Source organism: Pseudomonas fluorescens (assembly GCF_001648775.1).
Lineage (GTDB): Bacteria > Pseudomonadota > Gammaproteobacteria > Pseudomonadales > Pseudomonadaceae > Aquipseudomonas > Aquipseudomonas fluorescens_M.
Genome location: NZ_LVEJ01000023.1, coordinates 230,687 through 286,888 on the forward strand (window position 1 = coordinate 230,687; position 56,202 = coordinate 286,888).

The window sequence follows — 56,202 nt, forward strand, 5'->3', positions numbered from 1 at the left end:
CACCCCGGCGAGGTACCACCGCTGGCCGCACAGTTTTTCAGCGCGGAATATCGCCTGGATTACAGCCTGCACACCTATCCAAAACCGCTGATCTGCTGGGGCCATGGTTACGTGCTCGGCGGTGGCATGGGCCTGCTGCAAGGCGCGAGTACGCGGATCGTCACGCCGAGCAGCCGCTTGGCGATGCCGGAAATCACCATCGGTCTGTATCCCGACGTCGGCGCCAGTTGGTTTCTCGCGCGGCTGCCGGGCAAGCTCGGTTTGTTCCTCGGCCTGACCGGCGCGCACATGAACGGTCGTGATGCGATCGATCTGGATCTGGCCGACCGTTTCCTGCTCGACGAACAGCAACCGCAACTGATCGAAGGCCTGCTGCAGCTCAATTGGCAAGAACAGACCGACATGCAACTCAACAGCCTGCTCAAGGCTTTGCAGCAAGAAGCCGTGGCGCAGATGCCCGAAGCGCAATGGTTGCCACGCCGTCAGCAGATCGACGAGCTGCTCGATGTCAGCGACGTGACTTGCGCGTGGAAAGCCATCGGCCTGCAACGCGACAGCAACGATCCGTTGATTGCGCGAGCGGCGAAAACCATGAGCGAAGGCTCGCCGTTGACCGCGCACCTGGTCTGGGAACAGATCATCCGCGCCCGGCATATGTCGCTGGCCGAAGTCTTCCAGATGGAATACACCTTGAGCCTCAATTGCTGCCGGCATCCGGAGTTCAGCGAAGGGGTTCGCGCGCGCTTGATTGATAAGGATCAGAAGCCGCACTGGCATTGGCCGGACGTCAGCAGCGTGCCGGATGCGGTGGTCGAGGCGCACTTTCACAAGGTTTGGGAGGGGCGGCATCCGTTGGCGGATTTGACGCAGTATTGAAGTACTGATTGCCCGCGATGGTCACCTCTTGGTCCCATCGCGGTTCCTTCAATCTGAAGTTATTGCGGTCACATGTTCAGTTCGTAGAACTGAATTATTTCGGCCAATGCGAGTTGCGACTCTTCATTTTCCTTTACAAGAATATCCTCCACATCACGCAGTGGTGGAAGAGGATGCAGTCGTTCGGCAATTTGCATTGCGGTGTAGTCTTGAAATGTCTTTCCTTCACCGCTAACCCTTATGAACCCAATCGCGCTTTCGCCTCCAGAAAAATGATTAGCCACTCGAATCTTCGGGCCCATGCCATAACTGACCACTATGACAAGATCATCCTGATCGCGATGAAACCTTAATTGTTCAATAGGTAGATCCACACCAGAAAAATCGATTCCATCGATCCCACCCCCGGTGTTGTCAATCAAGTCTCTTCCAAGACCATCGTATTTATAGAGATCGTTGCCAGCACCACCAGACAATGTGTCATTACCGGGACCGCCGAGCAGTACATCATCGTCGACACTCCCCATCAGCACATCATGTCCCTGCATACCTCTTATTTCACCTGCGCCGCTTAGAGTGTCATTACCGTGACTTCCCACCAGTGGGAGCGCTTGGCCATCTCTCATAGATTTGGCACTGGCCGCATTATCGACCAACAGACCATTGTGATAAGTATCCGGGGCAGGACCTAGCTGACAGGAGCCAAACAGCTCTTTGAGAGTAACGCTTGATCCATCTGCAAATTTTATAACCTCGATACCGGAACCCTTAATATCTCCGGCATTGGGTAGAACAATGCGAACTTTCTGCGACCCACCCCATTTAATATCGAGTGTCGAATAGAGCATTTTCGCCCGTGGCGGATGGCGATAGGCATCACGACGCGGATCAGGTGCCAACTCAACATTCACTGTTTCAATGAGTGTTGCGCCCCAACTGAGCTGCAAATTCTCTTGCGTCGCGTCCTCTGGAAGCACGACAGTATCTTGATCGACCAATCCATACTCGTCCTTCCATCCGGCCACACCTACTTCAGGTCGGAGAAAAACCGGATTCAGCACATCCGCGATAATGGTCGTTGCGCCAGCATGCGCCTGCACGATGTAAGTATCGGCACCGTTTTCACCGTACAGGTAGTCATCCCCCGCGCCGCTCACTAAATAATCAGCGCCTTCAGAACCGAGCAGGGTATCGTTGCCTGCCCCGGCGGACAGAAAGGCACCCGGTATCCTGTCATTAACAGAGCCATAATTAAGTAGAAAACCGAAATAGGCGACGATCAGGTCATCGCCCACACCACCCTGGAAAAGATTGCCAACCTCGACATTAACTCGCCCACCGGCATCGTCGCCGTGGACAACTTTATGCTTGATCGTTTCAGTGGTGACATCCCGCCGAAATTCCTTGCGGACAGTTTCGCCCGCCGCGAAACTTTCAGCGGGATAGATGTACCACCCTTCAATAGCGCCAGAATCATTTCTATCCGCGACAATTGCGTCGCCGATTTTGAATGAAAAACCGCCGGCAGTGCCAGATCGAAAATAACGTGGCTCCAGCGATGATGGCGACGTAACGCCCTCTTTCTTTACCTCTCGAAAACTGGATTGGGATGTAGAGTTTGTCTGTCTTTCGCTAAATACGGCTTCGCCAGTGGCAGAACCCATCCATTGAGGTGTTTCAGACAACGTACCCGTTTCGGTGCTTTCATTGATCACATCAGTCTGAGTGATATAACCCGTATCGCTGGTGGTTATATGGTTACGAACCCAAATACCTTGGTTTTTCAAAGTAAAGCCTGTTACATGCCTGCTATTGGAGCGCTTTGCTTTAAGCTCCGTCAGAAATCTGTCTGCCCATCCAACGTTATGATCAATGGCATCGCTTCGTTCTTCGTCAGAAACAGCGCTGCCCGACTGATCCGGAACAGCAACCGGATCTTCGCCTGCAATGACGTACTTATCTTCTTCTTTGGCCAGCACTCCATCCCCTGCTGGTGGTTCGATGATCTCTACAGCTGGCAGCGTTTTTTTCATGATCTCTTGATAGCCGAGAATGACACCATCGCTAAACGTGAACGTTGAATTCTTCCACTCTTCATAATTCCTGATAAGAATGGCGTCACCCTCGCCATTGAACAGCCGCAATACCCGGCCTACGGAAACATCAATGATGTCGGCCTTCAGACTTTCCGCAGAAAACCCAGCACCGAACTTGATGATATTGCTGCCGCCCGAATCGGTGATTACATCAAGACCATCACCAGTCCCGAAATAGTAAACATCAGCACCGTCATGGCCCTCCAGCACGTCGTTACCGGCACCACCATAAAAAACGTTATTGCCTGAATCGCCACGAAGGTGGTCTACGCCCTCCCCGCCCAATAACGTGTCATCCCCACCACCGCCCAGCAAGGTATCGTTACCGGAACCACCGTCCAGATAATCTGCGCCGTGTTCGGCCTCGGCTGTCTGCTCGTAGTCGCCGGATAAAATGTCATCATCAGCGCCGCCGTAAAGCGTGTCGGCGCCCAAGCCGCCCAAAAGGGTATCGTTTCCTTCATCGCCTTGAAGGTAATCATTGTTGATTCCACCTGATTGCAGGTTGGACACATCACCATCCATTGCGTCAGCTCCTGCCCCACCGATCAGGGTATCGGAGCCACCCATTCCATGAAGTGTGTCATCGCCCGCTCCGCCATCAAGTAAATCATTACCGTGATAACGAACCGGATGCTCAGCATAATCCCCGGCCAGCACGTCGTTACCTTCACCCCCGAACAGCAGATCATCCGCCCCGCCCCCCAAAAGTTTGTCGTCTCCCGCACCACCGTCCAGTAGGTCATTTCCAAAAAAGTGGGCGGCGTCACCGGCAACGCCGTTCAGTACAACGTCATCCCCGTGGAGAGTGTCATTGCCAGAGCCACCATAAATCGCATCGGCTCCACCGTTACCAGCGAGCCAATCATCGCCACTGCCACCGTCCAATACATCGTTGCCATGGTGTTTGCTTTGCAGGCCACCTCCCCAGTCGAGGTTATCGCCCATCATTGTGTCGTTACCGCTTCCTCCGGCCAGCGTGTCATTCCCGCCATCCCCTCCAAGAAGATCATCTTCAGTTCCGCCATCAAGCAGATCGTCGCCCCATCCGCCATTGAGAACATCGCGACCGCCCTGGCCGTAGAGAACGTCGTTATCGCCCTGCGTCGAACTATTAAAGGAGGCCTTTGAAAAGACAGTTCGGTGACTGGTGACACCACCGTCTATAAGAACGTCGACGCGTTTGAATCCCCATTTCTGCTCCAACGCGCCGGTCGTTTCATCCCCTGATAAAACGTCATCTCCCGCACCTCCAATCAGCGTATCCCGATCGTTACCGCCCAGAAGCACGTCCTGGGATGCCGTACCGATGAGCAAATCGTGGCCTGCCCCTCCATCAAGCCAATCGCCTCGAGCTGCTTTGCCTTTAGAGTCGCCAGCGGCCATGGCTTTTTCGAGCGTCGTCTGTTTATCCCCAAATAACTGATCGTTTCCGCCCTTGCCGAACAATCGGTCTGATCCGCCAAGTCCGAGAATCACGTCGTCTTTTGCAGATCCGTAGAGCACATCGGCCTTGTTTCTCTGTTTTACGTTGGCCAATAGCAAGGCGTTGCCCAACTCATCGTATGAGAACTGATCACCGGCAACACTGGGGTCGATATCTTTCGCTTTCCAGTCGCCTTGAAGAACCAGATCGGGAGCAGAGATCGTATCGCCGAGGTATTCAGGAAGTTGGATGCCTAGCATCCCGGGGCGGAAGTTCTTGATAACGACGAGATCGTTCAGGCCATATTTGATGTTGAGCGTAGGTTCGTTGCTTTCTTCGATGAGGGTCAGGGTGATGGCCTGATCTTCGGTAGACCAGCTATCGCTTAAAGGGGCTCGGCGTTTGAGTGAAGGAATCGGCGAGCCGTTGATCCATAGCTGCCCATTGGCGTTGGTGTCGAAGATCTCATCGATGCCATCACCGCTGGAAAACTCATAGCGGTCGCTGCCCTCGCCACCGATCAAAGAGTCGTTGCCCTTGCCGCCGACCAAAACATCATCACCGGCCATTCCGTACAGCGCATCATTGCCGTCGCCTCCGGCAAGCAAGTCATTGCCGCGTCCACCCTCGATGACATCCTGACCTGCCAGTCCGTTGATCGTGTCATTGCCCGCGCCGCCATACAGATGATCAGTGTTCGTACCGCCCTCGAAAGACCGCGCGCCGTCATCGCCGAACATGACCAGCGGATTCAACACACCGGTGGTCATCGGCGCCTGTTTGGCTGAGGCGAGATCGGAGTAGGAAAACTTCTGCAGCGAGTGTTCTCCAAACGAGCCCTGGGTTCGAGCAATCAACCGGGCCAACATCTGCGCACGATCGGCGAGCCATTGCGCGGTGATGAAACCTTCGCCGGTCAGCGGATCGTAGAGTTCCAGTTCGCGTCCGGGATAACCGTCAGCTCGCTCTATGACGATTTCACTGAGTTGCTTCAGCGAATTGCGCAACGACTGGCCGATGGGTGTCGACTCGCCAGCCAGTTTTGCCCATGAATTCGCGTTTCCATATTCGCCTATTGATTGAGTGACGATGCTTTGGGACTGCTCTGGTGAAAATGCCGAGAAGAATGTATAAGCGTTGGTGGCGAAGGTTTCATCGGTGGTAGGTGGTGCTGCTGAATCGCCGTCGTAGGTGCGCTTGAACATGTCCAGAAATTCGTTCTGGCCATAGCGCAATATCAGGTCGACCACGACGGAAACCGGCGTGCCTTTCACTACATGCTGAATCAGCGGATTGAGGCTGCCACTGGCGAGCGCGATATTGATTTGCTCTGGCACGACGGAAAGCAGACTTTGCAATGGATTGACGCCGAAATTGCTGATCGCCGCTCGCAGGCCGACACTGTATGAATCGATGGCGAACAGAATATTTTTATAGTCATCGAGCCTGTTGGCTTTTGCTTGAATCGGCGGGCCGCCATCTTCCCCTTGCGAATCACCCGCAGAGATCAATCTCCAGGTTTCATAGGGCGGCGCTCCACCCAACAGGCTGAATCCGACTGTCCCGGACCAGCCGGTGTTATGGCTCACCGCTGTATCCCTCTCTCCGCAAGCCTCACTAAACAGTGCCTTGCCGATCGCGCTGGCATCAATCTCTGCAATCTGGCTGATGGATGGAACCGTCCAGGGTGCCAGTCGACCCGCGAGGGATCCGTCGATCAAGGTATTGATAAAATTGGCGGCGACCTGATTGGATGACAGTTGCATCAGGTCTTCACTGAAGATTTTATTCAGTCTCAATTCGCCTTGGCGCGAGGTGTAGCCGCGAATCAGGGCGGAGTAGGCACCGTTTCCCCCGTTGGCATCAATGGCCACGGCAAGCCAGAGCCTGGCGCTTTCAAGAATTTTTCCAGCCTCCTCATTGACAGCGAAAACTTCAGAAATTCTTCCACCGATAATATCGAATAGCTTTTGATACAGGGGAGCGCAGTTAGCCCCTGTTAATTTCAGCGCAAGATATTCGATATCTTCAGAATCGAACATCAGCCCCTTGCAAATATTTGCTGCATTTAAAATTTCTGATTTTTCCAGATCATTAAAAACATAACTCATCGTTACTTCCTTGTAATAACAGAGCGTGAAAGATAGCTACTGAGAAACTTAAGCATTTCAGGTGATTCGCGTAATGACGATAGACCGAGACTTACCCGACCGTGCCCTCCGGAAAAGTCAAAGCTGTGTAACTCCACGGTGCAAAAAAAATTCAAACTTCCAAAATCCAGGTTTTCCAATTCGGTCCTGCTGAGCTTTGCCAATTTCTCGTCAGTCAGTTCTTCCTCAGCAGCCGGGCGAATCAAGCCGTTACAGCTTATCAATCGAGGGGTGCCATCACGCCGCGGCCAGTCAGCAATGACAAACTTTCGAACGGAAGCCTCATTCTTGAAATGCGGCGGAGGTGCATTAAGCCAAAGCTCCAGTCCCGGATAATTTTTTAGCTTTACAATCAACTCATCCGGCCAGTTGGTGTGGCGATAGCCCCGTTCATGGGGCTCGGTAGTCTCTTTTTTTGTATAAAGCCCGGCGTTCACTTTATAAAGACGCCAACTTTCAGGAGTCGGCTTTACACTCTGATCGTGGTACGACCGTATATCCGTCCCGGTCCACCAGAAATGCCCCTTGAGCGTATTGGCCAGGCACGCTTTCTTATTCGCCAATTCAGGCATGCCAACGTAAAACTCCGGGACCATAGTCTTATCCACATAGCTGCCGCCCAGTATGGGCACCTGCTTCATGCTCGCCAGCTTCTTTTGACAGGCCTCCTGATCCGCGTAATAGATTGCCATCGCCTCGGAGATTTTTTCTTCACGGATATAAAAATCCACCACGCAATAACAAACACAAACAAACAGGCCATACTTCAACAACTTCTTAAACCATTTAGCCAATTGCTTACGCGACATCCGGAGCATTTAAAATCTCCCTGTCAAACTGAGGAACAGGCTGTTTTTTGAGATACCCGGACATCGCGCTTTCAAACACCTCAAAGTATTGTTTCGTGCCGTACTCCACATCAAATCTGCTAGCTGTCAACTTCGCAGCACTGCGAAGGCAGTCGTACTCATCAACAGATTCAAGAACCTTGGCAATACGTTTGGCGATACCGTGATGATCGAAGAAATCCACCAGCATTCCATTGTGACCATCCACGATCACCTCCCTTACCGGAGCTGTATCTGACGCTATTACCAGACACCCAGCCGCCATCGCCTCCAGTAACGACCACGACAAAACAAACGGATAAGTCAAATAAACATGAACCTTTGAACATTCCAAAACTGCCCGGTAAGTCTGATAAGGAAGCCTCCCTGTAAAATGAACGGTGGAATGATCGAAACTTACCTCTGCATCCATTTTGCTGCGCCAGTTTGAATAGCCAACCGGCTTACATCCGTAACTGACGTCATCACCGCCCACTATGATTATCTGCGCATCGGGACACTCAGCCTGAATATGCGGGATCGCTCGCATAAAACTATGAAACCCGCGATAAGGCTCAAGATTCCTCGCGACATAAGTAACGATCGGCTGCCCAGCTCTCAGCTCGACTCCATTGGGCAACCTGACTGCCCCAGCTTTCGCCAGGTTAGAACTTTGAATGACGCCCTCGTGAATAACCCGAATGGCCGGCTGATAGGCTGCAGGAAACAGACTGCGCTGCCACCGCGTGGGTGCAATGGCAATGTCACATTGCTCGAGATTCAAAAGATGCAGCGAATTGAGCACTCGCAGCCTTGATGACTCCCTTGTGGCTCGCGGGAATTCAGGGTCGAACCCAGAGTCCGCACCCTGCGCTCGATAGTAATATTCGCAATAGTGAATAAGCGGCGTGTCGGGATAGACATCCTTGAAGAAGAGCGTTTCCCCCCATCCGGGATGAGCGAGAATCACATCTGGCCGATAACCCGCCTGTTTCAGCCTGCTCAGAATTTCAAAAACTTTCTGTCCATCAGTCACCGCTTGTTCGTAACGGATCAGATAGGGGTGAATATCCCCCGATGCTCTGCTGGCAGCGCGGTATCGATATATTTTCACCTCCGCGATACCCGGCGCCGTATCCCGACCTATCGCCAAAACCTCATAACGCCTGTCAATCGCCGCCAGCACCACGTGACGGAACTGGCCCGGAAAGTTTTGGTGAATAACAAGAAGCTTCATAGCGGCATCGTCCTTTTATTCGCCGCTATTGAACTGAGTTTTCCTCACCTCGATCGGCAGGAACAAACGCTAACAAATGCAAGGAAATGAAACTGTAGGAAGCGTCTGGGAATACCCTAGGAGATGGCGAATGAGGCGACTTTTCGACGGGCAAAAAAAAGCGGCGCTCAAAGCGCCGCTTTTCATTCGCGGGTGATTACCAGCGGTTGCCACGTCCGTTGTGGTCGCCTCGCCCGCTGTGCCGGTCGTAGTTGCCGCGACCGCGGTGATCGTTGTCCCAACCGCCGCGACGGTGGCCGTCCCAATTGCCGCGATCATTGCCGTGCCAGCGACGGCTTTCGTAATAACGCGGGGCCGGTTGATAGTAACGTGGCGCAGGTTGGTAATAGCGCGGTTGCTGGTAGTACCGCGGGGCTGGCTGGTAGTAGCGCGGTTGCGCGTAATACGTGCTGCCACCGTTGTAATACGTGCCACCCGTGTTGTAGTAGGCCGGTGCAGATGATGTGTAGACCTCTGAGCTGTAATACGAGTCCGCGTAGGAGTACGGGACGCAACCGGCAACGGAAAACATCAACGCAGCAAGCAGAAGAATTCGTCTATACATGGCGGCCTCCTGGACCGCGGGTTGGCCACACCAGCGACGCTGGCAGGCGACAGTCATTTAATCGGTGACTGTCGAAAAATCAGACAGCGTTTTTGGCATCTGGTGCGTTCCTGCAACAAGTTGAAACAAGTGATTGATGAAACCTTGTTCATCCGCAAAAACGCAGTCATTCAGGCGCTGATTAATGGTGGCCACCGTGATATCCGCCGCCGTGATAACCCCGCCCGTATCCGCCGCGATAGCCGTAGCCACCGTAGTAATAACGCGAGCCACCGTAGTAGCGCGGGCCGTAATAACCACCGTAGTAATAGGGTGAATAATAACCAGGGTAGTAATAGGTGGCGGGGTAAGCATCGTAGGGACCGGCGTAGTAGTAACAACCGGACAAACCGAAAACCAGCACTGCACCGAGCAACATCTTCTGAACACGCATGGCGGCCTCCTGAAAGACCCACGGCCGCAACGGAACAGAGCAGCCGACACACGTTTGACTGGCGCGAATCAATCAAGTGCCCAGTGCCGCCCGGCTTCAGATCAGCGGTGTCCGCACCATCGCAAGCCCCTGTGGGAGCGAGCTTGCTCGCGAAGGCGGTGGATCAGCCAAATCAATGTTGAATGACATACCGCACTCGCGAGCAGGCTCACTCCTACAAGGTTGGCTTTGCGTCAGGAACGACCATTCGCGCCGCACATGAAGCAGTTATTTCCACGCTGTGCCACTAGAATGCATGCCATCGGGCCACTGCCAACGGAACTGCCATGCCGCTTCGTTCTCCCCTGTACTCGCAACGCTCACTGGTACTGACGCTGATTGCCCTGCTCGGCGCCGGTTTCCTCGCCACGTCGTTGCTGAGCTACTACGCCTCCCGCGCGTCGATCCGCGACAACATCGTCAACACCGAACTGCCGCTGACGTCCGACACGGTGTACTCGGAAATCCAGAAAGACCTCGTCAGACCAATCCTGATTTCCTCGATGATGTCCCGCGACACCTTCATGCGCGACTGGGTGGTCAACGGCGAGCAGAATGCCGAGCAGATGACCCGCTACCTCGATGAAGTCATGACCCATTACGGCGCCTACACCGCGTTCTTCGTCTCCAACGCCAGCCACACCTACTACCACGCCAAAGGCGTGCTCAAGCAGGTCAAGGTCGATGAGCCGCGCGACGCCTGGTACTTCCGCGTGCGCGACATGAAGGATCCGTACGAGATCAACGTCGACCCGGATCTGGCCAACAAGGACAACCTGACCTTCTTCATCAACTACAAGGTTTACGACTACCACAACCGCTTCATCGGCGCGGCGGGCGTCGGTCTGACTGTGGATGCCGTCATCAAGCTGATCGACAAATACCAACAGCGCTATCAACGCAGCGTGTACTTCGTCGACACCTTCGGCCGACTGGTGTTGACCGGCGCCGACGGCGGCCCGGAGGGCGCGCGCATCGGTCAGAGCCTGAGTGAACTGGAGAGCATGAAAAGTCTGGTCAGTCAGTTACCGAAACCGCACAGCGGTAGCTATGAATATTCCGCCCACGGCCAAGGGCATTTTCTCAACGTACGGTTTATCCCCGAGCTGAACTGGTATCTGTTTGTTGATAAACGTGAGGATGGCGCGCTGAGTGAAATCCGCCAGTCGCTGTATCTGAACCTGCTGATCTGCCTGCTGGTGACGCTGATTGTGTTGGCGCTGCTCAACCGCGTGATCAAACGCTATCAAACTAAAATCCACGCCCAGGCCATCCTCGACAGCCTCACCGAACTGCCCAACCGCCGTGGCTTCGACCTGCTTGCCGCGCAGGCCCTGCACGAAGCGCAACGCGAAACCAAACCGCTCACGGCGTTGCTGCTCGACCTCGATCATTTCAAGGTGTTGAACGACACTTACGGGCACATGGCCGGTGATCAGGTGTTGATCGGCTTTGCCCGCGATCTGCAAAGTTGCCTGCGTCACGCCGACATTGTCTGCCGCTGGGGCGGTGAGGAATTTATTGTTCTGCTGAAGGACACTGACGGCGACACCGGTCAGAAAATTGCCGAGAAGATCCGCCAACACGTCGAACAACACGAATATGCCTACGACGGCCACCGCCTCAATCTGACGGTGAGCATTGGCGCCACCACCCTGCAACGCGATGACACCTTGCACAGCCTGCTGTCGCGGGCCGATCATGCGATGTACCGGGCCAAACAAACCGGCCGCAACCGCACCTGCGTGGAAATGCCTCACTCGACTTATGCCTGATTCCGACGTTAAACCCGACCATTGCCCGGCCTGCGGCGCCCGCAACGACTGCAGCCTGGCCGATCCACGCACCGCCGATCGCGAATGCTGGTGCTACGGCGTCAGCATTGACCCGGCCGTGCTCGAAGCGCTGCCGCCAGAACTGCGCAACCAATCCTGCCTGTGCCCACGTTGCGCGCAGGTCGAGGCGCAACTGCAAGCGGCCAAACGGCCGATCCCGTAAGATGCGCGCCCCTTCATTCATCGAACACTGAACATGCGCGTCGACCGTTTCCTCAGCAACCTGCCCCGCTACAACCGTCAGCAGGTTCGCCTGTTGCTAGCGGAAAAGCGCGTGCGGATTGACGGAAAAGTCGTCAGCGATCCGCACAGCGAGGTGCTGGAATTCAGCCGCGTCGAAGTTGATGACGAAGTCCTGCAAAGCGGCAAACCGGCGCGCTATTTCATGCTGCACAAACCGCCGGGCTGCGTCAGCGCCACCCGCGATCCGCAACACCCGACCGTGCTCGACCTGATCGATGAACCGGACAAGGATGACCTGCACATCGCCGGGCGCCTGGACTTCAACACCACCGGCCTGATGCTGATCACCAACGACGGCGCGTGGTCACGCCGCCTGACCCAGCCGCAGACCAAACTGCCGAAGGTCTATTACGTCGAGACCGAGCAGGAAATTGGCGTGCAATATGCGAGCACCTTTGCCGAGGGGATTTACTTCGCCTTCGAAGATCTGACCACGCAACCGGCACAGTTGGAGCTGCTCGGGCCACGGTCGGCGCGGCTGAGCATCGTCGAGGGTCGTTACCATCAGGTGAAACGCATGTTTGGGTTCTTCAACAACAAAGTCCTGCGCCTGCACCGCGAATCGATGGGCCCGCTGCTGCTCGATAACGCGCTAAAACCGGGCGAGTACCGCGCTTTGCGCACCGAAGAGATCCATTTGTTCTAAGCCGGCGACCGCTCAGCAGAAGTTGTCGAACAATTTACCAACGGCACTTGCGCGATCCCGACTCCCCTGCTTGAATCAGGACGTCGGCCAAATTGTGACCGACGAGTCACAACATACCTCTAAGAAACTTTTTGCCGGTCGTCAGCCCTTTGGGTTGCGCCTCAGCCGGCAGACTGCCCGCCAATAACAACACCCGTCGACCGCAGTCATGGATCGACATGGGCCAAGCAAATTCAAGGCGTATGCCTACCTGTCACAAAGCTCGTGCAATCTCTATTTGCGCGCATACCCGCTTGCTTGCCAGGAGTCTTATGACATGAGGCCAGAAATCGCTGTGCTGGATATACAGGGTCAGTATCGGGTTTACACGGAGTTCTATCGCGCAGACGCCGCAGAAAAGACCATCATCCTGGTCAACGGCTCGATGGCCACGACTGCGTCGTTTGCACAGACTGTGAAAAACCTGCACCCGCAATTCAACGTGGTTTGCTACGACCAGCCCTACGCGGGTCGGTCAAAAGCCCACAACCGCCACGAGAAACATCTGACCAAGGACGTCGAAGGGCAGATTCTGCTCGAGTTGATCGACCACTTCGCCGCCGAACACGTGCTCTCGTTCTCCTGGGGCGGCGCTGCGACCCTGGTCGCCCTCGCCCACCAGCCACGGCGCATTGAACGGGCGGTGATCAGCTCGTTCTCGCCGGTGATCAACGCGCACATGCTCGATTACCTCGAGCGCGGCGTCGACTACCTCGGCCAGCGCGACGGCGATCGCGTCGGCCATCTGGTCAACAACACCATCGGCAAACATCTGCCGTCACTGTTCAAACGCTTCAACTATCGCCACGTCAGCAGCCTGGCCGAACACGAATACGGGCAGATGCACTTTCACATCAGCGACGTGCTGCACAGCGATCGGCAGTGCTATCTGAACGCAGCGAAAAAGATCAACGTGCCGGTGCTGTTTCTAAACGGCGAATGGGACGAATACACCGCCGCCGAAGACGCACGCCTGTTCGGCAACCACGTGGCACAGAGCACGTTCACCACGCTGCAAGCCACCGGGCACTTCCTCGACATGGAACACAAGGCCGCGTGCCGCGACAGCCAGAACGCCCTGCTCGGCTTTCTGAAACCGGCACAGCAGACCAGCCGAACGCGTTACTCGTTTGTTCAGGATCAACATGCATTGGCTATTTGAAAGAGTGTCGTCGCGCGCGAGGCTGCGGGGCTGGGATTTTGCTTTACGCACCGCAGTGCTCGCCCGCGATTGACCGTTTTCAGTGATTTAAAGCGTTCATGAGTAAAAGAAAAACTTCAAATCCATGCCCGAGTCTGGTACAAAGTCAGCCGCTCTGAGCGGGTATAGTTTAATGGTAGAACAGTAGCTTCCCAAGCTTCCGACGAGGGTTCGATTCCCTCTACCCGCTCCACTCAATTTTTGTCTCACGTTGTGTTTTTTTGACGGGGGATGCAGGGATAGAAAAACCGGCCTATAGGGCCGGTTTTTTTGTGGCTGGGATTTGGAAGAGTCAATATTCTGAAACCAGTCTATCTTCGCCCCGCTCGTGTCACGCCTTGAAAAACATGCCTCCCCCCATACCGTCCAGATGCCTTCTAACCTAAAAAGAGGGGCCGTTTTATCGTCCCGCTCATTGAATATCAGTGATTGCATCACTGGAAATTGACGACTAATATCTCCCAAAAAGGGAGGAGGCATGGATGCGGATAATGGCAAGATCAACCTTGCGGCAATTCTGGGAAAGCAACCCTGCTTTCGCTGAGTCTGAGACACCGCTTGTTGAATGGTATCGCCACATGGAAAAGGCCAGCTACCGCACGCCACAGGAAGTAAAAGCCGAACTGAGAACAGCCAGCATCCTTAAAGGCGCAAGAGTTGTTTTCAATATCGGTGGTAACAAGTATCGAGTGATTTTGGCAATTGACTATCAACGACAGCTTGGCTTCATCCGTTTCGTTGGCAGCCATGCCCAATTTGACAAGATCAACGCGGAGACCATCTGATGAACATAAAACCCATTCGGAGCCCGGAGGACCTGGCCGCAGCTTTTGTACGCATGGAGCAGCTTTGGGGCGCCGAGCTCAATTCGCTTGAAGGTGACGAGTTGGAAATACTCGCATTGCTCATCGAGAAATACGAAGACGAGCATTACCCAATGCCCCCCTCTGATCCAATAGAAGCGATTAAATTTCGTATGGATCAGCAGGGTTTGACCCCACGTGATCTCGAACCGTTCATTGGCACCAGTGGGCGCGTATCTGAAGTATTGAATCGAAAACGTAAACTGAGTTTATCGATGATCAAGCGCTTGCACGAAGGCTTGCGAATCCCCTACGAAAGCCTGCTCGCTGGGTCCTGAATCTTCTGGTTTCAAAAAAAACCGGCTTCAACGGCCGTTTTTTGAGATGGGTGCCTTCGCGCAGTGAGGCGAAGTCACCAACCACAGTGATTCGCTGGCGATTTCCCGACATTACAGATCCACAACACTCCACCGGTTTTCACCTCCCGCCCGGCCGACTAGCATTTCCCCATCACCCACCACCCTCCCCCTGCGCGGCCATCGACGAACACGCGCCATCACTTTCGAGGGATTCCAATCGCGGCCACTTTGCCGCTGACGATCGAACTAAAAAGAGTCTTCAGCATGACGCAAAACATTTACGACGATCCCGAATTCTTTCAGGGTTACAGCCAGATGAACCGTTCCATCGGCGGCCTCGACGCGGCGCCGGAGTGGCCGGCGCTCAAGGCGCTGTTGCCATCCATGCATGGCTTGAGCGTTGTGGATCTGGGCTGCGGTTATGGCTGGTTCAGCCGTTGGGCCATCGAAAATGGCGCAGCCAGTGTGTTGGCGCTGGATGTTTCGGAGAAGATGCTGGAGCGCGCGCGTGCGACCACGACGGCGGCGAACATTCGTTATGAGCGCGGCGATCTGGAACAGCTCGATCTGCCCGCCTGCCGTTTTGATCTGGCTTACAGTTCGCTAGCGCTGCACTACATCAGGGATCTGCCGGGGCTGTTTGCGCACCTGTACGCGGCGCTGAAACCGGGTTCACACTTTGTGTTTTCCATTGAGCATCCGATCTTTATGGCACCGCGTAATCCGGGTTGGTTGATTGACGCTGAAGGGAATAAGCGTTGGCCGCTGGACAGCTATCAGTTGGAGGGTGAGCGGGTGACCAATTGGCTGGCCGAGGGTGTGATCAAGCAGCATCGTACGGTCGGGACGTTGCTCAATTCACTGATCGATGCGGGGTTCACGATTCGTCATGTCAATGAATGGGGGCCGAGCGAAGCGGAGGTTGCGGCGCAACCGGCGCTGGCGGAGGAGCGGGAGCGGCCGATGATGATGTTGGTGGCGGTGCAGCGCTGAGCTTAAAGCCCCTCACCCTAGCCCTCTCCCAGAGGGAGAGGGGACTGACCGAGTTGCCCTCCAGAGCTACGCCGACGTGCAAAATCCAGCCGAACTCAGGTTTGGAAACAACACAACTCGGCTCCCTCTCCCTAGGGAGAGGGCTGGGCGGTCGGCGTTACGATGAGGGGCCCGTCCGAAAGCGCACCCGAAATTCCCAGCCGAACAACACGTCCGACTCATTTCAACGTGTCGCAACGATAAACAACCTAGGAAATGGCAACAGCACCGAGCCATCCGCCAACGCCGGATAAGCCTTCTCAACCTCCGTCAGATACTGCTCCAGGTACTGCACCTTTTCCGCCTCGGTCAACGGACTCAAAAACGGAATCAACCCGCTGCCCTTGAACCACTCCACCACCCCTGCCGCCCCGCCAGATAACTGATGATGATAGGTCGTACGCCACACATCGACCCGCGCACAATGTGGCCGCAGCATCGAGAAATAATCATTGGCACTCGCCATGTCGGTACGCTGCCCCGCAGCGCCGCTGAGCTTGCTCGCCCATGGGCCATTCGCAGCGACTTCACGCATCAAACGATGGGAAGGTTCATTGAGGTTGTCCGGCATCTGGATCGCCAGACTGCCGCCCGCCGACAACTTGCTGGCCAATGCTGGCAACAACGTCGCGTGATCCGGCACCCACTGGAGCACGGCGTTGGCGAAGATCACATCAAACGGACCTGCATCGGCCCACTGATCAATCTCGGCCACCTCGAATTGCACATCCGGCAAGCGCTTGCGTGCTGCGTCGATCATGTCCGCCGAACTGTCCAGTCCGCTGACTTTCGTCCCAGGAAAACGCTGCACCAGCAACTCTGTCGAGTTACCGGGACCGCAACCGATGTCGACCACCGTTCGCGCTTCAGGCGTGGGAATCGCTGCCAGCAGATCGCGGGCCGGGCGGGTGCGTTCATCTTCGAAAGCGACGTATTGTTTGGCGGACCAACTCATTGCGTTCTCCTGTCGGGACATTCCAGCGGTTCGTCACGATACAGGCAGCGCCGCGGGCAGTTCCAGAGCGAGACGTTGCAAAGAGTGTCTTCATAGTCTTATAAAAAACCGGCCTTCAAGGCCGGTTCCGTTATCAGTCGTAATAACCGACCGTTTTTTTCAGATGATCCGAATATTCGTAAATGTCATCGACAGAGCTGATCGCATGACGGGTCTCATTTTTTTCTTCATCAAAAATACCAATGTATTTCTGCGACCGATTGAAATGCAGTCGGCAGATTGGTTTTCGATTGTTGTCATCCAGGAGAATCCCGAAGTAACTCTGCGTATCACGTTGAACGATTCGCTTGGCATCGACCACCGATCGAACCAGCGCACGAACGATGTGATAACCCTCGAGCTCTTCTAAGGTTGTCAGAACCTTATCATCCGACTCATCCCGCGGATCTACAGGGTCAGTGCCGGTAGAGGCGGACGGCAACGACGCCAACGCAGGCTGAATAGCGCCACTCATTGCCGATTTGAGGCGATCATTGATCTGGTCATTCAAGAATTGCACAACGGCTTTTCTCGTCAGCTCATGAAACTGTTCGCGTACTTTTTGAGTGATCACGCCGTCATAAACACGGGAAGCAAATACCTTCACAAAGTCATCATCCGGCTTGCTGACCTGTGCCGCGATGACCTTTTTGATTTGACTGACATATTTCAATTCGCCAGCCGCGCTGATGATTGAGTCAACGTCAAAAGCCGACTTCGTCAGTTTGATCAGTTCGGGAACCGAGTATTCATCGATATCGAGAAGGTCCAGCTCCAGAAATGGTTTTTCATCCATCTTGTTCGGCGCATCCAGGTCGGTAAAAAACTTGTAGACCTGACCGTTGGTGAGGATGGAAATTCGAGCGCTGGTGACGTGAAAGTAACGAAATAACTGGGAGGCATGATTGATATGCAAAGGCTCACCAATTTTTTTGCACTCAATCAAAATCTGTACTTCGCCGTCCTTCATGATGGCGTAATCAATTTTCTCGCCCTTCTTCGTACCGATGTCACAGACAAACTCAGGCGTCACCTCGGTCGGGTCAAACACGTCGTAGCCCAGAACCGTGCTGATAAATGGCATGACGAACGCATTTTTTGTTGCTTCTTCCGTCTGGATTGCGGCGCTCTGCAATCGAACTTTGGCGGCTAGGCTGGCTAACTTTTCGAAGAATTCCATGAGTGGCCTCTTGCGTGATGTCTATCCGTGTATTGAGCTAATGGCAATTTGATCGCCACTTGATACTAGCCACAAACCCACACAATGAAAGTTTCACCATCAAGCGAACTTTGCGCGGCCGCGTTTTTTATCGAAAGGGCACTGATGTAAGTAGAATTTTCATAACGCCGCCAATGTCTGAATTTCAAGACTCCTCCCAATAAGGAACACGGCTATGAAATTCGCAAAAATCTCCCAGAAGCTCGCGATGGTGGCCGGTAGTCCCAAGACCTTCATGGGTGCTTTGATCTTGATCGGGTTATGGGGCTTGAGCGGGCCGATTTTCCATTACAACGACACCTGGCAATTGATCATCAATACCTCGACCACCATCATCACGTTCCTGATGGTGTTTCTGATCCAGAACACGCAGAACCGCGACACCGACATTCTTCATTTGAAGATCGATGAGTTGCTGCTGGTGACCAAAGAGGCGCAGAACGCGATGCTCGGGCTGGAGGCGCTGGATCTGAAGCAATTGGAAGCGTTGCGCAGGCACTACCGTTCGTTGGGTGAGGGCGAGGTGTTCAATCTTGAGGGACTGGGCGAGAAGAGCAAACCCAAGCAGGATTTGAATGAGTGCTGAAATGCAAGAGACCGCCGCCCACGGCAGCGGTCTTTTGAATCTTGATTAACGGCTGGCCTGTAACTGGCGAGCCTTCTCCAGATGGCTTTGCAGTTTCGGCAGGGTCTCGTCGGCAAAGGCCTTGATCTCCGGCACGTCGGTTGTTTGCGCTTCCTGCTCAATCTGTTCAATGGCCTCTTCGGTGGCTTTGACCTGACTGGCGGCATAAGCCTGATCGAAGGAAGCGCCTTCGGTCACTTGCGGCATCAATTCCTTGGCCTTGTCAGCCAGTTCCTCACGGGGCGCGACGGGCAGGTCGAGCTTCTTGGCGATTTTCGCCAGGTGCTGGTTGGCCGTGGTGCGGTCGTTGATGACGACGATGGTGTAGTCCTTGACCTCTTTCGATTCAGCCTTGCTATGGGCCAGACGACTGGCCTCGATGTCAGCCATGCCTTTGGCTGAGGCATCGTTGATGAAATCGGCGGGCGACTGGGCAAAAGCGCTGCTGGCACACAGACCCAACAACGATGCAAAACTGATAGTGCGTATACGGGTGGCCATCCGGCTCATGGTCGCGCCCTCCTTACTTGCGAAATTCAAGCGGGAGCTTACGCCCCCGCCTCTCAATCAAAACAACCTTCACCGACTACTTCGATTTCTGAGCGGGCTTGCGGCCCATGTCTGGTTTTGGCTCTTTGTCGACAGTCGTTGTGGTGGTTTTCCCACCTTTGCGACCCGCTTCAGAGGCCTTCGTTCGATCGTTGGCGAAGTTTCCCGAGTTCGAGTTTCTTGAGTTAGGCATGATTCTCTACCTCTTGGTAATGATCGTGGCGAGCAGGTGCCCGCCTAGATTGAGAATTTTCTGGCCGGCAAAGGTTTAGAAAAGTTGCAGTTGCCGCGACGAACGGCGCAACCGGATCAGCTATTCAGTGCGTGATGGTTCAAGCGCTTGGCGGCGTACATCGCCTGATCGGCATGACGGAACAGTTGCTGTTCCTCACGGCCGTGCTCTGGATAGCGAGCAACGCCAATGCTCGGTTCGATGTGCAGGTTGTGACCATCGAGGCGCATCGGTTGCACCAGGACCTGTCGGATTTTTTCCGCCACGCCGTCAGCATCTTCCGAAGCCTGAACACTGTGCAGCAGCACAACAAATTCATCGCCGCCAATTCTGGCCACGGTATCGGTTTCCCGCACGCAGCCCTTGAGGCGATTGGCCACGGTTTGCAGGAGCATGTCGCCAACGGCATGGCCGAAGGTGTCGTTGACCTGTTTGAACCGGTCCAGGTCGACATATAACAAGGCCATGTGCCCGGATTGCTCGCGAGCGCCGGCCAACGCGGCCTTCAAGCGATCACGCAGTAATTCACGGTTGGGCAGTTGCGTCAGTTGATCGTATTGCGCCATGCGTCGCAGACGGGTGTGCAATTGCTGGCGCTCGATTGCCGTGGCGACCTGGGCGCAGACGTATTGCAGCAATTCCTTGTCCTGCTCGGTGTAACGCTCGCCGCCGGGCAGGCTTTTGACGATCAAGGCACCGATGGTGCCGTTTTTCGAATTCAACGGCACACCGAGCCAGCAAGGTGAATTCTGCCCTGCCACCAGTTCGGCGAAACCGGCTGGAGAATCAGGACTGTCGGGCGTCAGAAGAATCGGCTGGCCGCTACGAATGACTTCCGTGCACAGACGCCCGGTGACGGTGCCGGGTTTTTCAGGCTGCAACTCTTGATCGTCGACGTGATAGGGAAAATTCAGTTGCGCACAATGTTCGTCGTAGAGCGCCACAGAGAAATTCATCGCCGGTAGCCATTCGCCGATGATCAGGTGAATACGCTTGAACAGCGCCAGCAGATCCTCCGCCACATGCGCCGCTTCGGAAATCGCATAAAGTGCAGCCTGGCGTGATTCGGCCTGTTTGCGCTCGGTGATGTCGCGCGCCACGGCGATGCGCAGTTGATCGACTTCCGACCAGCGCGCCGACCAGAGGATATGCACGACGCTGCCATCCTTGCGCAGGTAACGGTTTTCGAAGTTGAGCTTGGGTTCGCCGCCCATGATTTCACTGGCAGCCGCAAGCGTGCGCTGACGATCCGCCGGATGCACCAACTCGATCATTTGCCGACCGATCAATTCGTCAGGCGTGTAACCGAAAATGCGCTCGCAGGCCGCGCTGACAAAAACGAAGCGCCCCTGTTTGTCCACCGCGCAAACGGCGTCCAGCAACAGGTCGATGTAACTCGCCAACGGCGCGGAGTTTCGGCTTTCCATAGTTCAGCGTGGGTGTCCGGGCAATGCAGCACTGATCAACCATCCCTGACCTTTTCCTGCATCCGTGCAAACAAACTCAAGCCTTGTTCGGCATCAAACCCGGCAGCGCATGCACCAGCGCGTTGATGGCAAAACCGATGAACATCACGCCACACAGTCGAGTAATCAGCAATTCATGGCGCTGATACAACGTGCGCACCCGCTGCGCGCCGACCACGCCAATCAGAATAGCGTAGGCCAGCAAGCCGCCGAGAAAACTCAGGGCAATCAGCGCCGGCAGCATCGACCAGTTGAGCAGTTCGGCGCGGCTCGACAGCAACGCCGTAAAGGTTGCGACCGCCACCGGATAGGCCTTGGGATTGGTCAGACCGAACAGAATGCCGTGCCAGAACGGCTTGCGCGCCGCGCCTTGCGGTTCGTCACTGTTGCGACGCTGCGCACGCACTGCACGCCAGCCGAGCCAGAACAGGTACAAGCCACTGAGCACGCCGAGCACATCGAATGCGCTGCTGCCGATTTCGCGGGCACCGACAATCGCGATCAGTGCGGTGCTGCACCAGACCACATCACCGAGCAGATGCCCGCACAGGAACCCGGCTCCGGCCCGCCGACCGTGGGCTGCGCCGATACCGAACACCGCCAGCACACCCGGCCCGGGCGTGATGCCATAAATGAAACCCGAGGCCAGCACGGCCATTAGCAACGATGGAGTCATGGGAAACCTGCAAGCGCCAGAACACGTGGCGGCCAGTCTATATCAGGCGCTTGCGCGTGTTCACTGCTCGTCGTAAAAACGCATGCCGGCGTACGGTTTTTGCCGACACGCAGCCAGTCGTGAAGCGAGATCGCCGACGTGGATTTCGAGCTTATGGCCATCGGGGTCGAGAAAGTAGAACGACGCACCTTCGCTGCGGTTATCACGCCACTGCGGCACGTTCGCCGCTTTTAGCTTCTGCACAAAACCTGCGAAATCCGCTGCATCGAGGCTGAACGCGTAATGGGTGTAATCGGCGGACGGTTCGCTTGAGCGCAGCGGATCATGCGACAGACACAACCACAAATCCGGCAGCGACAGGTAGGCACCGGCATCCCACGTCGCTTCGACACGCAACTGCAGCACATCACCATAGAACGCCAGGCTGCGCTGCAAATCGGTGACCGCAAGGGTCAAGTGGTTGAGGCCGGTGAGCATGGGTCAGTACCCTCTGAGGTCTTCGGGGACGATGTATTGTTCGCCGTCGTAGGTCAGGGTGATCTGTGTTTGCTTCAGGCGGGTAGTTTTGGATAGACACTCTTTACCCGACGGCGTGTTTTTCATTTTGCTGCCGTTGGTGGTGACGATCAAATCGGCCAGACCATGATGACTGGAAGGGCCGATTTCGACGGTTCGGCGAATTGTCTTGGTATAGCCTTCGCAATCATTGCTGAACTCGCCGTTGTTCTTGGCCACCACCAAGCCTTCCAGCACCGGACGCAACTGACTGCCTTCGCGCACATACAGCGCCAGATCGGTTTTCTCGTAGGGGATGGCGTGGGAGCTGTGCGCGAACTTTGAACGCAGGCCGAAAGCGCGAACTTCCGGCGCCAATCGATAGCGCGCCGTGTCGATGCGCAGATCATCGAAGCGCACGGCATCGGAGTTGTAAGCGCCCGGTTTACGGTAAGTGGCGATGGGGTTGTAAGTGCTGGCGTTGACGATCGACAGATCCAGATCGAAGACCCCGGCATCATCGCCGCCGGCGTCGGCAAGATAAGTCGATTTAACCGCAATCGCCTGATTCTGAACGGCCGGCCAGACTTTGCAGCGCGACAGAGATTGGCCGTCGAAGTCTTTGGTTTGGCAGGCGGCCTGGGCTTGGGCAGTTGTCGTTAAAAGCCCCATTGCGATGAAAGAGCCTAACAGGGTGATACGCGAGATCATTGTTCTTCCTTGAGTAAAAAATCTGTCTTAGAGGCCTTTGAAATCTTCAGGCATTACGTAGTTTTTGCCGTCATAGCGAAGTGTCGTCAAGACCGGTTTTTGCGTGACGGTATTGGATACACACGCCTCGCCTTCGCCCTCGCCAACGGTCGAGCTACGGATCGTTTTGATCATCAGGTCGGCATAGCCATGGCTGCTGGTCTTGGCCAACGCCACGGTTCGCGTAGTCTCGTAGCGCTCTCCCGCACAATTGCCATCCCACTCCCCGCCATATTCATACACCACCAGCCGATCCATGACCGGACGCAATGCGTTGCCGTCTTTCACATAGAGCGACAACCAGGTTTCATCCAGAGGATTCACCCGCGAAGAACCTTTAAACCGTACCCGCACGCCAAAGGCCTGCAATTGCTGCGCGAGCTTATAGCGGGCGGTATCGAATTTCAGTTCGTCCAGCGCGATGGCATCCACAGAGAATGCCGAGGGCTGATAGAAGCTCGCTAGCGGCTGCGAGTCTGCGCTCGCCACCAAGGCCAAACGCAGATCGTAAAGCCCTATAGTCTCTGACTCGCCATACACCGGATCGGGCGAGAAATGGGCGGCAGCGGTTAGCGTCAGCCCGGGATACGCCGGCCAGTCCTTGCAGAGTGAAAAATCCATCTCATGCGCCGTGGGTGCCGGTGTGCAATCGGCCAATGCCTGCCCCGCCAGCAACCAACCGCACAATGCCGCACAACCGATCCAGCCAGACTTCACTGTCACTTCCCGCTCCTTGATGACTTTTCAGCCGCGCACTATCCCCTCCTCAATCGTCCGATTCAACCAGTTCAACGCCTGATCCCCACCCCGCCGCTTGTGCCACGCCAGTACAAACGTAAACGGCGGTATCTCGAACGGTGGCGGCACCACGATCAGATCACGCTGATCGATCTCGCGCACGCTGCGCGAAGACACCGTAAGAATCAGATCCGTGCCACTGATGAACTGCGGCGCGACGTTCCAGTGCGGCAGGCTGATCGCCACGCGGCGACGTTCACGCAGTGACGTCAGTGCCCGTTCGATTTCCGGTGTGCCGCTGCCGCGCATTTCCAGCAGGACGTGCGGACGAGACAGGTAGCTCGGCAAATCCAGCACACCGTTGGCCGGTAACGTCTGGCGATCCAGCAGGCAGACGTAGCGTTCTTCAAACAGCACCGAACTGCGCAGTTCGTGGGGCATTTCCGGGAAGACGCCGGCAGCGACGTCGATATCGCCATTGAGCACGCCTTCCAGCATGCCTTCGCGGCTGGCATGGCTGATTTGCAGGTCGATGCCCGGTGCTTCCCGGCGAAGGGTGCGGATCAGCGTAGGCAGAATGATCGCCGCGCCATAGTCCGACATCGCCACGCGAAAGGTCCGACGCGCACTGGCCGGATCGAAGGTGTTCGGCGCCAGCAGCGATTGCACCTGGGCCAGCGCTTCGGTCAGCGGCGCGACCAGTTCCAGCGCTCGCGCGGTGGGCACAAGGCTTGAACCGGCACGCACCAGTAACGGATCACCGAGCAGGTCGCGCAACCGCGCCAGTGCATGGCTGACCGCCGGTTGACTGAGGTGCAGACGCTCGGCGGCGCGGGTGACGTGCTGCTCGCTGAGCAGGGCGTCGAGGATCACCAACAGGTTGAGGTCGATGCGGCGTAGATCATTCATCTGATGCATGTTCTGGATAATGAAACGGAATTTAAATCTGCGCGACGAATACTCTAGAGTCCAGCAAAACCTGTTGGAGAATCGAGATGAGTACGTTGCAGTGGACCGGCTTGTTGGTGCTGGCCGCGTTCGCCGGGGCGGTGGTGCCGTTTCAGAGTGCGATCAACAGCAATCTGGCGCGGGGGCTGGGGCATCCGTTGTGGGCGACGTTGGCTTCATTGCTGGTGAGTGTGTTGGTGTTGCTGCCGGTGATTGTGGCGTTGCGTTTGCCGTTGCCCTCCCTGGCATTTATCAGCAAGGCGCCGTTGTGGATGTGGGCCGGTGGTGCGTTTGGCGTATGTTTTGTGGCGTTGGCAGTGGTGCTGCTGCCCAGGCTCGGGGCTTCGGGGTTTGTCGCGTTGGCGTTGACTGGGCAAGTGATTGCGTCGATGGTGCTGGATCACTTTGGGTTGTTCGGGTTGGTGGAGAAGCAACTGACGGTGTCGCGGGTATTTGGCGCAGTGTTGTTGATTGCCGGGGTGGTGTTGATTCAGTTTGGTGGGGTGTTCGAGAGGAATGCAGTGGCTCCTGGATGATCGTTTGAATCGATGATTTCAGTGTCTGGAAGTCAGTCTTCGCGAGCAAGCTCGCTCCCACAGGGGAATGCATTTCAACTGTGGGAGCGAGCTTGCTCGCGAAGGTGTCAGAGCTGATATCAATATTTGTCGAGCGTGCGCAATTTCTGCGGCAAACCCCACAGCAACAGTGCCGCAGCGATCAACGCCGCCACGCCAATGACATACAGCGCCGGCGTGGTGCTGCCCGTCAGATCCTTGATCCGCCCGACCATCACCGGGCTGACGATCCCGCCGAATTGCCCAAGGGTATTGATCACCGCAATCCCGCCCGCCGCGCCAGCGCCAGCACCGGCGAGCAACTTCGGTGGCAAGGTCCAGAAGCTCGGAATCGAGGCAATGATCCCGGCGCCGAGCAAGCCGAGGGCAACGATCAGAAACGTGGTGTGGCTGGCGAAAATCCCGGCGCTGAAAAAACCGATCGCCCCGACAATGACCAGCCCGGCGACAAACTTGCGCCGCTCACCCGTCGCATCCGACAAACGCCCGATCACCACCATACTGATCGCCCCGCAAATGTATGGAATCGCCGTCAGCAGACCAATCATCACCGGGCTCTCGGTACCGGCGCTGCGGATCAGTTGGGGCGCCCAGAAATTCAAGCCGTAGGACGCCACCTGAATCAGAAAGTAGATCAGCCCCAAGGTCAGAAAACCCGGAATTTTCAGCGCCGCGAGCAGCGAGCCGCCACTCTTGTGCGGCTCATGCTGGGCGATGCGACTGGAGAGTAATTTCTTCTCGTCAGCCGTCAGCCAGTGCGCATCCTCGATGCGATCCTTGAGCAGCATCAGCACCAGAAAACCGAGTCCGATGCACGGCACGCCGCCGAGCAGGAACAGCCAGTGCCAGCCGCGCATCTGCAACACGCCATCGAGGTGTTCCAGCACCAGACCGGAGAACGGCGCGCCGACCAGCCCGGCAAACGCCGAGGCAAGAAACAGCATCGAGGTGATGCGGCCACGGAAGTGCTGCGGGAACCACAGCGTCAGGTAATACAGCACGCCCGGGGCGAAACCGGCCTCCATCGCACCGATCACAAAGCGCAGCGCGTAGAACTGCCATTCGCTGTTGACGAAGACCATCGCTGCCGTCGCCACGCCCCACGACATCATGATCCGCGCGATCCAGCGGCGTGCGCCGACCTTGTACAGCATCATGTTGCTCGGCACTTCGAACAGCACGTAACCGACCACGAACAGCCCGGCGCCGAGGCCGTAAGCGGTGTCGCTCAAGCTCAGATCAGTCTGCAACTGGAACTTGGCGAAGCTGATGTTGATGCGGTCGAAAAAGGCGAACAGGTAGCAGACCATGATCAGCGGCATCAGGCGCCAGGCGACCTTGCTGACCAGGGCTTTTTCGGCGTCGTGATCGACGGACGGACTCGCGCCCGCCTCCAATACATTGAGGCTCATAGCTTTTCTCCAGGCGGACTGCCGGTGGGCGTCCGATTGTTTTTGTTGTCTGGTCATGACGCTCACTGTGGAGCGCTTTTCTGTGGGAGCGAGCCTGCTCGCGAAGGCGGTGTGTCATTCACCTTTGATGTCGACTGACTCGACGCCTTCGCGAGCAGGCTCGCTCCCACAGGGGATAAGGTCTGTCAGGTGGGGATCGGGTGCAGGTCGCAGTTGCGTCCGGCCTTGGCCAGTTGGCCGGGCACTTCGTGGCCCAACAGCTCCGGCAAGCCGCGTGAGAGCTTCAGCAGCAGCGGCAAGTCGATGCCGGTGTGAATACCGATCTCATCGCACAGATTCACCAAATCCTCAGTGCAGATATTGCCCGACGCCCCCGGCGCAAACGGACAGCCGCCGAGGCCGCCGAGCGCCGCATCGAAACGCCGCACGCCCGCCTCATAAGCCGCCAGCACATTGCACAAGCCCAGACCCCGGGTGTTGTGAAAATGCAGGGTCAGGTCAGCCGGCGAAACCCGCTGCAACACCCGCCGCACCAAGCGATCCACTTGTCGTGGATTGGCCATGCCGGTGGTATCGGCGAGGGTGATACCGGCAATGCCGAGTTCCTGATAAGCGTCGACGATTTGCAGCACACGATCTTCGTCGATATGACCCTCAAACGGGCAGCCAAAGGTCGTGGCGACGCTGCCATTGAGACGCACGCCGGAACCGCTGGCGAACGCCACAATCTCGCCAAACGCCGCCAGCGAATCCTCGCAACGCATGCGCATATTGGCCAGGTTGTGCGTCTGGCTGGCGGACATCACCAGATTCAGTTCATCGGCACCCGCCGCCAATGCCCGCTGCGCACCTTTGAGGTTGGGGATCAGCGCAACGTAAATCACCCCCGGCTGTCGTTGAATGCCGGTGAAGACTTGCTCGCCGTCACGCAGCGCCGGAATGGCTTTCGGCGAGACGAACGAGCCGGCCTCGATACGACTGAAACCGGCCAAAGACAGTTGATCGATCAGGGCGATCTTGTCAGCGGTTTCCACCCAGGTCGGTTCAATCTGCAAGCCGTCGCGCGGCGAGACTTCCTGGACGATCAGGGTTTGCGAATAGTCCGTGATCATTGCACCACCCCTTGGCTTTTCAGGCGTTCGATGTCGAGTTCAGTCAGGCCGAGGCCGGCGAGAATGCCGTCGGTGTGTTGGCCAAGCGTCGGCCCCGACCAGTTAACGCCGCCAGGTGTTTCCGAGAGTTTCGGCACGATGCCGGGCATTTTCACCGTTGCGCCGCCGGGCAGTTCGGCGTTGAGCAACATGCCCCGCGCCTGATAGTGCGGATCGGCAACGATGTCGGCCACCGAATAGATCCGCCCCACCGGCACTTCAGCGGCTTCGAGCGCGGCGAGCACTCCGTCGATCGGCAAGCTGCTGGTCCAGTGAGTGATCGCGGCGTCGAGCAAACCGCTCTTGGCCGCACGCCCGTCGTTGTGAGCAAATTCTTCTGCTTCAGCCAGATCATCGCGACCGATGGTGTGCATCAGCCGCTTGTAAATCGGGTCGCTGTTGCCGGCGATCACTACGTAAGCGCCATCGGCCGTAAGGTAGGTGTTGGACGGTGCAATGCCCGGCAACGCACCGCCGCTGCGCTCGCGGACATGGCCAAGCATGTCGTATTCCGGCACCAGGCTTTCCATGACGTTGAACACGCTTTCGGCCAGCGACACATCGACAATCTGCCCGCCGCCCTGCCCGGTCTTGACCCGCAGCAGCGCCATCAACGCGCCGATCACCGCGTGCAGCGAGGCCAGCGAATCGCCGAGGCTGACGCCGACCCGCGCCGGTGGTGAACCGGGAGTGCCAGTGGTGTAGCGAATGCCGCCCATCGCTTCGCCAATCGCGCCGAAACCCGGACGATCGCGGTACGGGCCGGTCTGGCCGTAGCCGGAAATACGCACGAGGGTGAGATTGGGGTTCAGCGCGTGGAGCACGTCCCAGCCGAGGCCAAGTTTCTCCAGCGCACCGGGGCGCAGGTTTTCGATGATGACGTCGGCATCGCTGGCCAGTTGCTTGACCAACTCGATGCCTGCGGCGGATTTCAGGTTGAGCGCCAGCGACTTCTTGTTGCGCGATTGCAGGTACCACCACAGCGACGTGCCTTGGTGCAGCTTGCGCCATTTGCGCAGCGGGTCGCCCTGACCCATGGCTTCGATCTTGATCACCTCGGCGCCGAACTCGGCGAGCATGCGCGCGGCAAACGGCGCGGCGATCAGGGTGCCGATCTCGATCACTTTGATCGCACTCAAGGGGGCAGTCATCGCGGGTACCTCTTGTTCTTGGAATATGCCGCCAAGGCTAGAGGAACGATGATCGGGCAATCCAGCCGTCTCTCGGCAATGGGCGTTCGCCAAATGCGAACGCTTGGGGGATGTAGCGAACTCAGGTCAGTCTTCGCGAGCAGGCTCGCTCCCACAGGGATCGAGATCAGCCACACAATCTGAATACACCACGAACCTGTGGGAGCGAGCTTGCTCGCGAAGACGCCGGAACATTCACTGGAGATCTACGCGCCCTGCCCCCGCAAATGCTCAAACAATATCCGGCTCACCGGCGACAACCCCGCCTCCTCCCGCACCACCACAATCAGCGCGCGATCCGACCAGTCATCCGTCAACGGCACCGCGTGCAACCCCAGCGCCTGACCAAACAATTCATAAGCACGCTGCGGCAAAATGCCGATGCCCATGTTGGCCTGAACCATCCGGCATACCGCATCGAACCCCGGCACATGAATGCGAATGCGCAGGACCTTGCCAGCCTGACGCGCCGCCGCGTGGGTGCGCATGTTGATCGAACTGGCCGCGTGCAAACCGACGTAATCACTGTCCAGGGTTTCAGCGAAAGCCAGCGATTCACGCGCAGCCAAGGGATGTTCCGGCAGCATCACCACGACCAGTTTGTCCTGTCGGTACAACACGCTGTGCAGGCCTTTGGTGTCGCTGTCGTTGGAGCAAATCCCAAGATCCGCCACACCATCGAGTACGCCCTGAATCACCCCGGCGCTGGGGCGTTCTTCAAGATCGGTCTTGACCTGCGGATGCTGCGCGGAGAAGTCGCGCAAGTCTTCGGGAAGAAACTGAATGATCGCCGAGAGGTTCGCCAGCATGCGCACATAACCGCGCACACCGTGGCTGTGCTCGCCGAGTTCCAGGCCCATTTTTTCGACGTTGAAGAGCATCTGCCGCGCATGGTGCAGCAAGGTTTCCCCGGCCGGTGTCAGGGTCATGCCCTTGGCCTGACGCACGAACAGGCTGATCCCCAGCGCCTCCTCCAACTCCATCAGCCGCTTGCTCGCCGCCGACACCGCGATGGCTTCGCGCGAGGCGGCACGGGTCAGCGTGCCCTCTTCGTGCACGGCGACAAACAATTGCAGGGTGATCAGGTCGAGGCGGCGGATCAGGCTTTTTTGCAGCATGCGAGACTCGGCAATGGCGGCGCGAACGAGCGCTGAGCATAACGCCGTTCGCCGCCGCTGTACCCGTCTCAAAACGCGTTGCGAAAGATCTCCTCGATCTGGCGTTGATCCGCCGCGCGCGGGTTGGTCAGGCCGCAGGCGTCTTTCAAGGCGTTGGTTGCGAGGATCGGGATGTCGCTGAGCCTGGCACCGAGTTCACGCAGACCGCCGGGTATATCGACGTCTTTGGCCAGACAACGAATCGCGCTGATCGCCGCTTGCGCGCCCTCTTCCGGGCTGAAGCCGCGAATGTCAGCACCCATGGCGTGGGCGACATCGGTCAGCCGCTCGGCACAGACCAGTGCGTTGAACGTCTGCACATGCGGCAGCAGCACGGCATTGCACACGCCGTGGGGCAAGTCGTAGAAACCGCCCAGTTGATGCGCCATGGCGTGGACGTAACCGAGCGAGGCATTGTTGAAGGCCATGCCGGCGAGGAACTGCGCATACGCCATGTTTTCCCGCGCGGCAAGGTCGCTGCCGTCGCGCACGGCCAGGCGCAGGTTGTTGCTGATCAGGGTCATGGCTTTCAGCGCACAGGCGTCGGTGATCGGGTTGGCCGCGGTCGACACGTAGGCTTCGATGGCGTGAGTCAGCGCGTCCATGCCGGTGGCGGCGGTCAGGCCTTTGGGCATGGCGACCATCAGGGCGGGGTCGTTGACCGACAGCAGCGGCGTGACATTGCGGTCGACGATGGCCATTTTTACGTGGCGCGATTCGTCGGTAATGATGCAAAAACGGGTCATCTCACTGGCGGTGCCAGCGGTGGTGTTGATCGCGATCAGCGGCAGTTGCGGCTTGCCCGATTGATCGACGCCTTCGTAATCGCTGATCCGCCCGCCGTTGGTCGCACACAGGGCGATGCCCTTGGCGCAGTCGTGGGGCGAACCGCCGCCGAGAGACACGACGAAATCGCAGCGACTTTCCTTGAGCAAGCCCAGGCCCGACTCGACGTTGGCGATGCTCGGGTTCGGCTTGGCGCCGTCGAAGATCACTGAATCGATGTCCTGCATCGCCAGTTTCTCGGCGATCATTGTGGCCACGCCAGCCTTGGCCAGCCCGGTGTCGGTGACGATCAGCGCCTTGCGAAAACCGTAGTTGCGGATCGCGACCATGGCTTCGTCGAGGCAGCCGCTGCCCATGATGTTGACCGCCGGAATGAAAAAAGTACTGCTCATCGTGCGTCTCCTGACTGGGGCCGAATCGACTGCGCCGATCTGGCGGATACACACAGGATCGACCGATCGGTCACGGCGGATGTTGATCTGGCTCAATGCCCGCTCGTGATAAAGTCGCCGCCCATCAGCCCCTTTGTTTTGAGACCGCCTACGCAATGACCGATTTTCTCGATGTCGACGCCACCCTCGAAGACTGGAGCGCCCTGCGCGCCGCGACCGACTTCAGTGGCTTGCTGGTGGGCAACGGCGCCAGCCGCGCGGTCTGGGATGACTTCGGCTATGACTCGCTGTTCGAAAACGCCCGTACGGTGGAAGAAAAACCGCTGAGTCCGTCGGAGCTGGCGGTGTTCGATGCCATGCAGACGCGCAGCTTCGAGCAGGTGCTCGGCGCGCTGAAAACCACCAGCCGGGTCAACAAAGCGCTGGCCGTCAGCTCGGCGGCGCCGCGCAACCGTTACTACGCGATCAAGGAAGCGCTGATCAACACCGTGCACGCGGTGCACATTCCATGGCGGCTGGTTAAGCCATCGACGCTGGCCGTGCTGAATGAAGAACTGGCGCGTTATCGCACGGTGTTCACCACCAATTACGACCTGCTCAATTACTGGGCACTGCAACACAACAGCGAGGCCATCGATGACCTGTTCAACGGCCCGCATGCCAGTTTCGACCTGAGCGAAAGCGCCACCGCCAAACCGCGTTTGCTGTACTTGCACGGAGGTCTGCATCTGGTGCGCAATCAGGACGGCACCGCACGCAAACTGACCTCAACCGAGGGCACACTGCTCGGCAGTTTTGCGATCAACAACACGATCAAGACGCTGGATGACGTGCCGCTGTTCGTCACCGAAGGACCGAGCGCGGACAAGCTCAAGACCATCCGCAGCTCGGATTATCTGTCGTTCTGTTATCAGCAGTTGCTGGGGCATGGCGGCAGTCTGTGCATCTTTGGCCATGCCTTGGGCGAGCAGGATGCGCACATCGTGCGGGCGCTGCGTTTGGCGAAACCGGCGACGGTGGCGATCTCGATTTATCCGCGCAGTGCGGCGTTTGTTCAGCATCAGAAGCGGCATTACGCGCAGGTGTTCGAGGGCACAGGGGTTGCGTTGCGGTTTTTTGATGCCAAGAGCCATGCGCTCGGGAATCCGAAGTTGTCGGTGCCGGTCGAGGTTTGATACAGGCCTGACTGACGCCTTCGCGAGCAGGCTCGCTCCCACATTTGGATCGCATTCCCCTGTGGGAGCGAGCTTGCTCGCGAAGCTTTTAGCGGACAACTCACTCTTCGCTGCTGTGCACCACCACCAGCAACTGCGCCTGCACATCCCCCACCGAGCGGATCCGGTGCGGTTTCTGCGCATTGAAATGCAGCGCATCACCGCGTTCCAGCAGCACTTTCTCGTTCATGAAATCCACTTCAACCCGCCCTTCGTGGACGAACAGAAACTCCTCGCCCAAATGCTCCTTGAAGGTCTTGTCGGTGAACTCGCTGGGCGGGTAGATGATGAACGGCAGCAGGTTGCGCTCGCTGACTTGATGGGCCAGCACGGCATAACCGGGGCTCTGATCATTGGCGGCGAGTGACTGGCGCTCATGGCTGCGCACCAGGCTGTAGCTGTCGAGGCTGACGTTGTCTTCGGAGAACAATTCCTCGACCTTCACATTCAGCGCTTTCGCCAGTTTCAACGCGGCAGCAATCGACGGCGTATTCAGCCCGCGTTCGACTTTGGACAGATAACTCTTGGTCATGCCGGATTTTTCGGCCAATGCCTCAAGGGTTACCCCGAGTTTTTTTCTCAATAATTTCAAACGGATAGACATGCGCAGCGGTTATTCCATGGAGGAAGCGACGATTTGTGCTTGCCAATGACACTTTGTGTCATATAGCCTCTTTAGTGTCATTTGCAATCACCCAAAGGACACAGACATGGCCAAGACATTAGCACTACCCAAAGACCAACTGGTCAAGCAAGCACTGACCCAGATGCAAAAAAGCCTGGCGGATAATACGTGGACGGACCGGCAAAAGCTGGCCCTGACCTGCCGGATTCTGTTCGAAAACGGTCACGACTCCGGTCTGGCCGGGCAAATCACTGCTCGCGGCCCGCAGCCTGGCACCTATTACACTCAGCAATTGGGTCTGGGTTTCGACGAAATCACTGCGAGCAATCTGTTGCTGGTCAATGAGGATCTGGAAGTTCTCGAAGGTCACGGCATGGCCAATCCGGCCAACCGTTTTCACAGCTGGGTGTACCGCGCCCGGCCGGATGTGAACTGCATCATCCACACCCACCCGACCCACGTGGCGGCGTTGTCGATGCTCGAAGTGCCGCTGCAGATTTCCCACATGGACCTGTGCCCGCTGTACGACGACTGCGCGTTTCTCGAGGGCTGGCCGGGCGTGCCGGTGGGCAACGAAGAAGGTGAACTGATTGCCGGCGCGCTGGGCGACAAACGCGCGATTCTGCTCTCGCACCACGGGCAGTTGTCGACCGGTACGACGATTGAAGAAGCGTGTGTCATCGCCCAACTGATCGAGCGCGCGGCCAAGCTGCAACTGCTGGCGATGGCGGCCGGTACGATCAAGCCGATCATCCCGGAATTGGGCCGCGAGGCGCATGACTGGATCGCCAAGCCGAAACGCCACGCCGCTGCCTTCAACTACTACGCCCGGCAGAACCTGCGTCAACACGCCGATTGCCTGAACTGAACCCTGTTACGGAGAGATTCCCATGTCCACTATTCACGGCATCATCGGCTACACCATCACCCCGTTCGGCGCCAACGGCGAAGGGCTGGATCTGCCGGCGCTCGGGCAATCGATCGATCGCCTGATCGACAGCGGCGTCCACGCCATCGCGCCACTGGGCAGCACTGGCGAAGGCGCTTACCTGAGCGACGCGGAGTGGGACCAGGTCGCCGAGTTCAGCATCAAGCATGTGGCCAAACGCGTGCCGACCATTGTCAGCGTGTCCGACCTGACCACCGCCAAAGCCGTACGCCGCGCGCGTTTCGCTGAAGCTCATGGCGCCGACGTGGTGATGGTGCTGCCGGCCTCGTACTGGAAACTCACTGAAGCGGAAATCCTCGCCCACTACCGCGCTATCGGCGAAAGCATCGGCGTGCCGATCATGCTTTACAACAACCCGGCCACCAGCGGCACCGACATGTCCGTTGATTTGATTCTGCGCATCGTCAATGGCGTGGACAACGTGACCATGGTCAAGGAGAGCACCGGCGATATTCAGCGCATGCACAAGCTGCAATTGCTGGGCGACGGTCAGGTGCCGTTTTACAACGGCTGCAATCCGCTGGCGCTGGAGGCATTTGCCGCCGGGGCGAAAGGCTGGTGCACGGCGGCGCCGAATCTGATTCCACAACTGAATCTGGACTTGTACGCGGCCGCCATGGCCGGTGACCTGGTTCGCGCCCGCGAGTTGTTCTATCGCCAGTTGCCGCTGCTGGACTTCATCCTCAAGGGTGGCTTGCCGGCTACGATCAAGGCCGGGTTGCGGCAGACCGGGCTGGAATTGGGTGATCCGCGCTTGCCGGTCTTCCCGTTGAGTGAAGCGGGCCAGACCCAACTGCAAACACTCCTGAAAACCCTGCGCTGATCTCACAGGCCCCATAAAAACCAATGTGTGCGAGCCTGCTCGCGAAGACGGTGTACCCGTCAATGATGATGTTGACTGATAGACCGCTTTCGCGAGCAAGCTCGCTCCCACAGGGGATTTTTGGTGGATTTGAAAGTGAGGTCAGAGAACGGGTAGCGTCTTGTCCTTGATCACTTTCGTCGGACCGTTCGTTTTAACGCTGGCAATGCCTTTATCGCACGCCGCATCCGATGAATAGGATTCGCTGCTGCCGATGATCTGATGATTGGCCGCTTTCAGGTTGAAGTAAGGATGGCCGTCCTTCGTCGACTTTTTCTCGTAGAGTTGATCCAGCGCACTGTTGGTCTGCACCGAGGCGATCCCGCCTTCGGCTGCCGCGCGGGTGGTGTACTGCTCGCTGGTCAGAATCGTTTCGGCATTCGCCGCTTTCAGCACGAACCTGAACTGGCCGTTGCTGCTTTTGCTCAACTCATACCATCCGGACATCGGTCTGCTCCTGTCGATTGAACCCTCGAAAGTAAAGACCGTTTCACTGGTTTAGCCACTGTTGGCAAACCTGGCGGATCACCAACATGACAAATAACAATAATTCTCGATATCATTCGCGACTTTCTGCGCCCCCGCTTCGTCAAGAAGGATATCCATGCCCCGCCTCACGCCCGATCCTCTGTCGGCTGATTCATTTCGCCGATTTTACGGGGACATCCTGCATTACCTGCGCAAACGCACGGAAAACCCCAGCGATGCGGCGGACATGACCCAGGACGTGTTTACCCAATGGCTCGACTATCGCGACCGCGCCAAGGTCGAGCAGCCACGGGCGTTTTTGTTCCAGATGGCGCGCAACCTGCTGCGTGATCACTGGCGTAAACAAAAGGTCCGGCACATCGTCCAGCCCCAACACGACAGCGAGGCGGAGCCGGTTACCGACGAGCAACACGACCCGATGGCGGCGGCGCAGCGCCAGCAACGTCTGGAACATCTGAAAGAAGTCTTGGCCGAACTCTCGCCACGTCGGCGCGAGGCCCTTATGCTGCACCGCTTTGAAGGCCTGAGTCAGGCGCAGATAGCCGAGCGCATGGGGATTTCGCTGAGCATGGTGGAGAAACACATCGCCTTCGCATTGATGCATTGCAAGCAACGCCTGGATCAAGAAAACGGCACGGAGCAGCCAGAATGAACCGCCCTTACGAATTCGACAGCGAACTGCCGGACGACAGCGTCGACGGTCAGGCCGCCGCGTGGTTTACCCGCAATCGCCAGCCACAGGGCCGCGCCGTGCGTCAGGCTTTCGAGCAATGGTTGCGCGAGCCGGAGCATGCCAAGGCTTATCGCGCGTTCGAAGAACTGTGGGCTGATCTGGGCGAATTGCAGCAACTGAATCGACCGATTCCCCTGCCGACAGCCAAGCGCAAAACCCTCTGGCGCCCCACGCTGGCGGTCGCAGCGGCGCTGGTCTGCGCGGTACTGGCGACGCACCTGGGCACGTCGCACGAGGTCTATCAGCAACAGATCAGCGCGCAGGCCAAAGGCATGCGCAGCTTCGAATTGCCGGACGGCAGCACCCTGTCAGTGAATGCCAATACGCAATTGCGCGTCGACTTCGACAGCCATCAGCGCCGGCTCTTTCTCGATCGCGGCCAGTTCTATATCGAAGTCGCGCCCGACAAGGAACGGCCGATGTGGGTGCAAACCGGCGACGCCACCGTGCGCGTGGTCGGCACCGGTTTCGATGTGCGCCGCACCGATAAACAACTGGTGGTCAGCGTCGCCCATGGTCAGGTCGCCTTCGCGCCGGATAACCGCACGCCGCTGTTGCTCGGTGCTCAGCAGCAAGCCGCCGTCGACCTGGCCAGCGGCAGCGTGCAGCAACACACGCTGGCGGTCAGCCAAGTGGCCGATTGGCGCAGCGGGCATCTGTCGTTTCGCAATCGTGAACTGTCCAGTCTGGTCGATGAGCTGAACCTGTACCGCGCCAAACCGGTGCTGTTGGCCAATCCGAAACTGGGCCAGTTCAAGGTCTCCGGCAACCTCGACGTCGAGGACCCGGATGCATTGATCAACGCCCTGCCCGCGCTGATTCCGGTGAAAACCGTCGCCCTCGCCGACGGCCAGATCCGTATCGAAAACCGCTGACAACAACCCACATGAGAATATTTTGCATTCGCATGTGAGGTTTTTTTTGCCTGCCGCGTCTTCCTCCGGTCTGCGTTGCTGACGCAGGCCTTTTTGGCCTTTTGCCGCTTTGGGGGATTCCATGTTTCGCGTGTTTTCACCGTACCCGCTCACCTGCCTTCGACCGACCCTGCTCGCTGCCTGCCTGGCAATCAGTGTGCAGGCGCATGCCGAATCGATCAGCCTGCACCTGCCAGCGCAATCGATGGCGGCCTCGCTGAGCCAGATCGCCCAGCAGGCGAAGATCCAGTTGCTGTTCGATGAAGCGCAATTGCGCGATCTCAAGGCTCCGGCCATCGACGGCGAATACAGCGCAGAAGCAGCCATCCGCCAGTTGCTCGGCAACAGCCAGTTCGGTCTGATCAAGGTCAACCAGACTTACGTGGTGCGCCCGGAAGAACCAGTGACCAGCAGCAGCGACGGCATTCAACTCGATGCCCTCAGCGTGATCGGCACCGGCACCGAGGTCGACTCCAGCACCGTCGGCCGCTCGACCCTGACCCAGGCCGACATCGACCGCCATCAACCGAGCAACATCCCCAGCCTGCTGGCGACCCTGCCCGGGGTGAGCATGGGCGGTTCGATGAAACCCGGTGGCCAGACCATCAACATCTGGGGCCTGGGCGATGCCGAGGACGTGCCACTGACGGTGGATGGCGCGACCAAAAGCGGCTTCGAGCGCTACCAGCAAGGCACGATTTTCATCGAGCCGGAGCTGATCAAACGCATTGAAGTGGAGAAAGGCCCGCACTCGATGCTCACCGGCAACGGTGGCTTCGGCGGCACCGTGCACATGGAAACCAAAGACGCCCCGGACTTGCTGCAAGAAGGCCGCAACACCGGCGCGATGGTCAAATATGGCTATGCCAGCAACGACCATCAGCAGACTTACACCGGTGCCGTGTTCGGTCGCACCGACGATGGCCGCGCCGATGCGCTGGTCTATCTGACCAAGCGCGACGGCGGCGACATGAAATTGGCCGCCACGCCGCCGGACCCGGGGCATGACTACCCGATAAATCCGCAGCGCCTGCCCAACAGTGCGCAGGATCTCGACGGCCAGTTGCTCAAATTCAATCTGCACCTGACCGATGAGCACAGCGTCGGGCTGTCGTACTCGCGCTCGCAGAGTGAGCGCTGGACACCGTTCTCGTCGGCCAGTTATCCGACGCCGCCGAGCAAGGACAACATCAAGAAGTATGGCTACGAAAATGCGCTCAAGCGCTTTTTGGCCAACCGTGAAACCACCGACACCACGTGGTCGACCAAGTATCAATATCAGCCGCTGGACAACCGTCTGGTCGACTTCAAGCTGAGCTACTCGGAATCCAACACCGACCAGACCGATGAGCGTGAGGCCACGGCGTTTTTGCAGACCTCGACCGGCGGACGCAAGATGGACACCGCCTACAAGGACCGGATTCTCGAGGCGAGCAACATCAGCCTGTTCGATACCGGTCCGCTGGCCCACGCGGTCACTGGCGGCATTCAGATCCGCAAGCACAGCCGCGACACCGAAATGTGGATGCCCGGCAGCACCTACAATGTGCCCAAGTACAACTACGGCCACTTCCAGCCAAGCTTCATGCCGCAGGGCAAGGTCGACACCAATAGCGCTTACCTACAAGACGCGATCACCATCGGCGACTTCACCCTGACCCCGTCGGTACGCTATGACCACGTGCGCAACCGTGGCGAAGCCAACGAAGCGCCGTTTTACGCCAGTCAGGATCCAAGCTTCGGCCACGACTACAGCGACCGCACCTACACCGGTTGGTCGCCACGCCTGTCGGCGTTCTGGCGCATGACCGCGGACGTCGGTTTCTTCGTCGACTACAGCAAGACCTGGCGCGCGCCGGTGATCGACGAGCAGTACGAAGTTCAGGGTATCGGCAGCCGCACCGCGACCAGCGTCGACCTCGACCCGGAACGCATCACGGGCTGGCGCGCCGGTAACATCAGCAACTTCGCCAACGTGTTCACCGAGCGCGACAATGTGCAGATCCGCACCACGCTGTTCCGCAACAAGATCGACGACGAGATATTCAAGGCCACCGGCGTCGGCTGCGAAAACCAGGCGATCAAGGGCGGCACCATCGCGTCCGACTGCAAGGGCTCGGGACCGATGGGCAACTATCGCAACATTGGCGGGCTGACCATCAAGGGCTTCGAAGTCGAAAGCTTCTATGACTCGACCTACCTGTTCGGCTCGCTGTCCTACTCGTGGATGACCGGCAAGCACGAAGGCGCCTACACCAACCCATGGGGCCCGGACGTCTGGGCGCGCGACATCCCGCCACAAAAATGGATTGCCGTACTGGCGGTGAAGATCCCGAGTTGGGACGCGCAGGTGGGCTGGCAGGGTGAATTCGTGCGTCAGACCGATCGCCTGCCGAGCGACAAGTACGGTTCGAGCAAAAACACCGTCGGCGACGTGTTCTACGATCAGTACGACAACGACCGCTACAACGTGCAAGGACTGTTCGCCAACTGGAAACCGCAACAGCCTTATCTCAAGGGGACCGAGGTCAATCTGACCGTCGATAACCTGTTCAACGAAGACTACCGCCCGGCGTTGAGCGGGGACCGGGCGTACAGCCAGGGGCGCAATGCCAAGGTGAGCGTGACGCGGTTCTTCTGATCAGGATTTGCGTTGCCTGATCTGACGCCTTCGCGAGCAGGCTCGCTCCCACAGTTGACCGTATTTCACTTGGAAAACTCGGTCGAAAGTGGGAGTGAGCCTGCTCGCGAATGAGGCTACTCGATCTCGATTATTTCACCACTGCCCGTACCACCGACAACTCCGGCGAACCCACTCGCCGCTGACTCAGATACCGCATACAACTCACCCGCAAGAACGAGGCGAAATTCACCACTTCCCCGCGATAATCCATCACCTCTTCATACAGCTTGGCGATCAGTTGGTTGGTGGTCATGCCGTCGACCTCGGCGATTTCGCTGAGGATGTCCCAGAACTGATTCTCCAGGCGCAACGTCGTCACCACGCCGCAGATGCGCAGCGAGCGCGAGCGTGATTCGTAGAGAATCGGGTCAGCCTTGACGTAGAGCTCGCACATCGGCGAATCCTCGTTACAGGGTGATTTTGGTGCCGAGCAAGCCGAGGAAACCAGCCAGCCAGTTCGGATGCGCCGGCCACGCCGGGGCGGTGGCCAGATTGCCTTGAACGTGGCCGTCCGTCACCGGGATGTCGATGTACGTACCGCCCGCCAGTCGCACTTCCGGCGCGCAGGCGGGATAAGCGCTGCACTCGCGACCTTCGAGTACGCCTGCCGCCGCCAGCAGTTGTGCGCCGTGGCAGACCGCCGCAATTGGTTTGCCGGCCTTGTCGAAGGCGCGCACCAGATCGAGGACCTTTTCGTTGAGGCGCAGGTATTCCGGGGCGCGTCCGCCGGGGATCAACAGCGCGTCGTAGTCCGTCTCTTGGGCTTTGGCGAAGTCGAAATTGAGGGCGAACAGGTGACCGGGTTTTTCGCTGTAGGTCTGGTCGCCTTCGAAGTCATGGATCGCAGTGCGCACGGTTTTGCCGGCAACCTTGTCCGGGCACACGGCGTGGACAGTGTGACCAACCATTTGCAGGGCCTGAAATGGCACCATCACTTCGTAGTCTTCGACGTAATCGCCGACCAGCATGAGAATCTTTTTCGCGGCCATGGGGAGGACTCCTCTGGAATTACCTGGGAGTGTTCAAGGTAGACCTTATCCGGAGGATCGGGTAACAACCGGCTACTACCTGAGACCGTGTCATCGTTCTTCGCGAGCAAGCTCGCTCCCACATTGGAATGCATTCTCCTGTGGGAGCGAGCTTGCTCGCGAAGGGGCCCTGAAACTGTACGCCTAAGTCTGTGCCTAGCTGTAACAGCCCGAACCGCCCGGTTTATGGCTTTATGAAGGTCATTCCCTGCCACCTTCAATTCCGGTCCCCCATCATGTCCTCGCGCGAAAACACCGGCATGGCCCTCGGCCTGCTCGGCGTGGTGATTTTCAGCCTTACCCTGCCCTTCACCCGCATCGTGGTGCAGGAACTGCATCCGCTGCTCAACGGTTTGGGCCGCGCATTGTTCGCAGCGATTCCGGCGGCATTGCTGTTGCTGTGGCGCCGCGAGAAGTGGCCGACGTGGCAGCAGGTCAAAGGCCTGAGCCTGGTGATCGCCGGGGTGATTCTGGGTTTCCCGGTGTTGTCGGCGTGGGCCATGCAAACCTTGCCGGCGTCCCATGGCGCACTGGTCAACGGCCTGCAACCGTTGTGCGTGGCGCTGTATGCCGCGTGGTTGTCCCATGAGCGTCCGTCAAAAGCCTTCTGGGCCTGCGCGGCGCTGGGCAGTGCGTTAGTGCTCGGGTATGCGTTGTACACCGGCGCGGGCAGTATTCAGGCGGGTGATCTGTTAATGCTCGGCGCGATTGCCGTCGGTGGATTGGGTTACGCCGAAGGTGGCCGGTTGGCCAAGGAGATGGGTGGCTGGCAGGTGATCTGCTGGGCGCTGGTGCTGGCGACGCCGCTGTTGATCGGGCCGGTGTTGTATCTGGCGCTGCAACATCAGGGCGCGGTGTCGGCCAAGACCTGGTGGGCGTTTGGTTACGTGGCGTTGTTCTCGCAGTTTCTCGGCTTCTTTGCCTGGTACGCCGGGCTGGCCATGGGTGGCATTTCCCGGGTCAGTCAGGTCCAATTGCTGCAGATCTTCTTCACCATCGCGTTTTCGGCGCTGTTCTTTGGTGAACATGTCGAGCCGATCACCTGGGTGTTTGCCTGCGGGGTGATTGCGACCGTCATGCTCGGCCGCAAGACCGCAGTGAAGTCAAATGTGGGAGCGAGCTTGCTCGCGAAGGCGGACTGACAGTCAACGATGATGTTGGCTGTTATGGCCCCTTCGCGAGCAGGCTCGCTCCCACAGGGTCAGTGTCAGCCCAGGAAACCGTCAGCACGCAGCAGCGTTTCCAGGCAGTGCTCACTAATGTTGTAGAACGCTTTCAACTCTTCGATCTTCACCAACAGCTGAGCCGGATTCACCGGCTCGGCGCGTTTCACCGCGAGAATCATCTTGTTCTTGTTGGTGTGCTCCAGCGAGATGAACTCGAATACCTTGGTCTCATACCCGCAGGCTTCAAGGAACAATGCGCGCAGACTGTCGGTGACCATTTCCGCTTGCTGACCGAGGTGCAAACCGTACTGCAACATCGGCTTGAGCAGTGCCGGGCTCTGGATCTGCAAGCGGATCTGTTTGTGGCAGCACGGCGAGCACATGATGATCGACGCGCCCGAACGGATGCCGGTGTGAATCGCGTAGTCGGTGGCGATGTCGCAGGCATGCAGGGCGATCATCACGTCCAGCTCGCTCGGCGCGACGCTGCGCACGTCACCACACTTGAACACCAGCCCCGGATGATCGAGCTTCGCTGCCGCCGCGTTGCACAGGTTGACCATTTCCTCGCGCAACTCGACACCGGTGACTTCGCCTTCGGCCTTCAAGGTGTTGCGCAGGTAGTCGTGAATCGCGAACGTCAGATAGCCCTTGCCCGAACCGAAATCCGCCACCCGCACCGGTTGGTCCAGCGCCAGCGGCGACGAAGTCAGGGCATGGCTGAACACTTCGATGAACTTGTTGATCTGCTTCCACTTGCGCGACATCGCCGGGATCAGCTCGTGTTGCGCGTTGGTCACGCCGAGGTCCTTGAGGAACGGTCGGCTCAGTTCGAGGAAGCGATTTTTCTCCCGGTTGTGCTCGGCGGACGGCGCTTCGCGCAATTGCTGAGGTTTGCTCTTGAACAGCGAACTCTTGCCCTTTTTGCTGTATTCCAGCTGCGCTTCGTCGGTCAGCGTCAGCAAATGGGCATTTTTGAACGAGGCCGGCAACAACTCGGCAATCGCCGCCACGCCTTCAACCAAGGGCAGGTTTTTGGTGATGTCGCGGGTTTTATAGCGATAGACGAAAGACAGGTTCGGCTGCGCCTTGACCGTCACCGCTTTGATGATGAGCCGCTGCAGCTCCGCCTCTTCACCGACGTACTTGGCCAGCACCAGTTTGATGAAGCCGTTTTGTTCGAGGCTGGATTGCAGCAGCTCGATGAACTGGGCGTGGTGATCGGGCGCGGGCTGGGTGGCAGGAGCAGTAACAGACATGGAAAAGCGGCCTCGGACGGGCGAAATCGGGAATGGCGAGTATTTTAGGGGGGATGGGGGTTGGGGACACGCTCTTATTTGCCGAACGGTTGATTAAAGCGGCCCTCACCCTAGCCCTCTCCCAGAGGTAGAGGGGACTGACCGAGGTGTTTTCACGAGGTACGCCGACCTGAGATACCGAGCCGAACTCAGGTTTGAACGAGTTGCCTTGAATCCATAATCGACTCGATTTTTCAGGTCGATGTCGAGCGCCAGACACCTCGGTCGGCTCCCTCTCCCTCCGGGAGAGGGCTGGGGTGAGGGATTGGCCCTCAAGCCGAATGAAAAATCCGCAACCTACCCCAAAACCACAAGACGATTGGGCAACTCATTCCTCACCTGCGTCACCGGCACATGCACTTTGAGCAACTCACCACACGCCTCAATACAGGTGACAAACCCCTCAAGCGTGCGCCCTTGCCTCACCTGCTCGGTAAACGCTGCGACAATCCCGTCCCAGGTTTTATTGTCCAGCCGTTTGGAAATCCCCTCGTCCACCAGAATCTCCACATAACGCTCCGCCTCACAGACAAAAATCAGCACCCCGGTGCTGCCCACCGTGTGGTGCAGGTTCTGTTCGAGAAACTGCCGCCGCGCCAGATTCGACGCACGCCAGTGGCGCACTCGGCGAGGTACCAGGTGTGGAAGGATGCGCGGCTGGCGAAACACCAGACTCAACGCAAAGAAGCTGATCCATTGCACCAGCAACAGGCTGTGCACCGTCAACCAACCGCTCAGGTAGTGCACGACGCCAGGCACCAGCAGTGCCAGCAGGCTCGCCCACAACAGCGGAATGTAGGCGTAATCGTCGGCACGCGCCGCCAGCACCGTCACCAGTTCCGCATCGGTGTCACGCTCGACCCGGGCAATCGCCTCGGCGACTGTGCGTTGTTCGTATTCACTCAGTAATGCCATGTTTACCCACGCCTGTTCATTATTGTTGTTGCCTGCTGCGCCATCACCAGCCGCCCGAAGCACCGCCGCCGCCAAAGCTGCCACCGCCACCGCTGTAGCCGCCACCGCCACCACCGCTGCTGCCACCGCCACTGGAGCCGCCGCTGTCAAACGGGTCGTCGGAGGAACTGCGCGGGGCGGTCTTGATTACGCCGATCATGCACAGGAACCAGTACGTCATCAAAAACGGCAGGGCCAGGAAGAACAATAACCCCATGGTGTTGGCAAACCACTGGCCGAAGGACGCCTCGTGTTCCGGTTCGGCCTCGTCCAGCGGATTGCCCCCCAGCACCACCAGCATCGCGGCCACGCCGCTGCTGATACCTTGGCTGACGTTGCCTTTTTTGAACGCCGGGGAAATCACCTGGTTGATGATGACGGCACTCTGCGCATCGGTCAGGCGCGCTTCCAGGCCGTAGCCGACCTCAATGCGCAGCTTGCGCTCATCGCGGGCAACGATCAGCAGCGCGCCGGTGTTCTTGCCTTTCTGGCCAATCCCCCAATGCCGCCCCAACTGATAGCCGAAGTCCTCGATCGCGGTGCCTTGCAGGTTTTCCACCGTGACCACCACCACTTGTTCGCCGGTGGCGTTTTCGTGGGCCTGGAGCTGCCGGGTCAGTTGCTCGACGACCGCGGGCTGGATCATGTGAGCGTCGTCGACCACTCGCCCGGTCAATGCCGGAAACGTCAACTCGGCACGTACCACCATCGCCACGACACACAACAGCAGCGCCAGGCCTGTTTTCAAAACTCGCATTGCAACCTCATCCCTGGGGAATACATCGCCCTTGCGGCGTTAATTAGAATTTCAGCTGGGGTGCCTGCTCGCTGCCGGCAGACGCTTCGAAGGTTTCGCGAATCGGCAGATCGCTGTACATCACGCTGTGCCACAGGCGCCCGGGAAACGTGCGAATCTCGGTGTTGTATTTCTGCACGGCGAGGATGAAATCGCGACGGGCCACGCTGATGCGGTTTTCCGTGCCTTCAAGTTGCGATTGCAAGGCCAGAAAGTTCTGGTTGGCTTTCAGGTCCGGATAGCGCTCGGACACCACCATCAACCGGCTCAGCGCCCCGGACAATTGATCCTGGGCCTGTTGGAACTGCTTGAGTTTTTCCGGATTGTCGAGGGTCGTGGCATCGACCTGAATCGAGGTGGCCTTGGCTCGGGCCTCGGTCACGGCAGTCAGGGTCGCCTCTTCGTGTTTGGCGTAGCCCTTGACCACTTCCGTCAGGTTGGGAATCAGGTCAGTGCGGCGCTGGTACTGGTTCTGTACCTGTGCCCAGGCGGCCTTGACCTGTTCATCGAGCGTCGGAATGGTGTTGATGCCGCAACCGGCAAGCCATGTGCTCAACAGCAAGATGACGGCCATTTTCAGGCTCGATCGGTAGGGGTGTTTTACATTCATCGGGCGAAGCTCCCTCGTCCATTCCATTGAAAAATATCCTGCGACCTACAAACCCGGCTCTTGGGGCATAATCTGCCGCCACCACTGGATTGCATCAGCCCAATGGGCTAAAAGATGCCCAATGCGAACCTTTGATCAGCAATACAAGCGCATAAGTGTGCTGCATTTGCACAAACAACAATAGCCGCTCCTTATTCTTGCTGAACGGCACGAACTCAATGCCGAACAGGCTTTTGGAAAAAACATTCATGAAGAAGCTGTGTTTGCTGGGCCTGTTCGTCAGCCTGGCCAGTCATCAAGTATTGGCCGCCACGACCCCGGCACCCCTGGAAAACAAGGATGCGTTCATCAGCAACCTGATGAACCAGATGACCCTCGATGAAAAGATCGGCCAGTTGCGCCTGATCAGCATCGGCCCGGAAATGCCTCGCGAGCTGATCCGCAAAGAGATCGCCGCCGGCAACATCGGCGGCACGTTCAACTCGATCACCCGCCCGGAAAACCGTCCGATGCAGGACGCGGCCATGCGCAGCCGTCTGAAGATCCCGATGTTTTTCGCGTACGACGTGATCCACGGTCACCGTACGATCTTCCCGATTCCATTGGCCCTGGCCTCGAGCTGGGACATGGATGCCATCGGTCGGTCCGGCCGTGTCGCCGCCAAAGAAGCCGCCGCCGACAGCCTCGACATCACCTTCGCGCCGATGGTCGACATCTCCCGCGACCCGCGCTGGGGCCGCAGCTCCGAAGGTTTCGGTGAAGACACCTACCTGACCTCACGCATCGCCGGCGTCATGGTGCGCGCCTATCAGGGCGCGACCCCGAGCGCGGCCGACAGCATCATGGCCAGCGTCAAGCACTTCGCCCTCTATGGCGCGGTCGAGGGCGGTCGCGACTACAACACCGTCGACATGAGTCCGGTGAAGATGTATCAGGATTACCTGCCGCCGTACCGCGCCGCAATCGATGCCGGCGCCGGCGGCGTGATGGTCGCGTTGAACTCGATCAACGGCATTCCGGCCACCGCCAACACCTGGCTGATGAACGATCTGCTGCGCCGGGACTGGGGCTTCAAAGGCCTGGCAGTCAGCGACCACGGCGCGATCTTCGAACTGATCAAGCACGGCGTCGCCCGCGACGGTCGTGAAGCGGCGAAGCTGGCAATCAAGGCCGGCATCGACATGAGCATGAACGACACCCTGTACGGCAAAGAGCTGCCGGGGCTGCTCAAGTCCGGCGAGATCGAACAGAAAGACATCGACAACGCCGTGCGTGAAGTCCTCGCGGCCAAGTACGACATGGGCCTGTTCAAGGACCCGTACCTGCGCATCGGCAAGGCTGAAGACGATCCGGCCGACACCTACGCCGAAAGCCGCCTGCACCGCGCCGAGGCCCGCGAAGTCGCGCGGCGCAGCATGGTGTTGCTGAAGAACCAGAACGAAACCCTGCCGCTGAAGAAAGACGCGAAAGTCATGCTGGTCGGCCCATTGGCCAAAGCCCCGATCGACATGATGGGCAGCTGGGCTGCCGCCGGTAAGCCGGCGCAATCGGTGACCCTGTTCGACGGCATGAGCGCGGTGATCGGCGACAAGGCAAATCTGATCTACGCCCGTGGCGCCAACATCACCAGCGACAAGAAGGTGCTGGATTACCTGAACTTCCTCAACTTCGATGCGCCGGAAGTAGTCGATGACCCACGTCCGGCCAACGTGCTGATCGACGAAGCGGTGAGAGCCGCCAAGGATGCCGACGTGATCGTCGCCGCGGTGGGGGAATCGCGTGGCATGTCCCACGAATCCTCCAGCCGTACTGACCTGAACATCCCGGAAAACCAGCGTGAGCTGATCCGTGCGTTGAAAGCCACCGGCAAACCGCTGGTGCTGGTGCTGATGAACGGCCGTCCGCTGACCATCCTCGAAGAGAACCAGTCGGCTGACGCGATTCTGGAAACCTGGTTCAGCGGCACCGAAGGCGGCAATGCCATCGCTGACGTGTTGTTCGGCGACTACAACCCGTCGGGCAAACTGCCGGTGACCTTCCCGCGCTCCGTGGGCCAGATTCCGACTTACTACAACCACCTGAGCATTGGCCGGCCGTTCACGCCGGGCAAACCGGGCAACTACACCTCGCAGTATTTCGATGACACCACAGGTCCCCTGTTTCCGTTCGGTTACGGCCTGAGCTACACGCAATTCGCCCTCAGCGACATGGCGCTGTCGTCGACCACCCTCAACGCCACCGGCAAGCTCGACGCCAGCGTCATGGTGAAGAACACCGGCAAGCGTGACGGCGAAACCGTGGTGCAGTTGTACATCCAGGACGTCACCGGTTCGATGATCCGCCCGGTGAAAGAACTGAAGAACTTCCAGAAAATCATGCTCAAGGCCGGCGAACAGAAAGTCGTACACTTCACCATCAGCGAAGATGACCTGAAGTTCTACAACGCCCAGCTCAAATATGCGGCGGAGCCAGGCAAGTTCAACGTGCAGATCGGCCTGGATTCGCAGGACGTGACGCAGCAGAGCTTCGAACTGCTGTAACCGCAACAACACCGCAAAACTCTGTGGGAGCGAGCTTGCTCGCGAAGAGGCCATCACATTCAACATTGATGTTGACTGTCAGGCCGCATTCGCGAGCAAGCTCGCTCCCACAGTGGTTTAAGGGGACTGACTAGCCGCGGCGGTCGAGAATGTTGACCACCACCCGATCCACCCACCCCCACACCCGCTGCTTGACCCGCCGCCACAATGGCCGGCGCTGCCACTCCTCCAGACTCACCAACTGACTCAGTCCGAAGTCCTTCACAAAACTCGCCTCCACCGCTGCCGTCAACGACGGATCCAGCGCCTCCAGATTCGCCTCCAGATTGAAGCGCAGGTTCCAGTGATCGAAGTTGCACGAACCGATGCTCACCCAATCGTCGACCAAGACCATTTTCAAATGCAGGAAACACGGCTGGTATTCGAAGATCTGCACCCCGGCCTTGAGCAGTCGCGGGTAGTAGCGATGTCCGGCGTAACGCACTGACGGGTGATCGGTGCGTGGCCCGGTCAGCAGCAAACGCACATCGACTCCGCGTGCGGCGGCCTTGCGCAGGGAACGGCGGATTTTCCAGGTCGGCAGGAAATACGGCGTGGCCATCCAGATACGTTGCTGGCCGCTGTTCAGGGCACGAAACAACGATTGCAGAATGTCGCGATGTTGGCGCGCATCGGCATACGCCACGCGGCCCATGCCCTCGCCCTTGTCCGGCACGCGCGGCAAGCGTGGCAGACCAAAATGTGCGGCCGGGCGCCAGGCGCGGCGATAACGGTTGGCGATCCACTGTCGATCAAACAGCAATTGCCAGTCGATCACCAACGGGCCGCTGATTTCCACCATCACTTCGTGCCACTCGCTGGTGTCATGGCCCGGCGTCCAGAATTCGTCGGTGACACCGGTGCCACCCACCACCGCCAGACGCTGATCGACCAGCAGCAATTTACGGTGATCGCGATAAAAATTGCCGACCCAGCGCCGCCAGTTAAGCCGATTGTAGAAACGCAGTTCGACCCCGGCATGGGTCAGGCGCTGACGCAGATTGAGCGTGAAGGCGAGGCTGCCGTAATCATCGAACAGGCAACGCACGCGCACGCCACGCTCGGCCGCCAGCACCAGCGCTTGCACAATGGTTTCGGCACACGCGCCGGCCTCGACCAGATACAGCTCCAGTTCGATCTGCTCCTGCGCACCAGCAATCTGCTCGAGCATGCGCGGAAAAAATTGCGGGCCGTCGATCAACAGTTCGAACCGGTTGCCGTCCCGCCACGGGAACACCGCGCCGCGCATGTCAGCGCGCCGTAAAAATCAGCACCGCACCCACCGGCACCGACAGACTGATGGCCGACAGATCGGCGAGTTTGCGCAGGCTGTCCAGCCCCGGCACGAGGTCGAAATCCTCGGCGTTGATCACCAGCGGTTCCAGGGTGACCACTTGAAAGCGTCGATCATCGAGCCGCGTTGCCAGCAGCTCCGCTGGGTATTCGTGTTGTTTACCGTGCAGGTTGACGGTCAGCGGCAAACGCAATTCCAGCTGCGCACCGGGGGCCAGATCGTTGATCGGGCGCAGGTCGATCTGGGTGGTGATGGTCGCTTCGGGGAATTGCTCAATCTGGAACAACTCCTTGCGCATGCGCTCATCGCGCAGCGGGATGCCGCTGTTGATCGAGTCCAGCTCGACCTCGACTTCGGCGCGACCGTTGGGATCGACCTTGCCGTGCAGCACCAGAAAGCGCTGCACTTCAGAAACATGGGCGTTTTTCGTGCTGACGAACGACAGCCGCGACGACTCGCCGTCCAGATACCAATTGGCCTGCGCCGGCAGCGCGATGGCGGCGAGCAGCAGGCTGGACAGCGTTGCACAAAGGGGGCGGTTGAACATTGAACACTCGTGGGGCCGATAAACCTGCACGAACCTTAACCGCCCACACAGTTATTGCAAACTGAAGATCACGCCCGGTGGGAGCGAGCCTGCTCGCGAAGACGTCATCTGCCGCAACAGAGAAGGTGCACCTACTATTGCATTCGCGAGCAGGCTCGCTCCCACAAAAAAAGACAATCGGGTGTTTCAGGGATTGAGGCGGCAGCCTTGGCGTTCGTTTTGCCACTGCGCGCTGTTGCTGCGGCCCATGCCGCTGACGGTGATGGTTTTGCTGGCAGGGTCATCGGTGAAGGTGCTGGTGGGCAGCCATTGTTTTACATAGCCACGGCAGTATTGCGCATCGTTGTTCATCACGTACCGGCAGGAACAATATTCCTTGGCGGTGTAGGCGCTGATGATGTCGGGGAAAGCCCATAGATTTTCCCGCTCATAAAAACCCCAGCCGAGCAGCACGACCAGCAGCAACAGCAAAAAGCGCTTCATGGCTGCACCGCCTTCAGCACGCGTTTGAGCAATTCGTTGTGCCGATAGCTGCTGTCGCGATCATCGCCATAGCGCACAATCACCAGTTTCTCGCTGGGCATCACATACAGCGCCTGGCCCCAATGGCCGAGGGCGGCGAAGGTATCGGGCGGAGCGTCGGGCCACGGCGAGGCGGCGCCATCGACCGGGAAATTGAGCCACCATTGGCCGCCGGGCACCGCTTCGTCCTGATGAGCGTGATAGCCGGCGAAAGGTTTGAGGTTGAACGCGAGCCAATCCCCGGGCAGTAACTGCCGGTCATTCCAGCGCCCATCGCGGGCCATCAGCAGACCCACACGCGCCAGATCCCGCGCGGTGAGGTAGGCATAGGAGGACGCGACAAACGTGCCGGTGGCGTCGCGTTCCCACACCGCGTGGCGAATGCCCAACGGTTCGAACAGCGCCATCCATGGATAGTCCGGATAGCGCTGCGGGCCGACGATGGTTTTCAACGCTGCCGCCAACAGATTGCTGTCGCCGCTGGAATAACGGAACGCCTGACCCGGTGCGGCGTAGGCGTCGTGATCGGCGGTGAACGCCGCCATGTCCTTGTGACCCCGGGTATAGAGCATTGCCACCACCGAGGATTTCAACGGCGCGTATTCGTAGTCTTCCTGCCAGTCGATGCCGGAGGCCCAGTGCAGCAGATCGGCGATTTTTATCGCTGGGTGTTTGGTCAGTGGCGGGTAGAACTTTGCGGCGGGATCTTCGAGTTGGAACAGGCCTTCGCCATACGCCACACCGAGGACGGTGGCCATCAGGCTTTTGCTGATCGACCAGGTCAGGTGCGGGGTTTGTTCGGTGGTCGCGCCGGCGTAGCGTTCGTAGATGATCTGGCCGTCGCGGATGATCAACAAGGCGTCGGTGCGGATGCCTTGGCGGGTGGCGTCATCGCGGGGCGGGAAGGCGTAATTTTCCAGCGCCCCGGTATCAGTGATCGTCGTGCCGATTGGCCACTGCTCGCCGGGCCATTGTTCGGCCTGAACGGTGAAGCAGATCAGCAGCAGAAACAGCAACAGACCTTTGCACATGGTGAGGGCTCTGGGAAGAAACCTGCTGAGACTAGTCGGGGTTGATGACAGATGTGTGGTGTTGTTGAGGCCGCCTTCGCGAGCAGGCTCACTCCCACAGTTGACCGAGTTCCTTCAGTTGGAATGCCATCAAACTGTGGGAGCGAGCTTGCTCGCGAAGGGGCCGATCAATTCACCGCCAAAGCCTTGGCCAAGCGCTTGGCCCGAGCCCCCGCCGCCAATTGCATCACCCCCTGATCGCGCTGCCACATCGCCGCCCACTCCGGATTACCGTCGCGCAACGCCTGACTCACCTCCCCCTCCAGCGCCGCAAACTGCGCAAACAGCCCACCCAGCAACACATGCCCGGCGGGATTGTTCGGCGGTTGCCGGCTCGCCTCGGCACCCCCGGCCAACAGCGCCAGCAAGCGCAATTGCAGCGCTTGCGGCCAGTCGCTGTCTTGCCCGACGCCATACAGCCACGCAGTCATCGCGCTCAGCACATAGACATCTTCCAGCGTGCGAAACGGTTTGACGTAGGCATCCCAACCATCGCCGGCGAGCAACTCGCACAACGCGCCGTCAAGCTGCAGCCGACCATGACTGATGTCCGGCATCAACGGCAGCGCCGGCAGTTTTTCCACGGTCACGCCGGGCTCGCCCGGATAGACCACGGCCAGACTCAGGCGCGGTGTTTCACCGGGTGCTTCACTGCGCGCGGCGATCAACAGCCAGTCCGCCGCATCGCCAGCGGTGACGAAATCCTTGCGTCCGTTCAGGCGCAAATCACTCAGCCTTGTGTGCATGTCCGCCGGACGCAGGCTGCGCTGTTCGGTCGCACACAAGGCACCGAGGCTCAGCGGTGCACTCGGCCACAACATGCGCAAAGCCGCTTGATAACCGACCAGAAACGCCAGCCCCGGCGTCGCCATCCGCCGCCCGCCCGCGACCGCCAATTCGAACGGTGTGACGTTGCCCAACTGATGCAACAACGTCGCAAAACCCTCCGCCAGGTCAGCAACGGCGGGCAATCGTTCACGGCGGTGCAGCAGATCTGGCCAGGGCATAAGAGGCTCCTTGTGGGCTGTCATATAAGCATCACCAAAGGTTCATGGCGATGACACCGGGGCTACATAGCCTGACTTTGCACAACACGGCTGCATAAAGAAAGTCGATCGGCTGCAACCCACGACGGGTTAAAGGCCCGTACGGAGATTCACATGACTCAGATCGCCCGCATCAGCGACACCGGCAATGAACGCCGCCTGCAAGCCGAACGCCTGATCGGCGCCGAGGCTCTGCAGCAAGCCCAGGCCTTGCGCTTCAACGTCTTCAGCGGCGAGTTCAACGCCAAACTGAAAGGCGCGGAACTGGGTCTGGACATGGATGATTATGATGTTCACTGCAGCCACATCGGCGTGCGTGATCTGAACACCGGCCGTTTGGTCGCGACCACGCGTTTGCTCGATCACACCGCCGCCAGCAGCCTGGGCAAGTTCTACAGTGAAGAAGAGTTCAGCCTGCACGGCCTCGCGCATCTGCAAGGCCCGATCCTCGAAATCGGCCGCACCTGCGTCGACCCGGCGTACCGCAACGGCGGCACCATCGCGGTGTTGTGGGGCGAGTTGGCCGAAGTGCTGAATCAGGGCGGCTACAGTTATTTGATGGGTTGCGCGAGCATCCCGATGCAGGACGGCGGCATTCAGGCCCACGCGATCATGCAGCGTCTGCGCGAACGGTATCTGTGCACCGAGCACCTGCGCGCCGAGCCGAAAAATCCGCTGCCGACGCTGGATATTCCCTCGAACGTGATCGCCGAAATGCCGCCATTGCTCAAGGCTTACATGCGTCTGGGCGCGAAGATCTGCGGCGAGCCGTGCTGGGACGAAGATTTCCAGGTCGCCGACGTGTTCATCCTGCTCAAGCGCGACGAACTCTGCCCACGCTACGCCAAGCACTTCAAGGCGGCCGTGTGATGAGCCGGTTGCGCGTGTACGCGCGGATCGCGCGGGTGCTGCTGGTGGTGTCGCTGGGGTTGACCATGGCCAGCGTCTTCGGCGTATTTGAACGGATTGGCCTGGCGCATTCGATGGAGCGGCGTCAGCGCTGGTCGCGCTTTTTCATGGCTCGCCTGAGCAACGCCCTGCCCTTTCGCGTGACCGTGCACGGTGAGCTGCCGAAACAGCCGATGCTGTGGGTCAGCAATCATGTGTCGTGGACCGACATTCCATTGCTGGGGATGCTCACGCCGCTGTCATTTCTGTCCAAGGCCGAAGTGCGCACCTGGCCAGTCGCCGGTTGGCTGGCGGCGAAGGCCGGCAGCCTGTTCATTCGTCGCGGTTCGGGCGATAGCCAGTTGATCCGCAAGCAGATGACCCGTCACCTGCAAACCGAGCATGCATTACTGATGTTCCCGGAAGGCACCACCACCGACGGCCGCTCGCTGCGTACCTTTCATGGTCGCTTGTTGTCGGCGGCGATTGATTCCGAGGTGATGCTGCAACCGGTCGCGATCCGTTATCTGCGTGGCGGCAAAATCGATGCGCTGGCGCCGTTCATTGGTGACGATGATTTGCTCTCACATCTGATGCGTTTGTTCAGCAACGATTGCGGTGATGTTGAAGTGCACATTCTCAAGCCGATGGCCTGTCAGGGTCGTGAGCGTGCGGCGTTGGCATTCGAGGCGCAGCAGGCGGTGCAGAAAGCGTTGTTTGGTGAGGTGGCGAAACCGGCCGATCCACGTCGCACCGGCGAACTGATTGCCGCCTGAAAACACACTTCCCCCTGTGGGAGCGAGCTTGCTCGCGAAAGCGGTATGTCATTCAAAGTTGATGTTGGCTGACACGACGCCTTCGCGAGCAAGCTCGCTCCCACATTGGTTTTATGTCATTGACGGGTTTTGGGCGAAGTCCTGGAGTTGGGGGTAGAACAGGCGGAAGTCTTCGCTCAACGGCTCGTACAGCCGCCGCAATTCCTGCATCGCCCCCGCCAGTTCTTCCGGCCGGGTCAGTCGCCGCGAGATCCCGCGCAACACCTGCTCCAGCACCTCAAACTCCTGATACGAACCCAACCAGTCATTGGCGACCATGTGCGGGGCGATCTTCGCCAGCCGCTCGGGCAGTTGCCGTTCTTGAGTCAGCACCCGATAAACGTCAGCGGTGAAAACCTCCAGCGGCTGATCGGCATACAACCGCCAGTCCCGCGCCAGGCAATGATCGAAAAACACATCGAGCACGATCCCGGCATAACGCCGGCGCGTATCGGAAAACCGTCCCAGTGCGACGTCCACCAGCGGATGGCGATCGGTGAACACGTCAATCCGGCGATGCAGCTGAATGGCCGCCTCAATCTCCGGGGCAAATTGCCCTTGCAGCCGGCCTTTGACGAAATCGCCATACAGACTGCCGAGCAGTTGCCCAGGGCGCTGGCCACCGAGGTGTAAATGTGCGAGATAGTTCATGGGCGCAGCTTAGCACTGCGGCCCATAAGCCATACACCCATGTATCGTTATAACGCGATATACCAATTTATGCTGACGTCAGATCAAAATCATATTGGTGTATCGCGATCTAACGATTTATATTTCGCCAAATCGCGATATAGCGTTGTACACATGATGAGCACCCTGCCATGAACCTCGACCTCGACGAAATAATAAAAGCCCTGGCGCACCCAGTACGACGAGACATCCTCAACTGGCTGAAAGACCCGAAAGGCGAATTCCCGGAACAGTTGCACAACCACGAGTACGGCATCTGCGCCGGGCAGATCGATCAACGCTGCGGCTTGTCGCAGTCGACCGTTTCGGCACACCTCGCAACGTTGCAGCGCGCCGGTCTGATCAGCAGCCAGAAGGCCGGTCAATGGCACTTTTTCAAACGTAACGAGGACGTGATCCAGGCGTTCCTCAGCACCCTCAGTAAAGAGCTCTGACCCTTAACGTCAGCCAGCCGACAAGGAAACCTGCATGCCCCTCTCGCTACTCATCCTCGCCTTGAGCGCCTTCGCCATCGGCACCACCGAATTCGTCATCATGGGCCTGCTGCCCGATGTGGCGGCCGACCTCGGTGTGTCGATTCCCGGCGCCGGCTGGCTGGTGACCGGTTACGCCTTGGGCGTGGCCATCGGTGCGCCGTTCATGGCCATGGCCACCGCCAAACTGCCACGTAAAGCCGCACTGGTGGCGTTGATGGGCATCTTTATTGTCGGCAACCTGCTGTGTGCGATTGCCAGTGATTACAACGTGCTGATGTTTGCCCGTGTGATCACCGCGCTGTGCCACGGTGCGTTCTTTGGTATCGGTTCGGTGGTGGCGGCCAATCTGGTGCCGGCCAACAAACGTGCTTCGGCGGTGGCGTTGATGTTCACCGGTCTGACGTTGGCCAACGTCCTTGGCGTGCCGCTGGGCACTGCGTTGGGTCAACAGTACGGTTGGCGTTCGACCTTCTGGGCCGTCACCGTCATCGGCGTGATTGCACTGATCGGCCTGATCCGTTTCCTGCCAGCCAAACGTGACGAAGAAAAACTCGACATGCGCGCCGAACTCGCCGCCCTCAAAGGTGCCGGGATCTGGCTGTCGCTGAGCATGACCGCGTTGTTCGCTGCCTCCGTCTTCACCCTGTTCACCTACGTCGCTCCGCTGCTCGGCGAAGTCACCGGCGTGTCGCCGCGTGGCGTGACCTGGACGCTGATGCTGATCGGCCTGGGCCTGACGGTCGGCAACATCAT

Annotated in this window: 56 protein-coding genes and 1 tRNA gene (2 of these 57 only partly in view); 23 read left to right on the forward strand and 34 right to left on the reverse strand. The window is 58.4% G+C overall.

Annotated features, from left to right (window positions below):
• On the forward strand, positions 1–876 hold the 3' portion of the coding sequence (locus A8O26_RS21175; RefSeq protein ID WP_064119697.1) for an enoyl-CoA hydratase/isomerase family protein. Its footprint begins 237 nt before the window's first position; 876 of the gene's 1,113 nt are visible here — the last part of the coding sequence; the start codon falls outside the window, past its left edge; it ends in the stop codon at positions 874–876.
• 68 nt (positions 877–944) lie between these two features.
• Here A8O26_RS21175 and A8O26_RS21180 read toward each other — a convergent pair whose 3' ends face one another.
• The 5 genes from A8O26_RS21180 to A8O26_RS21200 form a co-directional block, all read right to left on the reverse strand.
• Positions 945–6,509, reverse strand: a complete 5,565-nt coding sequence (locus A8O26_RS21180; protein ID WP_064119698.1) for a calcium-binding protein — start codon at positions 6,507–6,509, stop codon at positions 945–947.
• 2 nt (positions 6,510–6,511) lie between these two features.
• A complete protein-coding gene (locus tag A8O26_RS21185) occupies positions 6,512–7,366 on the reverse strand; it encodes a hypothetical protein (protein WP_064119699.1) in 855 nt (284 codons plus the stop codon).
• Positions 7,347–8,612, reverse strand: a complete 1,266-nt coding sequence (locus tag A8O26_RS21190; protein WP_064119700.1) for a glycosyltransferase family 4 protein — start codon at positions 8,610–8,612, stop codon at positions 7,347–7,349. Before A8O26_RS21190 ends, A8O26_RS21185 begins: the two co-directional genes overlap by 20 nt.
• Positions 8,613–8,808: 196 nt before the next feature.
• Complete coding sequence (locus A8O26_RS21195; RefSeq protein WP_064119701.1) at positions 8,809–9,216, reverse strand: hypothetical protein; 408 nt, start codon at positions 9,214–9,216, stop codon at positions 8,809–8,811.
• Between the two features lie 181 nt (positions 9,217–9,397).
• Positions 9,398–9,649, reverse strand: a complete 252-nt coding sequence (locus A8O26_RS21200; protein WP_064119702.1) for a hypothetical protein — start codon at positions 9,647–9,649, stop codon at positions 9,398–9,400.
• A gap of 326 nt (positions 9,650–9,975) precedes the next feature.
• On the opposite strand from A8O26_RS21200, the gene A8O26_RS21205 reads away from it, so the two are divergent.
• The 8 genes from A8O26_RS21205 to A8O26_RS21240 all read left to right on the forward strand — a co-directional run bounded on the left by A8O26_RS21205 (position 9,976) and on the right by A8O26_RS21240 (position 15,807).
• The gene (locus A8O26_RS21205) at positions 9,976–11,463 is read left to right on the forward strand and encodes a sensor domain-containing diguanylate cyclase (RefSeq protein WP_064119703.1); all 1,488 of its coding nucleotides are present in this window, start codon (positions 9,976–9,978) and stop codon (positions 11,461–11,463) included.
• Positions 11,456–11,686, forward strand: coding sequence for a cysteine-rich CWC family protein (locus A8O26_RS21210; protein ID WP_064119704.1), 231 nt, complete (start codon positions 11,456–11,458; stop codon positions 11,684–11,686). The genes A8O26_RS21205 and A8O26_RS21210 overlap by 8 nt, the downstream gene beginning before the upstream one ends.
• 33 nt (positions 11,687–11,719) lie before the next feature.
• Positions 11,720–12,412 carry a pseudouridine synthase gene (locus A8O26_RS21215; protein WP_064119705.1) on the forward strand — a complete coding sequence of 231 codons (693 nt, stop codon included), beginning with the start codon at positions 11,720–11,722 and terminating at the stop codon, positions 12,410–12,412.
• Positions 12,413–12,728: 316 nt separating this feature from the next.
• Positions 12,729–13,613 carry an alpha/beta fold hydrolase gene (locus A8O26_RS21220; protein WP_064119706.1) on the forward strand — a complete coding sequence of 295 codons (885 nt, stop codon included), beginning with the start codon at positions 12,729–12,731 and terminating at the stop codon, positions 13,611–13,613.
• 158 nt (positions 13,614–13,771) lie between these two features.
• Positions 13,772–13,845, forward strand: a tRNA-Gly gene (locus A8O26_RS21225).
• Positions 13,846–14,134: 289 nt separating this feature from the next.
• Positions 14,135–14,437: a type II toxin-antitoxin system HigB family toxin gene (locus A8O26_RS21230; protein ID WP_064119707.1), complete on the forward strand. Its 303-nt coding sequence runs from the start codon at positions 14,135–14,137 to the stop codon at positions 14,435–14,437.
• Positions 14,437–14,793, forward strand: coding sequence for a helix-turn-helix domain-containing protein (locus tag A8O26_RS21235; protein ID WP_064119708.1), 357 nt, complete (start codon positions 14,437–14,439; stop codon positions 14,791–14,793). Before A8O26_RS21230 ends, A8O26_RS21235 begins: the two co-directional genes overlap by 1 nt.
• A 285-nt stretch (positions 14,794–15,078) precedes the next feature.
• Positions 15,079–15,807: a class I SAM-dependent methyltransferase gene (locus A8O26_RS21240; protein WP_064119709.1), complete on the forward strand. Its 729-nt coding sequence runs from the start codon at positions 15,079–15,081 to the stop codon at positions 15,805–15,807.
• A gap of 223 nt (positions 15,808–16,030) precedes the next feature.
• Here A8O26_RS21240 and tam read toward each other — a convergent pair whose 3' ends face one another.
• Positions 16,031–16,801, reverse strand: coding sequence for a trans-aconitate 2-methyltransferase (gene tam, locus A8O26_RS21245; RefSeq protein ID WP_064119710.1), 771 nt, complete (start codon positions 16,799–16,801; stop codon positions 16,031–16,033).
• Between the two features lie 133 nt (positions 16,802–16,934).
• Entirely contained in the window at positions 16,935–18,020 is a 1,086-nt protein-coding gene (locus A8O26_RS21250) for a type I restriction endonuclease (protein WP_064119711.1), read from the reverse strand.
• 214 nt (positions 18,021–18,234) lie between these two features.
• Here A8O26_RS21250 and A8O26_RS21255 point away from each other — a divergent pair, with 214 nt between their 5' ends.
• Complete coding sequence (locus A8O26_RS21255; protein ID WP_064119712.1) at positions 18,235–18,645, forward strand: low affinity iron permease family protein; 411 nt, start codon at positions 18,235–18,237, stop codon at positions 18,643–18,645.
• A 45-nt stretch (positions 18,646–18,690) separates the two neighbouring features.
• Here A8O26_RS21255 and A8O26_RS21260 read toward each other — a convergent pair whose 3' ends face one another.
• From A8O26_RS21260 to A8O26_RS21290, 8 genes are all read right to left on the reverse strand, one after another.
• Complete coding sequence (locus A8O26_RS21260; protein ID WP_064119713.1) at positions 18,691–19,194, reverse strand: DUF4142 domain-containing protein; 504 nt, start codon at positions 19,192–19,194, stop codon at positions 18,691–18,693.
• 76 nt (positions 19,195–19,270) lie between these two features.
• A complete protein-coding gene (locus A8O26_RS29520; RefSeq protein ID WP_007911485.1) occupies positions 19,271–19,426 on the reverse strand; it encodes a KGG domain-containing protein in 156 nt (51 codons plus the stop codon).
• 116 nt (positions 19,427–19,542) lie between these two features.
• On the reverse strand, positions 19,543–20,892 hold the full coding sequence (locus A8O26_RS21265) for a diguanylate cyclase domain-containing protein (protein ID WP_064119714.1): 1,350 nt from the start codon (positions 20,890–20,892) through the stop codon (positions 19,543–19,545).
• A 76-nt stretch (positions 20,893–20,968) separates the two neighbouring features.
• Positions 20,969–21,607: a LysE family translocator gene (locus A8O26_RS21270; RefSeq protein ID WP_064119715.1), complete on the reverse strand. Its 639-nt coding sequence runs from the start codon at positions 21,605–21,607 to the stop codon at positions 20,969–20,971.
• Between the two features lie 60 nt (positions 21,608–21,667).
• Positions 21,668–22,084 (reverse strand): fosfomycin resistance glutathione transferase, encoded by a 417-nt coding sequence (fos, locus tag A8O26_RS21275; RefSeq protein ID WP_064119716.1) that lies wholly within the window; start codon positions 22,082–22,084, stop codon positions 21,668–21,670.
• A gap of 3 nt (positions 22,085–22,087) precedes the next feature.
• Positions 22,088–22,813 (reverse strand): hypothetical protein, encoded by a 726-nt coding sequence (locus tag A8O26_RS21280; protein WP_064119717.1) that lies wholly within the window; start codon positions 22,811–22,813, stop codon positions 22,088–22,090.
• 27 nt (positions 22,814–22,840) lie between these two features.
• Positions 22,841–23,575: a hypothetical protein gene (locus tag A8O26_RS21285; protein ID WP_064119718.1), complete on the reverse strand. Its 735-nt coding sequence runs from the start codon at positions 23,573–23,575 to the stop codon at positions 22,841–22,843.
• 21 nt (positions 23,576–23,596) lie between these two features.
• Positions 23,597–24,508, reverse strand: coding sequence for a LysR substrate-binding domain-containing protein (locus A8O26_RS21290; protein ID WP_172828186.1), 912 nt, complete (start codon positions 24,506–24,508; stop codon positions 23,597–23,599).
• 77 nt (positions 24,509–24,585) lie between these two features.
• Here A8O26_RS21290 and A8O26_RS21295 point away from each other — a divergent pair, with 77 nt between their 5' ends.
• Entirely contained in the window at positions 24,586–25,074 is a 489-nt protein-coding gene (locus A8O26_RS21295) for a DMT family transporter (protein ID WP_064119720.1), read from the forward strand.
• A 119-nt stretch (positions 25,075–25,193) separates the two neighbouring features.
• On the opposite strand, the gene A8O26_RS21300 is transcribed toward A8O26_RS21295, so the two are convergent.
• From A8O26_RS21300 to yiaY, 5 genes are all read right to left on the reverse strand, one after another.
• Complete coding sequence (locus A8O26_RS21300; RefSeq protein WP_064119721.1) at positions 25,194–26,525, reverse strand: MFS transporter; 1,332 nt, start codon at positions 26,523–26,525, stop codon at positions 25,194–25,196.
• Between the two features lie 185 nt (positions 26,526–26,710).
• Positions 26,711–27,637 (reverse strand): hydroxymethylglutaryl-CoA lyase, encoded by a 927-nt coding sequence (locus A8O26_RS21305; protein WP_064119722.1) that lies wholly within the window; start codon positions 27,635–27,637, stop codon positions 26,711–26,713.
• Entirely contained in the window at positions 27,634–28,827 is a 1,194-nt protein-coding gene (locus tag A8O26_RS21310) for a CaiB/BaiF CoA transferase family protein (RefSeq protein ID WP_064119723.1), read from the reverse strand. The genes A8O26_RS21305 and A8O26_RS21310 overlap by 4 nt, the downstream gene beginning before the upstream one ends.
• Positions 28,828–29,072: 245 nt before the next feature.
• Entirely contained in the window at positions 29,073–29,984 is a 912-nt protein-coding gene (locus A8O26_RS21315) for a LysR family transcriptional regulator (protein ID WP_064119724.1), read from the reverse strand.
• A 68-nt stretch (positions 29,985–30,052) separates the two neighbouring features.
• Entirely contained in the window at positions 30,053–31,201 is a 1,149-nt protein-coding gene (gene yiaY / locus A8O26_RS21320) for an L-threonine dehydrogenase (protein WP_064119725.1), read from the reverse strand.
• Between the two features lie 155 nt (positions 31,202–31,356).
• On the opposite strand from yiaY, the gene A8O26_RS21325 reads away from it, so the two are divergent.
• Positions 31,357–32,376, forward strand: a complete 1,020-nt coding sequence (locus A8O26_RS21325) for a DUF4917 family protein (protein WP_064119726.1) — start codon at positions 31,357–31,359, stop codon at positions 32,374–32,376.
• A 100-nt stretch (positions 32,377–32,476) separates the two neighbouring features.
• Here the strand turns inward: A8O26_RS21325 and A8O26_RS21330 are convergent, their stop codons facing one another.
• Complete coding sequence (locus A8O26_RS21330; RefSeq protein ID WP_064119727.1) at positions 32,477–33,019, reverse strand: helix-turn-helix domain-containing protein; 543 nt, start codon at positions 33,017–33,019, stop codon at positions 32,477–32,479.
• A gap of 106 nt (positions 33,020–33,125) precedes the next feature.
• On the opposite strand from A8O26_RS21330, the gene A8O26_RS21335 reads away from it, so the two are divergent.
• Together A8O26_RS21335 and A8O26_RS21340 are read left to right on the forward strand one after the other, a co-directional pair.
• Positions 33,126–33,908, forward strand: coding sequence for an aldolase (locus A8O26_RS21335; RefSeq protein WP_007911518.1), 783 nt, complete (start codon positions 33,126–33,128; stop codon positions 33,906–33,908).
• Between the two features lie 22 nt (positions 33,909–33,930).
• The gene (locus tag A8O26_RS21340; protein WP_064119728.1) at positions 33,931–34,812 is read left to right on the forward strand and encodes a dihydrodipicolinate synthase family protein; all 882 of its coding nucleotides are present in this window, start codon (positions 33,931–33,933) and stop codon (positions 34,810–34,812) included.
• A 141-nt stretch (positions 34,813–34,953) separates the two neighbouring features.
• Here A8O26_RS21340 and A8O26_RS21345 read toward each other — a convergent pair whose 3' ends face one another.
• Positions 34,954–35,298, reverse strand: coding sequence for a YegP family protein (locus tag A8O26_RS21345; RefSeq protein WP_064119729.1), 345 nt, complete (start codon positions 35,296–35,298; stop codon positions 34,954–34,956).
• A gap of 157 nt (positions 35,299–35,455) precedes the next feature.
• On the opposite strand from A8O26_RS21345, the gene A8O26_RS21350 reads away from it, so the two are divergent.
• From A8O26_RS21350 to A8O26_RS21360, 3 genes are all read left to right on the forward strand, one after another.
• Positions 35,456–35,992, forward strand: a complete 537-nt coding sequence (locus A8O26_RS21350) for an RNA polymerase sigma factor (protein ID WP_064119730.1) — start codon at positions 35,456–35,458, stop codon at positions 35,990–35,992.
• Complete coding sequence (locus A8O26_RS21355; RefSeq protein ID WP_064119731.1) at positions 35,989–36,948, forward strand: FecR family protein; 960 nt, start codon at positions 35,989–35,991, stop codon at positions 36,946–36,948. The genes A8O26_RS21350 and A8O26_RS21355 overlap by 4 nt, the downstream gene beginning before the upstream one ends.
• A gap of 121 nt (positions 36,949–37,069) precedes the next feature.
• Complete coding sequence (locus tag A8O26_RS21360) at positions 37,070–39,628, forward strand: TonB-dependent receptor (RefSeq protein WP_064119732.1); 2,559 nt, start codon at positions 37,070–37,072, stop codon at positions 39,626–39,628.
• A gap of 130 nt (positions 39,629–39,758) precedes the next feature.
• Here A8O26_RS21360 and A8O26_RS21365 read toward each other — a convergent pair whose 3' ends face one another.
• Positions 39,759–40,064 (reverse strand): ribbon-helix-helix domain-containing protein, encoded by a 306-nt coding sequence (locus A8O26_RS21365; RefSeq protein WP_064119733.1) that lies wholly within the window; start codon positions 40,062–40,064, stop codon positions 39,759–39,761.
• Between the two features lie 13 nt (positions 40,065–40,077).
• Positions 40,078–40,659, reverse strand: coding sequence for a DJ-1/PfpI family protein (locus A8O26_RS21370; protein WP_064119734.1), 582 nt, complete (start codon positions 40,657–40,659; stop codon positions 40,078–40,080).
• 275 nt (positions 40,660–40,934) lie between these two features.
• On the opposite strand from A8O26_RS21370, the gene A8O26_RS21375 reads away from it, so the two are divergent.
• Complete coding sequence (locus A8O26_RS21375) at positions 40,935–41,840, forward strand: DMT family transporter (RefSeq protein WP_064119735.1); 906 nt, start codon at positions 40,935–40,937, stop codon at positions 41,838–41,840.
• A 65-nt stretch (positions 41,841–41,905) separates the two neighbouring features.
• On the opposite strand, the gene A8O26_RS21380 is transcribed toward A8O26_RS21375, so the two are convergent.
• The 4 genes from A8O26_RS21380 to A8O26_RS21395 form a co-directional block, all read right to left on the reverse strand.
• Positions 41,906–43,123, reverse strand: a complete 1,218-nt coding sequence (locus tag A8O26_RS21380) for a class I SAM-dependent methyltransferase (RefSeq protein ID WP_064119736.1) — start codon at positions 43,121–43,123, stop codon at positions 41,906–41,908.
• Positions 43,124–43,459: 336 nt separating this feature from the next.
• On the reverse strand, positions 43,460–44,077 hold the full coding sequence (locus A8O26_RS21385) for a TPM domain-containing protein (protein ID WP_064119737.1): 618 nt from the start codon (positions 44,075–44,077) through the stop codon (positions 43,460–43,462).
• Positions 44,078–44,120: 43 nt separating this feature from the next.
• Positions 44,121–44,873, reverse strand: coding sequence for a TPM domain-containing protein (locus A8O26_RS21390; protein ID WP_064119738.1), 753 nt, complete (start codon positions 44,871–44,873; stop codon positions 44,121–44,123).
• Between the two features lie 43 nt (positions 44,874–44,916).
• Positions 44,917–45,522: a LemA family protein gene (locus tag A8O26_RS21395; protein ID WP_064119739.1), complete on the reverse strand. Its 606-nt coding sequence runs from the start codon at positions 45,520–45,522 to the stop codon at positions 44,917–44,919.
• A gap of 248 nt (positions 45,523–45,770) precedes the next feature.
• Here A8O26_RS21395 and bglX point away from each other — a divergent pair, with 248 nt between their 5' ends.
• The gene (gene bglX / locus A8O26_RS21400; RefSeq protein WP_064119740.1) at positions 45,771–48,062 is read left to right on the forward strand and encodes a beta-glucosidase BglX; all 2,292 of its coding nucleotides are present in this window, start codon (positions 45,771–45,773) and stop codon (positions 48,060–48,062) included.
• Positions 48,063–48,192: 130 nt separating this feature from the next.
• Here bglX and A8O26_RS21405 read toward each other — a convergent pair whose 3' ends face one another.
• The 5 genes from A8O26_RS21405 to A8O26_RS21425 all read right to left on the reverse strand — a co-directional run bounded on the left by A8O26_RS21405 (position 48,193) and on the right by A8O26_RS21425 (position 52,541).
• Positions 48,193–49,350 carry a phospholipase D-like domain-containing protein gene (locus tag A8O26_RS21405; RefSeq protein WP_064119741.1) on the reverse strand — a complete coding sequence of 386 codons (1,158 nt, stop codon included), beginning with the start codon at positions 49,348–49,350 and terminating at the stop codon, positions 48,193–48,195.
• Between the two features lies 1 nt (position 49,351).
• Positions 49,352–49,942, reverse strand: a complete 591-nt coding sequence (locus A8O26_RS21410) for a YceI family protein (protein WP_064119742.1) — start codon at positions 49,940–49,942, stop codon at positions 49,352–49,354.
• 186 nt (positions 49,943–50,128) lie between these two features.
• Positions 50,129–50,425: a hypothetical protein gene (locus A8O26_RS21415; RefSeq protein ID WP_064119743.1), complete on the reverse strand. Its 297-nt coding sequence runs from the start codon at positions 50,423–50,425 to the stop codon at positions 50,129–50,131.
• On the reverse strand, positions 50,422–51,495 hold the full coding sequence (locus A8O26_RS21420; protein WP_064119744.1) for a serine hydrolase domain-containing protein: 1,074 nt from the start codon (positions 51,493–51,495) through the stop codon (positions 50,422–50,424). The genes A8O26_RS21415 and A8O26_RS21420 overlap by 4 nt, the downstream gene beginning before the upstream one ends.
• Positions 51,496–51,662: 167 nt before the next feature.
• Positions 51,663–52,541, reverse strand: a complete 879-nt coding sequence (locus tag A8O26_RS21425; protein ID WP_064119745.1) for an acyl-CoA dehydrogenase family protein — start codon at positions 52,539–52,541, stop codon at positions 51,663–51,665.
• A 153-nt stretch (positions 52,542–52,694) separates the two neighbouring features.
• Here A8O26_RS21425 and olsB point away from each other — a divergent pair, with 153 nt between their 5' ends.
• Together olsB and A8O26_RS21435 are read left to right on the forward strand one after the other, a co-directional pair.
• On the forward strand, positions 52,695–53,450 hold the full coding sequence (gene olsB / locus A8O26_RS21430; protein ID WP_007916280.1) for an L-ornithine N(alpha)-acyltransferase: 756 nt from the start codon (positions 52,695–52,697) through the stop codon (positions 53,448–53,450).
• Positions 53,450–54,244: a lysophospholipid acyltransferase family protein gene (locus A8O26_RS21435; RefSeq protein ID WP_064119746.1), complete on the forward strand. Its 795-nt coding sequence runs from the start codon at positions 53,450–53,452 to the stop codon at positions 54,242–54,244. The genes olsB and A8O26_RS21435 overlap by 1 nt, the downstream gene beginning before the upstream one ends.
• 111 nt (positions 54,245–54,355) lie before the next feature.
• Here the strand turns inward: A8O26_RS21435 and A8O26_RS21440 are convergent, their stop codons facing one another.
• Complete coding sequence (locus A8O26_RS21440; protein ID WP_064119747.1) at positions 54,356–54,934, reverse strand: ACP phosphodiesterase; 579 nt, start codon at positions 54,932–54,934, stop codon at positions 54,356–54,358.
• A gap of 170 nt (positions 54,935–55,104) precedes the next feature.
• Between A8O26_RS21440 and A8O26_RS21445 the strand changes: the two genes are divergently transcribed.
• Positions 55,105–55,407 carry an ArsR/SmtB family transcription factor gene (locus tag A8O26_RS21445; RefSeq protein WP_016771327.1) on the forward strand — a complete coding sequence of 101 codons (303 nt, stop codon included), beginning with the start codon at positions 55,105–55,107 and terminating at the stop codon, positions 55,405–55,407.
• 34 nt (positions 55,408–55,441) lie between these two features.
• Positions 55,442–56,202, forward strand: partial view of an MFS transporter gene (locus tag A8O26_RS21450; protein ID WP_064119748.1) — the 5' portion only. It continues 406 nt past the right edge of the window; only the first 761 of its 1,167 coding nucleotides appear in the window; the start codon lies at positions 55,442–55,444; the stop codon falls past the right edge of the window.

Excerpts from the sequence above, each read along its gene's own strand:
- A8O26_RS21180 (WP_064119698.1), bottom strand. The coding sequence starts at position 6,509 with ATGAGTTATGTTTTTAATGATCTGGAAAAATCAGAAATTTTAAATGCA.
- A8O26_RS21185 (WP_064119699.1), bottom strand. The coding sequence starts at position 7,366 with ATGCTCCGGATGTCGCGTAAGCAATTGGCTAAATGGTTTAAGAAGTTG.
- A8O26_RS21190 (WP_064119700.1), bottom strand. The coding sequence starts at position 8,612 with ATGAAGCTTCTTGTTATTCACCAAAACTTTCCGGGCCAGTTCCGTCAC.
- A8O26_RS21195 (WP_064119701.1), bottom strand. The coding sequence starts at position 9,216 with ATGTATAGACGAATTCTTCTGCTTGCTGCGTTGATGTTTTCCGTTGCC.
- A8O26_RS21200 (WP_064119702.1), bottom strand. The coding sequence starts at position 9,649 with ATGCGTGTTCAGAAGATGTTGCTCGGTGCAGTGCTGGTTTTCGGTTTG.
- A8O26_RS21205 (WP_064119703.1), top strand. The coding sequence starts at position 9,976 with ATGCCGCTTCGTTCTCCCCTGTACTCGCAACGCTCACTGGTACTGACG.
- A8O26_RS21210 (WP_064119704.1), top strand. The coding sequence starts at position 11,456 with ATGCCTGATTCCGACGTTAAACCCGACCATTGCCCGGCCTGCGGCGCC.
- A8O26_RS21215 (WP_064119705.1), top strand. The coding sequence starts at position 11,720 with ATGCGCGTCGACCGTTTCCTCAGCAACCTGCCCCGCTACAACCGTCAG.
- A8O26_RS21220 (WP_064119706.1), top strand. The coding sequence starts at position 12,729 with ATGAGGCCAGAAATCGCTGTGCTGGATATACAGGGTCAGTATCGGGTT.
- A8O26_RS21230 (WP_064119707.1), top strand. The coding sequence starts at position 14,135 with ATGCGGATAATGGCAAGATCAACCTTGCGGCAATTCTGGGAAAGCAAC.
- A8O26_RS21235 (WP_064119708.1), top strand. The coding sequence starts at position 14,437 with ATGAACATAAAACCCATTCGGAGCCCGGAGGACCTGGCCGCAGCTTTT.
- A8O26_RS21240 (WP_064119709.1), top strand. The coding sequence starts at position 15,079 with ATGACGCAAAACATTTACGACGATCCCGAATTCTTTCAGGGTTACAGC.
- tam (WP_064119710.1), bottom strand. The coding sequence starts at position 16,801 with ATGAGTTGGTCCGCCAAACAATACGTCGCTTTCGAAGATGAACGCACC.
- A8O26_RS21250 (WP_064119711.1), bottom strand. The coding sequence starts at position 18,020 with ATGGAATTCTTCGAAAAGTTAGCCAGCCTAGCCGCCAAAGTTCGATTG.
- A8O26_RS21255 (WP_064119712.1), top strand. The coding sequence starts at position 18,235 with ATGAAATTCGCAAAAATCTCCCAGAAGCTCGCGATGGTGGCCGGTAGT.
- A8O26_RS21260 (WP_064119713.1), bottom strand. The coding sequence starts at position 19,194 with ATGAGCCGGATGGCCACCCGTATACGCACTATCAGTTTTGCATCGTTG.
- A8O26_RS29520 (WP_007911485.1), bottom strand. The coding sequence starts at position 19,426 with ATGCCTAACTCAAGAAACTCGAACTCGGGAAACTTCGCCAACGATCGA.
- A8O26_RS21265 (WP_064119714.1), bottom strand. The coding sequence starts at position 20,892 with ATGGAAAGCCGAAACTCCGCGCCGTTGGCGAGTTACATCGACCTGTTG.
- A8O26_RS21270 (WP_064119715.1), bottom strand. The coding sequence starts at position 21,607 with ATGACTCCATCGTTGCTAATGGCCGTGCTGGCCTCGGGTTTCATTTAT.
- fos (WP_064119716.1), bottom strand. The coding sequence starts at position 22,084 with ATGCTCACCGGCCTCAACCACTTGACCCTTGCGGTCACCGATTTGCAG.
- A8O26_RS21280 (WP_064119717.1), bottom strand. The coding sequence starts at position 22,813 with ATGATCTCGCGTATCACCCTGTTAGGCTCTTTCATCGCAATGGGGCTT.
- A8O26_RS21290 (WP_172828186.1), bottom strand. The coding sequence starts at position 24,508 with ATGCATCAGATGAATGATCTACGCCGCATCGACCTCAACCTGTTGGTG.
- A8O26_RS21295 (WP_064119720.1), top strand. The coding sequence starts at position 24,586 with ATGAGTACGTTGCAGTGGACCGGCTTGTTGGTGCTGGCCGCGTTCGCC.
- A8O26_RS21300 (WP_064119721.1), bottom strand. The coding sequence starts at position 26,525 with ATGAGCCTCAATGTATTGGAGGCGGGCGCGAGTCCGTCCGTCGATCAC.
- A8O26_RS21305 (WP_064119722.1), bottom strand. The coding sequence starts at position 27,637 with ATGATCACGGACTATTCGCAAACCCTGATCGTCCAGGAAGTCTCGCCG.
- A8O26_RS21310 (WP_064119723.1), bottom strand. The coding sequence starts at position 28,827 with ATGACTGCCCCCTTGAGTGCGATCAAAGTGATCGAGATCGGCACCCTG.
- A8O26_RS21315 (WP_064119724.1), bottom strand. The coding sequence starts at position 29,984 with ATGCTGCAAAAAAGCCTGATCCGCCGCCTCGACCTGATCACCCTGCAA.
- yiaY (WP_064119725.1), bottom strand. The coding sequence starts at position 31,201 with ATGAGCAGTACTTTTTTCATTCCGGCGGTCAACATCATGGGCAGCGGC.
- A8O26_RS21325 (WP_064119726.1), top strand. The coding sequence starts at position 31,357 with ATGACCGATTTTCTCGATGTCGACGCCACCCTCGAAGACTGGAGCGCC.
- A8O26_RS21330 (WP_064119727.1), bottom strand. The coding sequence starts at position 33,019 with ATGTCTATCCGTTTGAAATTATTGAGAAAAAAACTCGGGGTAACCCTT.
- A8O26_RS21335 (WP_007911518.1), top strand. The coding sequence starts at position 33,126 with ATGGCCAAGACATTAGCACTACCCAAAGACCAACTGGTCAAGCAAGCA.
- A8O26_RS21340 (WP_064119728.1), top strand. The coding sequence starts at position 33,931 with ATGTCCACTATTCACGGCATCATCGGCTACACCATCACCCCGTTCGGC.
- A8O26_RS21345 (WP_064119729.1), bottom strand. The coding sequence starts at position 35,298 with ATGTCCGGATGGTATGAGTTGAGCAAAAGCAGCAACGGCCAGTTCAGG.
- A8O26_RS21350 (WP_064119730.1), top strand. The coding sequence starts at position 35,456 with ATGCCCCGCCTCACGCCCGATCCTCTGTCGGCTGATTCATTTCGCCGA.
- A8O26_RS21355 (WP_064119731.1), top strand. The coding sequence starts at position 35,989 with ATGAACCGCCCTTACGAATTCGACAGCGAACTGCCGGACGACAGCGTC.
- A8O26_RS21360 (WP_064119732.1), top strand. The coding sequence starts at position 37,070 with ATGTTTCGCGTGTTTTCACCGTACCCGCTCACCTGCCTTCGACCGACC.
- A8O26_RS21365 (WP_064119733.1), bottom strand. The coding sequence starts at position 40,064 with ATGTGCGAGCTCTACGTCAAGGCTGACCCGATTCTCTACGAATCACGC.
- A8O26_RS21370 (WP_064119734.1), bottom strand. The coding sequence starts at position 40,659 with ATGGCCGCGAAAAAGATTCTCATGCTGGTCGGCGATTACGTCGAAGAC.
- A8O26_RS21375 (WP_064119735.1), top strand. The coding sequence starts at position 40,935 with ATGTCCTCGCGCGAAAACACCGGCATGGCCCTCGGCCTGCTCGGCGTG.
- A8O26_RS21380 (WP_064119736.1), bottom strand. The coding sequence starts at position 43,123 with ATGTCTGTTACTGCTCCTGCCACCCAGCCCGCGCCCGATCACCACGCC.
- A8O26_RS21385 (WP_064119737.1), bottom strand. The coding sequence starts at position 44,077 with ATGGCATTACTGAGTGAATACGAACAACGCACAGTCGCCGAGGCGATT.
- A8O26_RS21390 (WP_064119738.1), bottom strand. The coding sequence starts at position 44,873 with ATGCGAGTTTTGAAAACAGGCCTGGCGCTGCTGTTGTGTGTCGTGGCG.
- A8O26_RS21395 (WP_064119739.1), bottom strand. The coding sequence starts at position 45,522 with ATGAATGTAAAACACCCCTACCGATCGAGCCTGAAAATGGCCGTCATC.
- bglX (WP_064119740.1), top strand. The coding sequence starts at position 45,771 with ATGAAGAAGCTGTGTTTGCTGGGCCTGTTCGTCAGCCTGGCCAGTCAT.
- A8O26_RS21405 (WP_064119741.1), bottom strand. The coding sequence starts at position 49,350 with ATGCGCGGCGCGGTGTTCCCGTGGCGGGACGGCAACCGGTTCGAACTG.
- A8O26_RS21410 (WP_064119742.1), bottom strand. The coding sequence starts at position 49,942 with ATGTTCAACCGCCCCCTTTGTGCAACGCTGTCCAGCCTGCTGCTCGCC.
- A8O26_RS21415 (WP_064119743.1), bottom strand. The coding sequence starts at position 50,425 with ATGAAGCGCTTTTTGCTGTTGCTGCTGGTCGTGCTGCTCGGCTGGGGT.
- A8O26_RS21420 (WP_064119744.1), bottom strand. The coding sequence starts at position 51,495 with ATGTGCAAAGGTCTGTTGCTGTTTCTGCTGCTGATCTGCTTCACCGTT.
- A8O26_RS21425 (WP_064119745.1), bottom strand. The coding sequence starts at position 52,541 with ATGCCCTGGCCAGATCTGCTGCACCGCCGTGAACGATTGCCCGCCGTT.
- olsB (WP_007916280.1), top strand. The coding sequence starts at position 52,695 with ATGACTCAGATCGCCCGCATCAGCGACACCGGCAATGAACGCCGCCTG.
- A8O26_RS21435 (WP_064119746.1), top strand. The coding sequence starts at position 53,450 with ATGAGCCGGTTGCGCGTGTACGCGCGGATCGCGCGGGTGCTGCTGGTG.
- A8O26_RS21440 (WP_064119747.1), bottom strand. The coding sequence starts at position 54,934 with ATGAACTATCTCGCACATTTACACCTCGGTGGCCAGCGCCCTGGGCAA.
- A8O26_RS21445 (WP_016771327.1), top strand. The coding sequence starts at position 55,105 with ATGAACCTCGACCTCGACGAAATAATAAAAGCCCTGGCGCACCCAGTA.